At 37.0% G+C, this 57,671-nt stretch carries 54 protein-coding genes and 4 pseudogenes (2 of these 58 cut by a window edge); 37 read left to right on the top strand and 21 right to left on the bottom strand.

What is annotated here, in order from left to right:
- On the top strand, nt 1–417 hold the end of the coding sequence (locus IPJ83_06960) for a PDZ domain-containing protein (protein ID MBK7880280.1). The gene continues 714 nt to the left of window position 1, outside the view; only the last 417 of its 1,131 coding nucleotides appear in the window; the start codon falls outside the window, past its left edge; it ends in the stop codon at nt 415–417.
- Between the two features lie 97 nt (nt 418–514).
- Here IPJ83_06960 and IPJ83_06955 read toward each other — a convergent pair whose 3' ends face one another.
- Entirely contained in the window at nt 515–1,273 is a 759-nt protein-coding gene (locus IPJ83_06955) for a LexA family transcriptional regulator (GenBank protein ID MBK7880279.1), read from the bottom strand.
- Nucleotides 1,274–1,347: 74 nt separating this feature from the next.
- Here IPJ83_06955 and IPJ83_06950 point away from each other — a divergent pair, with 74 nt between their 5' ends.
- From IPJ83_06950 to IPJ83_06935, 4 genes are all read left to right on the top strand, one after another.
- The gene (locus tag IPJ83_06950; GenBank protein ID MBK7880278.1) at nt 1,348–2,562 is read left to right on the top strand and encodes an ABC transporter permease; all 1,215 of its coding nucleotides are present in this window, start codon (nt 1,348–1,350) and stop codon (nt 2,560–2,562) included.
- 155 nt (nt 2,563–2,717) lie between these two features.
- Nucleotides 2,718–3,545, top strand: a complete 828-nt coding sequence (locus IPJ83_06945; GenBank protein ID MBK7880277.1) for a 3'-5' exonuclease — start codon at nt 2,718–2,720, stop codon at nt 3,543–3,545.
- Between the two features lie 54 nt (nt 3,546–3,599).
- The gene (locus IPJ83_06940) at nt 3,600–4,346 is read left to right on the top strand and encodes a hypothetical protein (protein ID MBK7880276.1); all 747 of its coding nucleotides are present in this window, start codon (nt 3,600–3,602) and stop codon (nt 4,344–4,346) included.
- A 4-nt stretch (nt 4,347–4,350) separates the two neighbouring features.
- Nucleotides 4,351–5,442, top strand: a complete 1,092-nt coding sequence (locus IPJ83_06935) for a cytochrome C peroxidase (GenBank protein ID MBK7880275.1) — start codon at nt 4,351–4,353, stop codon at nt 5,440–5,442.
- Between the two features lie 837 nt (nt 5,443–6,279).
- Here the strand turns inward: IPJ83_06935 and IPJ83_06930 are convergent.
- From IPJ83_06930 to IPJ83_06915, 4 genes and pseudogenes are all read right to left on the bottom strand, one after another.
- Nucleotides 6,280–6,751, bottom strand: a pseudogene (locus IPJ83_06930) (hypothetical protein).
- A gap of 51 nt (nt 6,752–6,802) precedes the next feature.
- The gene (locus tag IPJ83_06925) at nt 6,803–7,240 is read right to left on the bottom strand and encodes an arsenate reductase ArsC (GenBank protein ID MBK7880274.1); all 438 of its coding nucleotides are present in this window, start codon (nt 7,238–7,240) and stop codon (nt 6,803–6,805) included.
- Between the two features lie 48 nt (nt 7,241–7,288).
- Entirely contained in the window at nt 7,289–7,618 is a 330-nt protein-coding gene (locus IPJ83_06920; protein ID MBK7880273.1) for a winged helix-turn-helix transcriptional regulator, read from the bottom strand.
- 223 nt (nt 7,619–7,841) lie between these two features.
- The gene (locus IPJ83_06915; protein ID MBK7880272.1) at nt 7,842–8,672 is read right to left on the bottom strand and encodes a shikimate dehydrogenase; all 831 of its coding nucleotides are present in this window, start codon (nt 8,670–8,672) and stop codon (nt 7,842–7,844) included.
- Between the two features lie 186 nt (nt 8,673–8,858).
- On the opposite strand from IPJ83_06915, the gene IPJ83_06910 reads away from it, so the two are divergent.
- The 3 genes from IPJ83_06910 to IPJ83_06900 all read left to right on the top strand — a co-directional run bounded on the left by IPJ83_06910 (nt 8,859) and on the right by IPJ83_06900 (nt 14,818).
- Nucleotides 8,859–10,946: a carboxy terminal-processing peptidase gene (locus tag IPJ83_06910; protein ID MBK7880271.1), complete on the top strand. Its 2,088-nt coding sequence runs from the start codon at nt 8,859–8,861 to the stop codon at nt 10,944–10,946.
- Nucleotides 10,947–11,233: 287 nt separating this feature from the next.
- Nucleotides 11,234–13,651, top strand: coding sequence for an endopeptidase La (lon, locus tag IPJ83_06905; GenBank protein MBK7880270.1), 2,418 nt, complete (start codon nt 11,234–11,236; stop codon nt 13,649–13,651).
- A gap of 339 nt (nt 13,652–13,990) precedes the next feature.
- Nucleotides 13,991–14,818 (top strand): hypothetical protein, encoded by an 828-nt coding sequence (locus IPJ83_06900; protein ID MBK7880269.1) that lies wholly within the window; start codon nt 13,991–13,993, stop codon nt 14,816–14,818.
- A gap of 1,173 nt (nt 14,819–15,991) precedes the next feature.
- On the opposite strand, the gene IPJ83_06895 is transcribed toward IPJ83_06900, so the two are convergent.
- From IPJ83_06895 to IPJ83_06870, 6 genes are all read right to left on the bottom strand, one after another.
- Entirely contained in the window at nt 15,992–17,278 is a 1,287-nt protein-coding gene (locus tag IPJ83_06895; protein ID MBK7880268.1) for a hypothetical protein, read from the bottom strand.
- Entirely contained in the window at nt 17,256–17,465 is a 210-nt protein-coding gene (locus IPJ83_06890; protein MBK7880267.1) for a hypothetical protein, read from the bottom strand. Before IPJ83_06890 ends, IPJ83_06895 begins: the two co-directional genes overlap by 23 nt.
- Entirely contained in the window at nt 17,444–17,803 is a 360-nt protein-coding gene (locus IPJ83_06885) for a sigma-70 family RNA polymerase sigma factor (protein MBK7880266.1), read from the bottom strand. The genes IPJ83_06890 and IPJ83_06885 overlap by 22 nt, the downstream gene beginning before the upstream one ends.
- A gap of 12 nt (nt 17,804–17,815) precedes the next feature.
- On the bottom strand, nt 17,816–18,460 hold the full coding sequence (locus IPJ83_06880; protein MBK7880265.1) for a hypothetical protein: 645 nt from the start codon (nt 18,458–18,460) through the stop codon (nt 17,816–17,818).
- A 95-nt stretch (nt 18,461–18,555) separates the two neighbouring features.
- Entirely contained in the window at nt 18,556–19,026 is a 471-nt protein-coding gene (locus tag IPJ83_06875; protein ID MBK7880264.1) for a hypothetical protein, read from the bottom strand.
- Nucleotides 19,027–19,060: 34 nt separating this feature from the next.
- Nucleotides 19,061–20,287 carry a hypothetical protein gene (locus IPJ83_06870; protein ID MBK7880263.1) on the bottom strand — a complete coding sequence of 409 codons (1,227 nt, stop codon included), beginning with the start codon at nt 20,285–20,287 and terminating at the stop codon, nt 19,061–19,063.
- Nucleotides 20,288–20,480: 193 nt separating this feature from the next.
- On the opposite strand from IPJ83_06870, the pseudogene gcvP reads away from it, so the two are divergent.
- The 10 genes and pseudogenes from gcvP to IPJ83_06820 all read left to right on the top strand — a co-directional run bounded on the left by gcvP (nt 20,481) and on the right by IPJ83_06820 (nt 32,271).
- Nucleotides 20,481–23,361 (top strand): annotated as a pseudogene (gene gcvP, locus IPJ83_06865) (aminomethyl-transferring glycine dehydrogenase).
- A 37-nt stretch (nt 23,362–23,398) separates the two neighbouring features.
- Nucleotides 23,399–24,004, top strand: a complete 606-nt coding sequence (locus IPJ83_06860; GenBank protein ID MBK7880262.1) for a DUF4254 domain-containing protein — start codon at nt 23,399–23,401, stop codon at nt 24,002–24,004.
- Between the two features lie 5 nt (nt 24,005–24,009).
- Complete coding sequence (locus tag IPJ83_06855) at nt 24,010–25,104, top strand: glycosyltransferase family 9 protein (GenBank protein MBK7880261.1); 1,095 nt, start codon at nt 24,010–24,012, stop codon at nt 25,102–25,104.
- Nucleotides 25,105–25,293: 189 nt separating this feature from the next.
- Nucleotides 25,294–26,919, top strand: coding sequence for a T9SS type A sorting domain-containing protein (locus IPJ83_06850; GenBank protein MBK7880260.1), 1,626 nt, complete (start codon nt 25,294–25,296; stop codon nt 26,917–26,919).
- A 292-nt stretch (nt 26,920–27,211) separates the two neighbouring features.
- Complete coding sequence (locus IPJ83_06845; GenBank protein MBK7880259.1) at nt 27,212–28,939, top strand: RHS repeat protein; 1,728 nt, start codon at nt 27,212–27,214, stop codon at nt 28,937–28,939.
- A gap of 335 nt (nt 28,940–29,274) precedes the next feature.
- Complete coding sequence (locus tag IPJ83_06840; protein ID MBK7880258.1) at nt 29,275–30,090, top strand: hypothetical protein; 816 nt, start codon at nt 29,275–29,277, stop codon at nt 30,088–30,090.
- Nucleotides 30,091–30,105: 15 nt separating this feature from the next.
- Complete coding sequence (locus tag IPJ83_06835) at nt 30,106–30,909, top strand: hypothetical protein (GenBank protein MBK7880257.1); 804 nt, start codon at nt 30,106–30,108, stop codon at nt 30,907–30,909.
- 148 nt (nt 30,910–31,057) lie between these two features.
- Complete coding sequence (locus tag IPJ83_06830; GenBank protein MBK7880256.1) at nt 31,058–31,426, top strand: hypothetical protein; 369 nt, start codon at nt 31,058–31,060, stop codon at nt 31,424–31,426.
- Nucleotides 31,386–31,715 carry a glycoside hydrolase family protein gene (locus IPJ83_06825; protein MBK7880255.1) on the top strand — a complete coding sequence of 110 codons (330 nt, stop codon included), beginning with the start codon at nt 31,386–31,388 and terminating at the stop codon, nt 31,713–31,715. The genes IPJ83_06830 and IPJ83_06825 overlap by 41 nt, the downstream gene beginning before the upstream one ends.
- A gap of 4 nt (nt 31,716–31,719) precedes the next feature.
- Complete coding sequence (locus tag IPJ83_06820) at nt 31,720–32,271, top strand: hypothetical protein (protein ID MBK7880254.1); 552 nt, start codon at nt 31,720–31,722, stop codon at nt 32,269–32,271.
- Between the two features lie 42 nt (nt 32,272–32,313).
- On the opposite strand, the gene IPJ83_06815 is transcribed toward IPJ83_06820, so the two are convergent.
- The gene (locus IPJ83_06815; GenBank protein MBK7880253.1) at nt 32,314–32,640 is read right to left on the bottom strand and encodes a helix-turn-helix transcriptional regulator; all 327 of its coding nucleotides are present in this window, start codon (nt 32,638–32,640) and stop codon (nt 32,314–32,316) included.
- A 158-nt stretch (nt 32,641–32,798) separates the two neighbouring features.
- On the opposite strand from IPJ83_06815, the pseudogene IPJ83_06810 reads away from it, so the two are divergent.
- The 9 genes and pseudogenes from IPJ83_06810 to IPJ83_06770 all read left to right on the top strand — a co-directional run bounded on the left by IPJ83_06810 (nt 32,799) and on the right by IPJ83_06770 (nt 41,277).
- A pseudogene (locus IPJ83_06810) lies at nt 32,799–33,962 on the top strand (toprim domain-containing protein).
- A 178-nt stretch (nt 33,963–34,140) separates the two neighbouring features.
- The gene (locus tag IPJ83_06805; GenBank protein MBK7880252.1) at nt 34,141–35,259 is read left to right on the top strand and encodes a hypothetical protein; all 1,119 of its coding nucleotides are present in this window, start codon (nt 34,141–34,143) and stop codon (nt 35,257–35,259) included.
- The gene (locus tag IPJ83_06800; protein MBK7880251.1) at nt 35,256–35,498 is read left to right on the top strand and encodes a winged helix-turn-helix transcriptional regulator; all 243 of its coding nucleotides are present in this window, start codon (nt 35,256–35,258) and stop codon (nt 35,496–35,498) included. Before IPJ83_06805 ends, IPJ83_06800 begins: the two co-directional genes overlap by 4 nt.
- A 119-nt stretch (nt 35,499–35,617) precedes the next feature.
- A complete protein-coding gene (locus IPJ83_06795) occupies nt 35,618–36,658 on the top strand; it encodes a tyrosine-type recombinase/integrase (protein ID MBK7880250.1) in 1,041 nt (346 codons plus the stop codon).
- Nucleotides 36,655–37,563: a tyrosine-type recombinase/integrase gene (locus IPJ83_06790; GenBank protein MBK7880249.1), complete on the top strand. Its 909-nt coding sequence runs from the start codon at nt 36,655–36,657 to the stop codon at nt 37,561–37,563. The genes IPJ83_06795 and IPJ83_06790 overlap by 4 nt, the downstream gene beginning before the upstream one ends.
- Nucleotides 37,564–38,656: 1,093 nt before the next feature.
- Nucleotides 38,657–39,484 (top strand): hypothetical protein, encoded by an 828-nt coding sequence (locus tag IPJ83_06785; GenBank protein MBK7880248.1) that lies wholly within the window; start codon nt 38,657–38,659, stop codon nt 39,482–39,484.
- Between the two features lie 7 nt (nt 39,485–39,491).
- Nucleotides 39,492–39,890 carry a hypothetical protein gene (locus tag IPJ83_06780; GenBank protein ID MBK7880247.1) on the top strand — a complete coding sequence of 133 codons (399 nt, stop codon included), beginning with the start codon at nt 39,492–39,494 and terminating at the stop codon, nt 39,888–39,890.
- Between the two features lie 138 nt (nt 39,891–40,028).
- Entirely contained in the window at nt 40,029–40,685 is a 657-nt protein-coding gene (locus tag IPJ83_06775) for a glycoside hydrolase family 104 protein (protein ID MBK7880246.1), read from the top strand.
- A 4-nt stretch (nt 40,686–40,689) separates the two neighbouring features.
- Nucleotides 40,690–41,277 carry a hypothetical protein gene (locus IPJ83_06770; GenBank protein MBK7880245.1) on the top strand — a complete coding sequence of 196 codons (588 nt, stop codon included), beginning with the start codon at nt 40,690–40,692 and terminating at the stop codon, nt 41,275–41,277.
- Between the two features lie 7 nt (nt 41,278–41,284).
- Here IPJ83_06770 and IPJ83_06765 read toward each other — a convergent pair.
- Nucleotides 41,285–41,604, bottom strand: a pseudogene (locus IPJ83_06765) (helix-turn-helix transcriptional regulator).
- Nucleotides 41,605–41,768: 164 nt separating this feature from the next.
- Between IPJ83_06765 and IPJ83_06760 the strand changes: the two are divergent.
- The 9 genes from IPJ83_06760 to IPJ83_06720 all read left to right on the top strand — a co-directional run bounded on the left by IPJ83_06760 (nt 41,769) and on the right by IPJ83_06720 (nt 50,217).
- The gene (locus IPJ83_06760) at nt 41,769–43,112 is read left to right on the top strand and encodes a toprim domain-containing protein (GenBank protein MBK7880244.1); all 1,344 of its coding nucleotides are present in this window, start codon (nt 41,769–41,771) and stop codon (nt 43,110–43,112) included.
- Complete coding sequence (locus IPJ83_06755) at nt 43,109–44,467, top strand: hypothetical protein (GenBank protein ID MBK7880243.1); 1,359 nt, start codon at nt 43,109–43,111, stop codon at nt 44,465–44,467. Before IPJ83_06760 ends, IPJ83_06755 begins: the two co-directional genes overlap by 4 nt.
- 118 nt (nt 44,468–44,585) lie before the next feature.
- Nucleotides 44,586–44,939, top strand: coding sequence for a hypothetical protein (locus IPJ83_06750; protein ID MBK7880242.1), 354 nt, complete (start codon nt 44,586–44,588; stop codon nt 44,937–44,939).
- Nucleotides 44,891–45,625, top strand: coding sequence for a phage integrase family protein (locus IPJ83_06745; protein MBK7880241.1), 735 nt, complete (start codon nt 44,891–44,893; stop codon nt 45,623–45,625). Before IPJ83_06750 ends, IPJ83_06745 begins: the two co-directional genes overlap by 49 nt.
- On the top strand, nt 45,622–46,530 hold the full coding sequence (locus tag IPJ83_06740; GenBank protein MBK7880240.1) for a tyrosine-type recombinase/integrase: 909 nt from the start codon (nt 45,622–45,624) through the stop codon (nt 46,528–46,530). The genes IPJ83_06745 and IPJ83_06740 overlap by 4 nt, the downstream gene beginning before the upstream one ends.
- Nucleotides 46,531–47,624: 1,094 nt before the next feature.
- Complete coding sequence (locus tag IPJ83_06735; protein MBK7880239.1) at nt 47,625–48,470, top strand: hypothetical protein; 846 nt, start codon at nt 47,625–47,627, stop codon at nt 48,468–48,470.
- Nucleotides 48,471–48,479: 9 nt separating this feature from the next.
- On the top strand, nt 48,480–48,827 hold the full coding sequence (locus IPJ83_06730) for a hypothetical protein (GenBank protein ID MBK7880238.1): 348 nt from the start codon (nt 48,480–48,482) through the stop codon (nt 48,825–48,827).
- Between the two features lie 524 nt (nt 48,828–49,351).
- The gene (locus IPJ83_06725) at nt 49,352–49,669 is read left to right on the top strand and encodes a hypothetical protein (GenBank protein MBK7880237.1); all 318 of its coding nucleotides are present in this window, start codon (nt 49,352–49,354) and stop codon (nt 49,667–49,669) included.
- An 86-nt stretch (nt 49,670–49,755) separates the two neighbouring features.
- Nucleotides 49,756–50,217 (top strand): hypothetical protein, encoded by a 462-nt coding sequence (locus IPJ83_06720; protein ID MBK7880236.1) that lies wholly within the window; start codon nt 49,756–49,758, stop codon nt 50,215–50,217.
- Here IPJ83_06720 and IPJ83_06715 read toward each other — a convergent pair.
- The 8 genes from IPJ83_06715 to IPJ83_06680 all read right to left on the bottom strand — a co-directional run bounded on the left by IPJ83_06715 (nt 50,185) and on the right by IPJ83_06680 (nt 57,204).
- Nucleotides 50,185–50,952: an ABC transporter permease subunit gene (locus IPJ83_06715; GenBank protein MBK7880235.1), complete on the bottom strand. Its 768-nt coding sequence runs from the start codon at nt 50,950–50,952 to the stop codon at nt 50,185–50,187. The two genes, IPJ83_06720 and IPJ83_06715, sit on opposite strands and share 33 nt — an antisense overlap.
- Before the next feature lie 20 nt (nt 50,953–50,972).
- Nucleotides 50,973–51,707 carry an ABC transporter ATP-binding protein gene (locus IPJ83_06710; GenBank protein ID MBK7880234.1) on the bottom strand — a complete coding sequence of 245 codons (735 nt, stop codon included), beginning with the start codon at nt 51,705–51,707 and terminating at the stop codon, nt 50,973–50,975.
- A complete protein-coding gene (gene nosD / locus IPJ83_06705) occupies nt 51,704–52,843 on the bottom strand; it encodes a nitrous oxide reductase family maturation protein NosD (GenBank protein MBK7880233.1) in 1,140 nt (379 codons plus the stop codon). Before nosD ends, IPJ83_06710 begins: the two co-directional genes overlap by 4 nt.
- A 101-nt stretch (nt 52,844–52,944) precedes the next feature.
- A complete protein-coding gene (locus IPJ83_06700; protein MBK7880232.1) occupies nt 52,945–53,187 on the bottom strand; it encodes a hypothetical protein in 243 nt (80 codons plus the stop codon).
- 5 nt (nt 53,188–53,192) lie between these two features.
- Entirely contained in the window at nt 53,193–53,960 is a 768-nt protein-coding gene (locus IPJ83_06695; protein MBK7880231.1) for a hypothetical protein, read from the bottom strand.
- Between the two features lie 56 nt (nt 53,961–54,016).
- Nucleotides 54,017–54,580 (bottom strand): fasciclin domain-containing protein, encoded by a 564-nt coding sequence (locus IPJ83_06690; protein MBK7880230.1) that lies wholly within the window; start codon nt 54,578–54,580, stop codon nt 54,017–54,019.
- Nucleotides 54,581–54,667: 87 nt separating this feature from the next.
- Complete coding sequence (nosZ, locus tag IPJ83_06685; protein ID MBK7880229.1) at nt 54,668–56,647, bottom strand: Sec-dependent nitrous-oxide reductase; 1,980 nt, start codon at nt 56,645–56,647, stop codon at nt 54,668–54,670.
- 80 nt (nt 56,648–56,727) lie between these two features.
- Complete coding sequence (locus IPJ83_06680; protein ID MBK7880228.1) at nt 56,728–57,204, bottom strand: cytochrome c; 477 nt, start codon at nt 57,202–57,204, stop codon at nt 56,728–56,730.
- A 281-nt stretch (nt 57,205–57,485) separates the two neighbouring features.
- On the opposite strand from IPJ83_06680, the gene IPJ83_06675 reads away from it, so the two are divergent.
- Nucleotides 57,486–57,671 carry the 5' portion of an Rrf2 family transcriptional regulator gene (locus tag IPJ83_06675; protein MBK7880227.1) on the top strand. 282 nt of this gene lie beyond the right edge of the window, so 186 of the gene's 468 nt are visible here — the first part of the coding sequence; it begins with the start codon at nt 57,486–57,488; its stop codon lies beyond the right edge, outside the window.

The raw sequence follows: 57,671 nt of genomic DNA, 5'->3' as shown, positions 1-57,671 counted from the left end.
ATGGATGAGCAGGAAAAGCAAATTATCAGAGAACACTTTAAAGAAGGAGCCGATGAATTGAAAGAAGAGGCATTGCGTCTTAAAGATCTTGGCAGAGAATTAAGTGAAGAATTGAATGCAGAGCTGAGAAGTCTTGAAAACAGAAATAAGGTTCAGGATGAATCTCTCGAGATCACTTATCTTTCCGGCTCACCAAATCCAAGTCAAGGCCAACTCAAAATTAAATATCAGGGTGCTAAAGGACCGATGTTATTACAAGTACTGGATTTAAATGGTAAGGAACTTTATAAAGAAGACCTTAAGGAATTTAATGGCAGCTACGATAAGGAAATCAATATCGATCATGTAAAGGGTACTGTTATTTTAAAAATAACCCAGGGTAAAAAGGTCTTATCAGAAAAAATTATCGTGGAATAGTTTTTTTTTATTCACTTTTGCCTTTAGATAATTTAATAACCAAAATTCAACACAGCCCGGAGTCCAAAAACTCTGGGCTTTGTTTTTAAGTGGACGTTCAATCCATAATTTTTCGATGAATATCCAACACCTTTGAATGTATGGTATTGATTTTTTCTTCCATCCAGCTGTCGTAGGATTGTTTGGGTTCCATGAAGCTAATGTGGGCTTTATATTGCCACAATTCATCAATATCTTCAAAACCTAAATTGACCGGTGGATAAGTAGGATTGTCTGACACTAAACTAAGGGTATTTTTATTGAAATCCGGATACATTCTTTTGTAAACGATACCACTCTGTCTGGAAATCAAGACATATGTTTTACCCGGAACAATTTCTTTTAATTGGTCGATAAAGGAGCAGACCACAATGGAACCGGACTCCATGGGTGGCATACTGTCACCACTGATTTCAAATGCCCGGTAATATTTGCCTTTAAGTGAGGGCAAATTAATTTTGGGCAATTCTTTCACATATTCTGGCTTATCAAATCCTTCCAGATAACCGGCGTAGGCTTTGTTTTGAATCAATTCAATATTAGGGTTTCCATTTTGGTCCATGGTTAGACTCAGTACCTGTCTGCCATGTAATTCATTGAGTTCGGTTTTGTCATTGCTCAAGTCGTATTTAAGCAAAACTTCTGCAGGGATGCCATAAAGATTACAAATATTAAGCAAAGTGCCAAGGTTGGGTTCCGTGTGACCGCGTTCATAATCTCCAAGGGTGGTTCGGGAAATACCCAATTTATCGGATATTTGTTGTTGGGATAATTGATCTCTTTGGCGAAGGAACTTGATATTTTCAGCGAAGTACATATTTCAGTTTATCTTGCAAAGATAATCAATGTCGAATATTTCGGCGCTCATGTCGGAAATACGGATAAAGCAAAATGGGCAAGCTAGCTAAGTTAAGGGCACAACTGACGAAAATTCTCCTGCCAATCGGGGAGTTCAGACGAAAGCAGGCATTTGTATTCTATTCCTTGCTGAGCTTTGTGTTGATCCTTTTTTTTATCCGGTTTATAATTGCGCCCAATCCTTTTTTTTGCAGATTTAAAGGGGAAAATTACAATTTGTTGTGGCATTCTTCACCACCGGACAGATCACCCCTCAAAGCAGAACTTTTAGCCTCTGGCAATGAGTGGAAAAAAATTCAATATGATTTTGCCCTGTGGCCTTTGTTCGTGTATGATCCTTACCAAAATAATCAGCTCGATTCCTGGAAAAAACCACTTACCGGATCGAATGGATCGTTTTGGTTGTTGGGAACTTACGAACTGGGAAGAGATGTGTTTTCCAATTGTTTATACGGTTTAAGAAAATCATTGCTTATTTCATTCATGAGTGTGTTTTTTGCACTCATCATCGGTCTTCCCATAGGCTTAGGCATGAGCTACTACCATTCCGGAGGATTGCGGCTATCGTGGCAGGCCAGCCTCTTTGGATTTATTTTGGTATTGATTTTTTTGTATGTTTTTTTGATCGCGATTGAATACCGAATGCTTTCTCTTCAGATGGTGGGGATATTCCTTTTGATCATCGGTTTGTTGGTTTATTTAATTAGCAGCGCTGAAAAAAAATTAACGGGATTAAAGATCTATCCGGACAAAATGTTGATCAATTGGATCAGTTTAATGAAATCATTTCCACTCATGCTGGTATTGCTATTATGTGTGCAATGGGTTCAAAAACCGGGGGTGGTATTTATCAGTGTCATCATGGGATTGTTTTTCTCTGTAAGCGTCAGTAAGTACATCAGATACCTCAACATCAGTGAGACCCGGGAGGCCTATATACAATCTATGCAAGCCCTTGGATATTCAGATGCAAGAATTATTTGGATGCATCTGATGCCTAAAATACTGAATGATATTTTTCCTTTGTTGGCATTGGGCATGGGCAGCTGCATACTAGCAGAATCTTCCCTTTCTTTTCTGGGCTTAGGTCTTCCGGTTGAAGAAATAAGTTTAGGAAACATGATGCACAGTGCCAGAAATTATCCCGGAGCATGGTGGGTGGTATTGTTCCCGGGACTGTGCGTGTTTTGGCTGGTGTATACTTTTCAGATGTTGGGAAAAGTCTTTGATGCGGAGGCACAGATTTAAAACACTTTCATCTCTTTTTACCTTTCTTCATTATGGCGGTTAAATTTTAAAAAGTCCTATTCCAAAGAACAATTTGACCACATGAAAATTTAAAAAAGAGGATAAGGATTGGACTTTAGTGAAATAGATTTATCATTACGTCAATATTTAGGATTATGAATTTTAATTTGGACAGAGATTTAATATTTTTTGATGTGGAAACAACTGGACTGAATGTCATCCGAGACAGAATCATCCAGCTGGGTATGGTCAAGTACCCAAAAAATTCAGGCACTCCTGAAGAAATGATGTTATTGATCAATCCCGGTATTCCCATTTCGGAAGAAGCCATGCGAATTCATGGTATTACGCCGGCCGATCTGGTCAATAAACCTGTTTTTGCGCAAGTGGCCAAGAAAATATATGATTTTATTGGCGATGGTGACTTGGCGGGATATAACTCTAACCGGTTCGATGTTCCGATTCTTATGGAAGAGTTAGCCAGGTGCGGACTGGATCTTAAAATAGAAGAGCGAAGGTTAATTGACGTACAGAGAATTTTCTACCGAATGGAACCCAGGACACTGAAGGCAGCTTATCAGTTTTATTGTGGGAAAGAAATGGCGAATGCACATGATGCCATGGAAGACATCAAAGCAACCATAGAAGTTTTGAAAGGTCAGTTGGATCGGTATAAAGATACTGATTTTATTGAAGAGGACGGGCAGACCATTTCCAGACCGGTTGTAAATGACATGCAGGTCCTTCATGATTTCACCAACGATCTTAAGACCCTGGATGCCACCCAGAGATTAAAATACAATGAGCAGGGTGAGGTCGTTTTTAATTTTGGCAAGTATGTGGGACAACCGGTGGCTAAAATTTTATACGAGGACAGAAATTATTATCATTGGATTCAGGAGAAGGAATTTTCTGTGCAGGTAAAAAAAATGTCTGCTAAACTGCTGAAAGAATACGAAAATAACCTAAAAAAAGGGACTTAAATACCATGCAACCAATCTTGTTATTTTAGCGTTTAATTGGATATGATTCAATTTATGGGTAAGACGTTTTCATGGTTGTTGGCTTTGGCGATTTTTATCGGTTCCTGTAGTGAGAAAGAAGATACGCCAGTAGGCAATTTGGAATTGACCATTAAAGGTCGTTTTGGCCAAAGTCCGCTGGTTATGGGAAAGGAATATGATTTTTTTGATGGTTCCAAAATCTATTTCACCAGGTCAGAATTTTTTCTCAGCAGAATCAAGTTGCGAACCCCCTCAGGGAAGATTGTTTCTTTATCTTCTAACGTACGCTTCGTAAATCTTCAGGATCATCACTTCAATGTCGAGAATGCAGAAAAAGGATTTACTCTTATTTTTGACAAAATTGAAGCAGGGAATTACGATAGATTCAGTTTTGGAATTGGTGTTCCACCGGAATTGAATACCAAAACCCCAAAGGACTTTCCGACTACAAATCCATTGAGTGATGGAATACATTATTGGTCCGGCTGGAATTCCTATATATTCTCAAAAACCGAAGGAAGTATTTCTAATGGGGCGCAGCATGAGTTGTTTGCCTACCACAGTGGGTTCAACGACGCATATGAAGAGCAATATTTTGATCAAAATATTGTCATCGAGGAGGGCAAGACCACAAAGCTGGTCATGGAATTCGATCATAAGGCACTTTTTGGCGACCTTTCCAACTATATTGATATTTATAAGGATCCGGTAATCCATGAAGGGAAAGATTTTATGTCTGTTTTTATGGCTTATTTTAGATCCGCATTAAGAATCCAATAAGCCTATGTGGAGTTGGAAGAATTTGACATTTATCTTGTTTTGGTTAATTGTGGGTTGTAATGGTGAAAACCCGCCGGGAGGAGATGATTTAAGTCAGATTTCTTATGAGCCACGTGCTTATCCTCTTGTCGTTCCCCGCAATCTGCCTCCTTTGCCGGACGTGCCGGATAATCCAATGACTTATGATGGCGTACAATTGGGCAGACATTTGTTTTACGATCCTATTCTTTCTTCGGATTCCAGTCAGTCTTGTGCAAGTTGTCATAAGCCCGAATTTGCATTTACAGATGGCCTGGCTTTCAGTAGAGGAGTAACGGGTCAATTTGGAAACCGGAGTTCCATGTCCCTTTTGAATATAGCCTACCTCACCAAAGGATATTTTTGGGATGGAAGATCGGCAACCCTGGAGACACAGGCATTAGAACCCGTCGAAAATCCTATAGAGCTTCATGAAATGTGGCCAAATGTGATAGATAAGTTCAGGAAACACCCAAGCTATCCGACCATGTTCAGAAAAGCTTTCGGAATAAGTTCCAAATCTGAAATCACCAAAGAGTTGGCTGCAAAAGCAATTGCCCAGTTTGAGCGCATTTTACTGACAGGAGGCAATAGTCTTTACGTAAGACAGTTGAATAAAGAAATATTTTTTGATGGAGACCAACAGGAAGGAATGGATATGTACTTTAATACAGATCTTTCCTTGCCGGATGCACAATGTGGACACTGTCACGCAGCACCCACTTTTGCCTCCAGTGATTATTTCAATAATGGGCTGGACAAGGCGGTTACCCTGGATGATTTTAAAGATAAGGGTAGAGGAGCAGTAACGGGTATTCCATTGGACATGGGAAGATTTAAAGCACCAGGTTTATTTAACTGGCATCTTACGGCTCCATATATGCACGATGGCAGATTTAAAACCATTGAAGAAGTGATGGATCATTATGTGAATCATGTTCAATCTGCACCAAACCTCGATCCGAATGTCGCCAAACTGGTTTTGACCACCCGCCAGAAGAATAAGGTTATTGCCTTTCTGAAGACACTAATTGACACTTCCTACCTCAAGAACCCGGATATTTTCAGCCCTTTTTAAGTTTTTTTTAAAAAAAATCAGGCTAAAATCCTCTTCAAAATTAATTTAATATTGACATTTTAAGATCAATATTTTAGTTTATAAAAATTAATATATTAATATTCAATTAATTAAACATTACAATATATAAATATATAAAATATTAATATATGACAGAGCCTATTTTTTGTACTTGTGGGCGGATATAAATCGTGCGATCATTGTACTGTGATTGTTTAACAAAGGGAAGAAATACAATCAAATGCTGGTAAAAGTATCAGCGACCGTAAATTCGGATATGTTCATGGGATTAAAATTTGTTAATAGGAAGCCATCCTAAAATGGGTGGCTTCTATTAACAAATTGACCAGACCCGGACATCAAAACTTGAGTTCAAAACATGAGAGATAAGAGTAAGCTAGTTTGGATATGTTCATGGGATTATAATAGCCAGTTGTTGCCTTCAACTGGCTATTTCCTTTAATAAGAAACAATTTTTTTTCTCGGATAAATCTATTTCAAAACGAAAAACAGAAAGTCCTGCCAGAAGAGGCGGGACTTTTTTTTTGCATTAAACCCAAAATTTCATTAGAATTCTATTACTGGCCAAAATTGCTTCATAAGCAAGCCTCTTCTCTAAATTCGTGAACAATGAAATACAACCTCATCTCCGCGCAAATTTCTTGCGAGGAGATTCTTGCCTTTGTTGCTCTTTTGCCACTCCCTAAGCCCTCTAATGAGTTTCTGGGTTAAGCTGTTTTGAAATACAATTGAGGTGGCGCTCTCCTGGAAAAGTCAAATTATATAAAGACAGCCCTAGACCTGGCTACTTTCCTTTGAGGTAAGGCTTAAACTATGTTAGCAACAGCCGGAAGCAGGGGAGCAACAGCCGGTAGAGGGCACCAGATTTTTCAGATCCTTGTATATTTTTTTCAGGGGAAGGCAGACACAAGTCCAAGGCCAGACACTGGGTACGCTTTGAGGTTAATTTTAAGAAATTTCCATCTTGTTTTAAACCGTATCTGCCAATGGTATCTGTCTGATATTCCACCTCTACTTCCAGATCCTCTCCACCAAATAAGAGTTCTGCTTTTTGTAAGATTCCGGATAGTTTTGCAGGAGTTAACCTGTGGTCTTTGTCTGATGCCACCCAGACTTGCATACTGATGTTTTTTTCCAATCTTTCGGTACCTCCACAATCTACAAAATGCTTGGTGGTAAGGCCAGCTTCTGTAATGTGAAAATGAGCGGGAACACTTTGTCCATCCGCCTGTATCAAATGAAGTTCTGAGGAGTTTTCCAGAAATGATTTTAATGCTGAAAGTTTCATGTTATATATTTTATGGTTTAAATATTAAAGAATGATTGCCATTTGCGGTGATTATATGTTTTTGTCCGTATTCTCAATAAATTGAATGACGGCGGATTTAATTTGATCTCTGATTTTTCGGGTGAAATCCAACCTTTCTTCCTCACTGCCTTGAAAAGAAGAAGGGTCTTCCAGACTCCAATGCAGCCGTTTATGTTGACCGGGAAACACAGGGCAGCGGGCAGCATTTCCCTCATCACATACAGCTACCACATAATCGTAACGCCTACCTTCCTTATGAAGATCAAAGACACTTTTGGCCTTGTAATGGGAAATGTCCATCCCAATTTCTGCCATCGCTTGAACAGCCAAAGGATTTAAGTTGCCGGCTTCAATCCCTCCGCTTTCTGCCATAAAATGATCGGGTCCATATTCATTTAAAAAAGCTTCCGCCATCTGACTTCGGGCAGAGTTGTGAATGCATAAAAATAAAACTCTTGTTCGGTGCATCATTTAATTTAATTTACATCGTTATATTACGATTAATTGAATACTTTGCTAACAACAATTTCCCGGGGTGCACCCGGATTCAATAAAACGCCCCAAATGTTTCTTCATTTCGTTCCAGTTGACAGGATCTAAACAATAACAGACTTTGGTTCCTTCGATTTCTCCTTTGATGATTCCTGCATTTTTTAGTTCTTTTAAGTGCTGAGATACGGTGCTCTGTGCGATCGGAAGCTCCTCGACCAGATCTCCGCAGACACAACTGTTTCTTTTCAACAGAATTTGGAGAATAGCTACCCGGGCAGGATGTGCCAACGCCTTGGCAAAATCTGCTATCCTGTTGTCTCTCAAACTGAATTCTTCACTCTTGTTGGTCTTCATATCTTGATTATGATCGTAAAATTACGATTAATAATCTGAATACAATGCACCTTAACATTTATTTAATGAAGATGGTTGGTCAAATTTCAATTTAAGGGACTGAGTTAGGGATTTTAAGGATGCATCCGCTTTTGATCTCAACCTACTTTAAGAAGCATGGAATGCATTTGACTAAAAGGACGATTAGTTGAAGAAGAGTGATAAAATGATGATTGGATTAAAGTCACCTGGAATCCTTGTTCCAGATCTTCCAGCTCAGGTCAGCCTGTAAATAAAGCATTTCCAAACCATTCTTCACACTTGCTCCTGAAAGTTTACCTCTCCTCAGGAATTCAGTTTCCAGGGGATTATAGATGAGGTCGTAAAGAAGACAGTCAGCATGAAGGCGATGATACGGAATCGCCGGACATGAATCGGTGGCAGGATACATTCCTACCGGACTGGTGTTGATCACCAAATTCCAGAAATCATCCCAGTTCAGATCCAACTCTTCATAGCTCAATCCATTCCCTGAAGAGGAGACCAAATTATAAGTAAGACCTAACTTTTTAAGTGCCCACCTGACGGCTTTTGAAGCTCCTCCGGTACCCAGAATAAGTACACCTGTAATGGTCTGGGTTCCGATAAATTCGGTCAGGGTTTGCAAAAATGCCGGTCCGTCCGTGTTGTAACCCACCCACTGATGGTTCTCGTTATAAAGGCAATTAACGGCACCAATTTCCAAGGCTACAGGGCTTATATGGTCAATGAATTCAATCACCGCTTGTTTGTATGGAATGGTCACGTTCAAGCCATTAAGATGTTTGTTTGCGTTCAGAAAAGTCTTAAGCAGGCTTTTTTCCGGAATGGGAAAGAGTTCATAACTGCAGTCATTTATCTCTGAGGAGGCCCACTTTTTTTCAAAGTAGCCCTTAGAAAACGAGTGACTTACATTCTTGCCAATCAAGCCAAATCTACGCATACCTGTGATTAGTTGCGGTAAATTTAGATGTTTAAAGGACATGTTGCAGCTAAAACAATTGTTGGCTTTGTTCGTTGATTTCTCTGGATCCATAAATAAGCACTAAAATTTACTACGAAAACATTCGTACTTCATGTAAAATGTTTAATTTTGTAAAAGTTTAGCGCCATTTGAAGGATTCGTACATTTATGTTAAAATTTTCAAAAATTAGATTTTTGTAATAATCTTAAGTTGGAATGGATTGTTAAGACTACGGTAAGAAAAAAATGAAAGAAGAAATGAAGTATAGAAGACCTTGGTACATTTTATTGCCATTAGTAATGGTGATGGCTTATTTTACAACACAATGTAAGAGTTCATCAAGACCCCTCAACAAAGAAGAGCTGATTCTCCAGATGATATATAAGCAGAGCCAGACCTACCATTACAATCCTCCGGTGATCAATGATGATTTTTCCAAAAAGGCATATGATCAATATCTCGACAATATGGATTCGGGTAAAAGGTTTTTGACCAAGGCAGATCTAAAAGCCATGGAATCTTACCGCTTGATGTTGGATGACCAATTCAAAGAAGGGAAGCTTGATTTTTTTGAAAAATCCAATGAAATTATCAATGCAGCCGTTGCAAAGACGGAAGCATATTACAAGGAATTCATTGAAAAGGATTTTAACCTGGAACAAGAAGAATCCATTGAATTAGATCCGGATAAGAGGACCTGGCCGGATAACGACAAGGAACTTAAAGAGTTTTGGCGGAAGTCCATGAAATACGATTTCATTTCAAAATATTACGACGATTTGGCAGCCTTGGAAAAGGACAAAAAGACGAGATCAAAAGATTCTATTTTTTATGACATCCGAAAAGAGATCAGGGAAAATATGGAGAATTGGTACAAGCGATTGAATGCCATTACCAGATCTGACCGTTTTGAATTATACGTCAACAGCCTCATACATGTGTATGATCCGCACACAGATTTTTTAAATCCAAAAGAGAAAGAAGATTTTAACATCACGATGTCCGGAAAGCTTGAAGGAATCGGAGCAAGACTTCAAGCCGATCATGAATATACCAAAGTAACGTCCATCGTTCCAGGTGGCCCTGCTTGGAAGCAGAAAGAATTGGAGGCAAATGACATCATCACCGGTGTGCAGCAGGAAGGAAAAGACGTGGTAGATATAAAAGGCATGTTGATTGACGATGTTGTAAAAATGATTCGTGGAAAGAAAGGCACTAAAGTTACTTTAAAAGTTAAAAAACCGGATGGCAGTCTGAAAGACATCACAATCGTTAGAGATGAGGTGATTATGGATGAGGGCTTTGCCCGTTCTGCCTTGGTAAGTGTAGATTCTGTACTCAAGAATGTCGGGTATATTAAATTGCCAAAGTTTTATGCAGATTTTGAAAATCCAAATGGAGCAAGTTGTGCCAAAGATGTACAAAAGGAGCTTAGAAAATTAAAATCTGAAGGTGCACAAAGTCTGATTCTTGATTTAAGAAATAATGGCGGAGGTTCATTGCAGGAAGTAGTAGAGATGGCTGGGTTATTTTTTAAAGATGGTCCGGTAGTACAGGTAAGAGATCGGGAAAGAATCAGTCCGTATGCAGATTCTGATCCAGGTGTAGACTTTGATGGACCTGTGGCTGTATTGGTCAACAGCAATTCTGCATCGGCTTCGGAAATTTTAGCCGCCTGTCTTCAGGATTACAAGCGAGCCGTAATCATAGGTGGAGAACCTACATTTGGTAAAGGATCGGTACAACGATTCATAAATTTTGATCGTATGCCGGGCAATGATGAATTTAAACCATTAGGTGAAATGAAAATCACCATACAGAAATATTATAGAGTAAATGGAGGCTCGGTCCAGTTGAAAGGCGTGGAACCGGATATTTTGATTCCGGATACTTATACTTATATCGAGAATGGGGAAAAGGAATATGAAAATCCAATGCCTTATGATGTCATAAAAAGTTTACAGCCTGAACAGGAAGTATTTAGAATTTCGAATATGGATGAATTAAAAGATAAAAGCAAAGAAAGAGTAAAAAGTAATCAGGAGCTCAGTCTGATTGATGAGCAAGCTCGTAAATTTAAAGAAATGAGAGACAAGACTACTTACCCACTTAATTTTTCAAAATTCAAAAAGGAAATGGATCAAAGAAAAGAAGAATCCAAGAAATATGAACAGATAGGTAAGAATCCAATACAAGGACTCAAAGCCGATAATTTAAAAGAAGATCTTAGTTACATCAATATGGATTCTTCCAGAGTAGGTCGGAATGAAGATTTTCTAAAAAGTATCTCTAAGGATCTGTACATCATGGAATCCATTAACGTGCTCAAAGACATAAGGAAGTAAAGAATCAATTCCAAAATCAGTAAATGAGAGGGTCGTACAAACTCATGATGTACGGCCTTTTTTTTGGCCAAAGCTGAATTTAAGGACTTTTTGTCAGTACAGAAGAACAAAACTAAAATGGATATTAATTATTTAAAATCCTGTATTTCAGGGATATATGTTAAATATTTATTTTTTTAGCAAAAGCGACCTGACAAAAGTCATCGATGGCACAATGCTTGACCTTATATATTGACCATTCTTTATTTTGCATTTGAAATTTTGCAGTCACCTATTAATTTTAAGAAATGAGTTTTGAATCGAGGTTATTTAGCGCAGGAATACCGGATGATCCGGAAATGTTACCATTTGTGGCTGTTGCTGAAGATGAAGAACCTTCAAAGGATGAGGATTTTGGTCAGGTACTGCCTGTCATGCCTTTAAAGAACACCATTTTATTTCCAGGTGTTATAATTCCGATTACAGTAGGAAGAGACAAATCCATGCGCGCCATTACCAAGTCGCATGAAAATAATAAGTTTATCGCGGTGCTTACCCAGAAAGACAGTGCTACGGAAGATCCTAAGTTTAAGGATTTGTACACTACCGGTACCATAGCGAGAATTGTCAAATTACTCAAAATGCCGGATGGCAGTCAAACAGTCATTTTGCAGGGCAGAAAAAGATTTATTGCAGAGGAGGTACTGAAGGAAGAACCATACCTGGAAGCGAAGATCAGTTTGCGGAATTATGTGCTTCCTGAAAAGAAAATGGAGTACAATGCCATGATCAAATCCATTCAGGAACAATCCAGAAAAATTGTGGAATTATCGCCACAGATTCCCAATGAGGCACAGGTCCTTTTACACAATATTGAGAACGATAGATTTTTGTTAAATTTTATCAGCTCAAATCTAAATATAGGCATCGAGGATAAGCAATCTCTGTTGGAAAACGACAACCTGTTTTCTAAAGCAGAGACCCTTCTTGTTTATTTGAATCAGGAACTAAAACTTCTGGAAGTAAAGGATCAGATTGAGTCCAAGGTGAGGGTGGATTTAGAAAAACAGCAAAGAGATTATTTCCTCAATCAACAACTTAAAACCATCCAGGAAGAACTTGGGCAAGATCCACAGGAGCAGGATATAGAAGAGCTTCAGGAAAAAGCAAGCAAAAAGAAATGGACAAAGCCTGTCAAAGATCATTTTGATAAAGAGCTTAACAAATTGCAACGCATGAATCCACAGGTTGCAGAATATTCCGTTCAGATGAATTATCTGGAAATGATGGTGGATTTGCCTTGGAATGAGTACACAAAAGATCAATATGAATTAAATAAGATCAGGAAAGTTCTTGATAAGGATCACCATGGTCTTGAAAAAGTAAAAGAAAGAATTATTGAACATCTTGCGGTGCTCAAATTGAAAGGAGACATGAAGGCACCCATCTTGTGTTTGGTAGGGCCTCCCGGAGTAGGAAAAACTTCCCTGGGTAAATCCATTGCCAAAGCTCTGAATAGAAAATTTGTAAGGATGTCATTGGGAGGCCTACATGATGAATCAGAAATTCGCGGACATCGCAAAACTTATATAGGCGCAATGCCTGGAAGGATTATACAGGCCATTAGAAAATCAAAGTCTTCCAATCCTGTTTTCATTTTGGATGAGATCGACAAAATGGGAAAAGATTTCCGAGGTGACCCATCGTCTGCATTGTTGGAAGTTTTGGATCCGGAGCAAAATTCTACCTTCCATGACAATTATCTGGAGATGGAATATGATTTATCCAAAGTATTGTTTATCGCCACCGCAAATTCATTAAGTGGAATCCAGCCTGCTCTATTGGACAGAATGGAAATGATCGAAATTCAGGGATACTCCATGGAAGAAAAATTGGACATTGCCGTAAAACACCTTATTCCAAATTTGCTCGAAGAACATGGGCTTAAAGCAAAGCAAGTAAAAATCAGCAGCAAGCTGATTGAAAAAGTAATTGAAGATTATACACGAGAATCCGGAGTCAGGTCTCTGGGCAGACAACTGTCTTCTGTCATGAGAAAGGCAGCTCTGAAAGTAGCTATGGAAAAAGCCAAACAAGTGAATTTTGGTGTCGAGGATGTAAAAGAAATTTTAGGTGTTGCAAAATACAACAATGACCAGTATCAGGAAAATCTACCTCCTGGCGTGGCAATCGGACTGGCATGGACCAGAGTGGGTGGAGACATACTTTATATCGAAACTACCATTTCAAAAGGAAAAGGTAAAATGATACTTACCGGAAACCTTGGGGATGTGATGAAGGAGTCGGCAACAACTGCCATCAGTTTTATCAAATCACACAGCAGCGAACTCAATATTGATCCTGATTATTTTGAAAATAATGACATCCACATCCATGTACCGGAAGGGGCCATTCCAAAGGATGGACCGTCTGCAGGAATTACCATGTTGAGTGCGGTGGCTTCTTCAATAATAGGCAAGCCAATTAAGCCTTACCTCGCGATGACCGGTGAAATTACCTTGCGTGGCAGAGTGTTACCTGTTGGAGGAATTAAAGAAAAAGTGCTGGCAGCCAAGCGCGCTGGTTTAAAAACCATCATGCTTTGCATTGAGAATAAAAATCACATTGATGAAATTCAAGCGGACCATTTAAAAGGATTGGAATTTCATTATGTAAGAGACATGCATGAGGTGTTAAGCTTTGCGCTGGGAGTTTCAAAGTTTTAGATTATACTTCAAACCAACTGCCTGTTGCTGTTGAGACTTCCAATTATACGGCAATAATTATGCGATTTGATTATAGGGATGGTTCTTTAAGAGGCTTAAAATATCTTTAAGCCATACCTGTGGATTGAAATGGTTAAGGTGGAATATATTTTGAATGTACAGAATATTTTTACAATTATTTTTCATCTATATTATATTGCTTTCTATAAAGAATACTTCGCAATTTAATACTCTGTATGATGCATGTTAATTGTGTCCAATGAATACCTAACTTAATTTCTTCGGATTCTGTTTTCTATCTTATCTTTCTGTCTACTTTTATGAGGAAGTCTACATATTATGAAACTTAACTATTTAATACTTTGCATTTTTAATTTAATAATAATCATTCAATGCAAATCCCAATCCAAAGAAAAGTTAAATGACTTTAAAGGTGAAGAAATACTTAGACGCATATTTAATTCTAAAGATGGGTTTAAAGAGTATTGTAATGAATTGGATAGTTTATTTTATAGTTATTTTTTTAAAGTTTCTTGCGATTTTATTGAAGGACTGGATAAAGAAAAATACAATGAAATTAGAAAAAAAGCGGATTCCTTTGAAATAGTTTATCCAGAAATATATGATGGTGGATTTTATTATAAATGTGACCCACGAACATTTGAATATTTAAAATATAGTTGTGTATTTTACAACCAGTATCCTGAACTAAGGATGAGAAAAATATTAAATTCTATAATTGAGCTTAAGTATGAAAATTCCAAAGACAGGAAAATCATTGATACTTTAATCATTCTCTTCAGAGAAAACATAAAATTAGTTCCTAAAGATTCTTTAATAAGTATTTATGAAGAAATTAAATTCAATTATCCTTTACAAAAATTATTTTTAGTCAATTTAAAATATTCCGGTAATTTTAAAAACGAATACATAAATTACTTAAAGTACTTTTTAATTGTCAATCGAAATAATTTCAATAATTACAATTACATACTTCAATATTTTTCAAATATATTTTCAGAAGATAGTTATAGAATTGAAGTGAATAATATATTAGTGATGGAAAAGAAATATATTTCAAGTTCTTTTGCAGAAAATGATCCTTTGAAAAGCAAATTGATTGAACTAATAAATAACCATATTGCAATTTATAATTTAAAACATTAGTTAATTTGATATTTTAGAATATTTGCATTTTAAAATCAATAATCGGTTGTTTGAAGCTTCCCAGCGTCAAACATTACGTTTATTTAAAGTAGTACCATTTAAAATTTACGTAAAACCGCTTTCGCGGTTCCTTCTCTTATCGTGCTGTCGCACGATACTCTGCTGAAGCAGAGATCGTTCAGTCATGCTTCCCAGTGTCAAACATTACGGTAATTAAAAGCAGTACCTAATATAGTGTACGTTAGCCGCTTTCGCGGTTCCTTCTCTTATCGTGCTGTCGCATGATACTCTGCCGAAGCAGAGATCGTTCAGTCATGCTTCCCAGCGTCGAACATTACGGTGATTAAAAGTAGTACCTAATATAGTGTACATTAGCCGCTTTCGCGGTTCCTTCTCTTATCGTGCTGTCGCACGATACTATGCTGAAGCAGAGATCGTTCAGTCATGCTTCCTAGCGTCAAACATTACGGCGATTAAAACCAGAATCTAAAATAGTGTACGTTAGCCGCTTTCGCGGTTCCTTCTCTTATCGTGCTGTCGCATGATACTCTGCTGAAGCAGAGATCGTTCAGTCATGCTTCCTAGCGTCGAACATTACGGTGATTAAAAGTAGTACCTAATATAGTGTACATTAGCCGCTTTCGCGGTTCCTTCTCTTATCGTGCTGTCGCACGATACTATGCTGAAGCAGAGATCGTTCAGTCATGCTTCCTAGCGTCAAACATTACGGCGATTAAAACCAGAATCTAAAATAGTGTACGTTAGCCGCTTTCGCGGTTCCTTCTCTTATCGTGCTGTCGCACGATACTCTGCTGAAGCAGAGATCGTTCAGTCATGCTTCCCAGCGTCGAACATTACGGTGATTAAAAGTAGTACCTAATATAGTGTACATTAGCCGCTTTCGCGGTTCCTTCTCTTATCGTGCTGTCGCACGATACTATGCTGAAGCAGAGATCGTTCAGTCATGCTTCCTAGCGTCAAACATTACGGCGATTAAAACCAGAATCTAAAATAGTGTACGTTAGCCGCTTTCGCGGTTCCTTCTCTTATCGTGCTGTCGCACGATACTCTGCTGAAGCAGAGATCGTTCAGTCATACTTCCCAGCGTCGAACATTAAGTTGATTAAAAACAGTACCAATTAAAATGCACGTAATTCTTCCCAAGTCTAAACATTAATTAATTCTTCCGAATTTATAAATCAGACTTGCCCTCAATTGGGTCTGTGTGATGATGTTAACCGGAGCATTGATTGATGGTGTTTGACCGGTGGTGCTTTCTAATAAGTCAGCATGGCTCTTTGAAAATGAAACTGGAAACGATACTCCGGTATTTATTGAAAAGTTTTTGTAAACAGGAGCAGTCAACCCAATTTGCATCAGGAAATTAACCTTGCTTTGTTTTCTTACAAACAAGCTGTTGTTTTTAATTTGTACCAGTTCAGTTTTACTTCCCTTGAATACTGTTTCAGCCAGTGGAAAAATCATGTTGAATCCGATTTCAGAAGACCATTTTTTATACCAGTTATAGCTCAATTGAATGGGTAAATGAATGTGATAAAGTTGTTTCCTGTAATCAGTGGTTGACAGCAATTCAGTAAGGTTGTCATTATTTGTAGAAGAAGCGTTTGACTTACTGTCTAAATTAAATAATATGTTGCTTAAGCTGTCCCGATTGTCCAAAAGTGCAGTAAACTCAGAGGAGTTCATCAGCAAGAAATCGCCGGTTTGGTATTCTAAAAACGGACTAAGTTTTATTGAAAATGAACGATTAATTTTTCTTTCTAATATGGATCCAAAATGAACAGAATAAGCGCGTGAATCGGGGGTGTATTGAAAACCTGAAAGGAGCCCAAATTGAAAATTTGTTTTTTGTGTAGATTTGGTAGAACGAGGGTAGATATTATTTTCCAAATTAATGTTGGCTGCGTGCAAAGGTAGTAGGCAGATTTTAGATTTCAGTAAATTTAAATTTGGAATATCTGAATGAATTATAGTAGCTGTTGGAAGTGGATAAATATTATTGAATTCCGTTTTGTTTTGGTATTCGGAGGCTAACGATTCAGAATGGGATAGGGGAGTATTTTTGATTTCCGAATTCGATTCATTAAATGAATTTCCATTTTGTTTATTTTGATTCTCTATTATTGGTTTTTCCTTGCCTTGACTTAATTGCTGTGTTTTGATTTCTATATTGGAAGATTTGTTTAGCTTATGGGCATCTGTAATTTGATTCTGCGCTTGTGATGAAGTAATGTGTTGAATGGATTTTGCAGGATTTGATTGGGATCGACTGGAGAATAATTGTGGCAATAAGAAGGCAGTTCCTAAGGCTCCAAGAAATAGAAAGAACCAAAGGACAAGCTTTCTGTTTTTCTTAATCGGCATGTGTAGATCCAGAGACTTTTGCATGGATAGCCAGCCTTCATCTTCGAGTTGTTTATATTTTGAATGATTTTTCATAATAGTTTTCGATTAAGGTTTGTAACTGCTTACGGGCAGAAGAAATATGCCATTTAGAGGTGCCTACACTGATGTTGAGTTTTTTAGAAATTTCCAGATGAGTATAACCATTGGCAAAGAGCATAAAAGCATTTGCTGAGGCAGGCGGTAGGGTTTGAATTAATTCTAAAATTTCTGTTTGGAACATTTTTCAAGCGTATAATCATGGCTTTGTTGGTCGACATCAGAAATCGCATCCATGCCAAAAGTTTCATCCTTTTGTGCAAGTTCCCGCATACATACATGATAGATAAGTTTTCTGATCCAGGATTCCAGTGAACCTTCAAATCTAAATAGATGTATTTTCTGAAAGACCCTCAAGAATCCAATGTTGAGCACTTCTTTTGCTCTGTCGTCATTTTGGGTATAATACCTGCACATGTCGAACATGTTTTTGAAATAAGTTCTGTACAGGATTTCCTGAGACTTGCGATCATTGTTGATGCATCCTGTTACTAAAATTTTATCATTGGTATCTGAACTCATCCAAAAGTTTCATCAAATGTTAATTCCAAGCCTAAATATAAGTCTTTTGTAATTCAAATGATATTCGGTCTTATCCGTTCCTATCCATTGATTTCTTTGTGCATAGAAGGCTTTCTGAGTTAGCATACCAAAGTCAATATGCATATCTGTGTATTTGGAAAGTCTATACCTTAATCCGATGGCAGGATGGAAAATGAGGCCTCCATGACCGGACCAATCTGTTCTCTGCTTTATTGGAAAATTGACGAATCCATACCCGGATCGAATCATTAAATACAGGTGTGGAAATTTATTTATGCCAGCATATTGTGTTTCCATACACAGGGGAATGATATGATCCGGCGCAATTAAATTATATTTTTCTAACCCGGATTGAATTCCTATACGCCAATGTTTATCTAAAATATAACCTGTCGAAAAATGCAAGGCGGTTCCGGGTGAGTTTTCGAAAACATTTTGGTTAAAATGGATGCCAAAATTTAAATTAACATAGTATCCCTTATTTCTAAAAGGGGATAATCCTTTACCGGATTCTTTATGTTTGACTTTTTTAATGGAATTCCTCGGAATGGAAATTTTTACTGAATTTGTTAGAATTAATTCTATTGAGTCTTTATTCCAGGAGCTAATCTCTCCGATTAAGATAGAGCCGTCCATATAGTAAACCTTACTTTGGGAACTCAGAGAATGGGGTTTTAAATTTAAAAAGAATAAAATAATAAAAACTGAGTAGTATTGGCGCAGCATCTGAATTATTTTTTAAGTTCAATGAGCGTTTGATCAATTTTGTCAAGATAGGATTTTAGTTCCTCATCTAATTCAGGAGCCCAGCGGTCGATATTCCAGTAATGCTTTACGCCATTTTCCATTACTTCCAGATAATATCCGCCCTGGTCTGCGCAGTCAGGACATCCAATGATATGTTCCTTGATGTTGTATAGACTTTTCGGAAATTCCTTGAATAGATTGCGGACCAGATTTTCTTTTATTTCAGAGAGTGGTTGATTGGAGAAATTAATTTTTTGATTATTATAATAAGCTTCTTTGTCTGGTAAAAGTGATTGGACAGTGAGCTTATAAAAAGTACCACAATCACCTACACATTCGCCGAAATATCTACCAAAAATGAACAATTGTTCTTCAGGTTCAATTTTACAACATCCAGCCAACCAGAAGGAATTGCATATAATTATAAAAGCAATTAATTTATTTAAACGGAGCACGGCAATTTTTTTTAATGGATAGAAAGAATGGTACTTAGCAAGATTGGGTTTTCGGGGAGGAAATATCGTATTGAAAAATTCCCTTACTGCTCACCAGAATGAGTGTCTTTTCTTCAGGATTGATGATGAGATCATAAGGACTGTTATGATTTATTTGTTTTATTAAAATGATGTCTTGCCATTTTTCAACATTGAATATTTTCAAGGCTTCATCACAGACAAATAAGTATTTTTGGTATACTGATAAGCCAAGAGGTCTTACCAATGGATAGGTCTTCAACAGTTTAGGCGCATAAATATTGCTCACATCTATGATGTCCAATTGATTCGAATAACCTCCGCATTCTGTTCCCCCATGAAGGGTCACATAAGCAAGACTTTCCTGAACGACTACAGGATCGCAGGAGCGCCAGTGTTCCAGACTTCCTGCCAATTTAGGTACGGATGGATTGGTCAATTCAAAAATGAACATTCCATTGGCTGATCCAATAAATAATTTATCCTGGTATGGATAGATGGTTTCAATATTCCATCCGATTTGATTTTTATGCAGCAATTCGGGGCAAAATCCCTGCACATTAAAACTGTATAATTTGGACTGATCGACGGTGTATAAAAAATTGGACCAAAGGGTAAATCTTGCCTGAGAACCACCAATGCCCACAGGTGCACTGCCACTTTTACTTCCACCGGCAGCATTATCTGAACTAAACAATATATCTCCTTCAAAAAAGATGTTTCTGTTGAAATTTGCGGAATTACATTCTAATGTAATGGTTTCTGAAGTAGGAATGTAATCTACCAACAAGCCTCTAGAAAGGTCATTAAATATGGGTTCAAAAACTTTTTCAATTCTGCAAAGCAAAATTGGATTTTGAGGGGATGCAATATTTATGGCCAGCAAATCAATGTAACTGTCGGCATATAACACATCTTCCCGAACAGCCAAATCCACATTACCCGGAATGGCAATAAAATTCAGTTTTACCGGAACAGATGGATTGGTATTGTCGAAGATATGGATTCCTTCTTTTGGTTCATTGATCAAAAGCAAGTGCCCGTAGACATATATTTTTCCCGTTGTTTTAAGATCCTTAGACCCAGTAGGATTAAACCCTTCAATAATTTGTTTGTGGGTCTTGTATACCGGGTCGTAACGATAAAACGTGCGGGTTTGCTGACATTCGTCCTCAAAACAGGCAGTAAGACCTGTTAAGGTTCCAAGAAATAAGATGATGCGTAGAAAATTAAAGTTTTTCATAACCGGAGTCTGTTTTAATTGTTTGATGGTATAGATACAGGAAGTTGATCTGTGGGTTGGGTCAATCCCTAAATAAATTGTGGCTTTGGTATCGGCTATTTTGATTGGGGTGACTTATATTCAGAATTAAAGCGCTTATTTTTTACCGTTTAAGAAAGGACTAAGCTATTTTTGCGGACCAAATAAAAAAAATATGAATCCATTTGCTAGACATGACAAATTTGAGAATAGACATATTGGCACCATAGGGGCTGATCTGGTGGACATGCTGAAGACAATTGGGGTCCAGAGTCTGGATCAGTTAATAGAACAGACGGTGCCGGATGGTATTAGACTAAAAGCGCCCATGCAGATTCCCGGTGCATTATCGGAGTTTGATTACTTAAGCACCCTGAAGCAAATTGGACAAAAAAATAAGTTGTTCAGGAGTTTTATAGGGCAAGGATATTTCGGAACCATTACCCCATCCGTAATTTCAAGAAATGTATTTCAAAATCCCGGTTGGTATACGCAATATACCCCTTATCAGGCTGAAATTGCACAAGGAAGATTAGAGGCTTTACTTAACTACCAAACAATGGTTTCTGATCTTTGCGGATTGCCGATTGCCAGTGCCTCATTGCTTGATGAAGGAACCGCTGCCGGAGAAGCAATGTCCATGTTTTATCATGCAAAAGAGAAGAGGAACAAGGAAGAATCTCCCAACGTATTTTTTGTAGATCAGCGCGTTTACGACCAGACCCTGGATGTCCTGCAAGCAAGAGCCTGGCCAAAGAACATTAAGATAGTGGTGGGTAATGTTGAGAAAGAAGAAATTCCTGTCAACTGTTTTGGTGTTTTGATACAGTATCCGGATAAAACAGGGGCTGTCACTGATTACAGTGCATTTATTGCAAAAGCCAAATCAAAGGGTTGTTTGGTAGCCATGGCTACTGATTTGTTGGCATTGTGTATGTTAAAGTCACCGGGCGAGTTGGGAGCTGATGTGGCCCTGGGTAACAGTCAGCGTTTTGGTGTGCCTTTTGGTTTTGGAGGGCCTCATGCCGCTTTTTTCGCCACCACGGAGGAATTCAAGAGAGATATGCCTGGAAGAATTATTGGGGTGTCCATTGATGAGCATGGTAATCGTGCCCTCAGAATGGCATTGCAAACCAGAGAGCAACACATTCGCAGAGAGAAAGCAACTTCCAATATTTGTACTGCTCAGGCATTGTTGGCGATCATGGCTTCCATGTATGGAGTTTATCACGGACCCGACGGATTGTATGCCATAGCCCGCAGAACGCATGACATGGCGACCAGCCTGGGAAATTCGCTTACCTCTATGGGCTACAAATTATTAAATGAGTACTTTTTTGACACCCTCGCCATTAAAGCAGATCAATCCAGCACTGCACAGATAAAAGAAATTGCAGAAGCTCACCAGATGAATTTTTGGTACACCTCTGAAGGAGTACAGATAAGTCTTGATGAAACGGTGACAGAAGAAGAACTCAATTTAATTACAACCATATTTGCGAAGGCCTCGGGAAAGAATCAGGCTGCAATGATCTTGCCTACCTCAGGTTTAAAAATTCCATCTACCATCATCAGGACTTCAGAGTATCTGACGCATCAGATTTTTAGCATAAACCAGACGGAGTCTGCCATGATGAGATACATTAAAAGACTAGAAAATAAAGATCTCTCGTTGGTTCATTCGATGATTTCACTTGGTTCCTGCACGATGAAGCTGAATGCAGCGACCGAGTTAATACCGGTCTCATGGCCGGAGTTCAGCGACATTCATCCTTTCGTGCCCGCTAATCAGGCAGAAGGATATCTGACGATGATTCATGAACTGGAAGAATATCTTTGTCAGGTAACCGGATTTACGGCTTGTTCGCTCCAGCCAAATTCCGGCGCACAAGGAGAATTTGCGGGACTTTTGACTATTAAAGCCTATCATGAATCCAGAGGAGACCATAAAAGAAATATTGCACTGATACCTTCTTCAGCCCATGGAACAAATCCGGCATCAGCGGTCGTAGCAGGAATGGAAGTAGTGGTGACCGCTTGTGATGAAAATGGAAATATCATTGTGGAGGATATCAAGGCCAAAGCCAGTCAATACAAAGACAATCTGGCCTGTCTCATGGTAACTTACCCATCCACTCATGGAGTTTTTGAGACTTCTATCAGGGAAATTTGTGAAATCATTCATCAGCAAGGTGGACTTGTGTACATGGACGGTGCCAATATGAATGCGCAGGTAGGATTAACCAGCCCAAGCGCCATTGGAGCGGATGTTTGCCATTTGAATTTGCATAAGACCTTTGCCATTCCTCATGGTGGAGGTGGTCCCGGAATGGGTCCTATCTGTGTAAACGACAAACTAAAACCATTTCTACCAAGCCATAAATATTTTACCGTAAATGGAGATAAACATGCTGTGCCCGCTGTGTCTGCAGCTCCTTATGGGAGCGCCAGCATCCTGTTAATATCTTATGCCTATATCAGAATGTTGGGTCCTGATGGAATGACAAAAGCCACTAAGCATGCCATCTTGAATGCAAATTACATTGCTTCTAGGTTGTCAGGAAGATACAAGGTGCTTTACAAAGGTGAAAATGGCAGAGTAGCGCATGAACTCATTGTTGATTTACGTCCTTATAAGGAGGTAGGAGTGAGTGCAGAAGACGTAGCAAAGAGGTTGATGGATTATGGATTTCATGCGCCAACTTTATCCTTCCCGGTAGCAGGAACCATTATGATTGAACCAACAGAATCAGAGAATAAAGAAGAGTTGGATAGATTCTGTGAAGCTTTGCTTGCCATACATGATGAAATTGATGAGATTGCAAGAGGAGAATATCCTACAGAAAATAATGTTTTGCACAATGCGCCGCATACTGCTGCCATCATTACAGCTGATGAGTGGAACAAGCCTTATTCCAGACAAAAAGCCGCCTATCCTTTGCCTTACTTGCATGGAGGGTTGAAATTCTGGCCAACGGTGGGCAGGGGTGAATAATGCGCATGGAGACAGGAATCTAATTTGTACTTGTCCTCCGATAGAGGAGTATATGAGTTAAACTGGATACATTTAAATTATTAAATGGATAATTGAGTATGTTGACTGCCGAATATTGTTGTAGTGTTTTTCTGCAGGTAATAGAAGCATATCATACTTCTAATGATGTAGACGAGGCATTCCCGTTTCAGGATGTCGAGCATGATATTCATCATTTCCTAAAACTCAAATCCTGGATAGACACTGTTCAATGGCATTTGGAAGACATTATTCGAAAACCTGATTTGCCACCGGATGAATTCATTCACACCAAAAGGAGGATCGATTTGTCTAATCAGGAAAGAACTGATTTAGTAGAAAGAATTGATGATTGGTTTTCAAACCAGTTTGCTCACGTGAATTTAGTAGAAAATCCCAGGATTAATACAGAAACTCCTGCATGGGTGATAGACAGATTGTCCATTTTGATGCTCAAAATTTACCATATGCAGGAGCAAACCCTGAGGACGGACGTTGATGAGAAACACATAGTTGTTTGCAAAAATAAATTAGAAATTCTCCTGGAACAAAAGGCCGATTTGTGTTTTAGTTTGAATGCCTTGATTCAGGAAATTGGGGAAGGGAAAACCCGTATGAAAACCTACAGGCAAATGAAAATGTACAACGATCCTGCGACCAATCCGGAGTTGTATAACAAGAAGTAATCATCATGAAGGTATTGATGATCAGGTTTTCAGCAATGGGCGATGTAGCCCTTTTGAATCCTGTCATTCGGTCTGCCTTACTGCACAATGATGAACTTGAAATACATGTTGTTACCAAAAAAAATAATTCCCCTTTCTTTAATAATTTAGATAAAGTAAAGGTCCTGCCGGTGGATTTTAAGAAAGGATTTACTGGTTTTATTGAGTTGATTCAATTCAGTTTTTCGCTTGCTCAAGTTCAGTATGATTTGGTGGTCGATCTTCATGATAATTTAAGAAGTAGAATTATTTGTGGTCTACTTAGATTAGGTGGTAAAAAAACCGTCAGGTTCGATAAGGCCCGTAAACAAAAATTACAATTATTAGGAAACATTGGACTACACACAATACCGATAAAGCATACCGTAGAAAGGTATGCCGAAGCAATGCTGGAGGAGGGAATACAGGTGGATAGTACTTTGGAAAAATTAAAAGAATTTCATTTTGTCAGAAATGAAATTGCAAAGAAAAAAGTATTAAACTATTTCAATACACATGACGCTGATCATGATGTAAAAATTGGTTTCGCACCATTTGCGCAACATGCATTAAAAACATTAGGCAACGTTAAATCAGAAGAATTAATTGGTCTCCTTACAGAACATTTTAAGGATAAAGCCAGAGTATTTTTGTTTGGTGCCGGCAAGACTGAGATGGCACAAATGCACCTGTGGAAATTAAAGTTTGGGGAGCGGCTAATTTTAGTACAGGAACATTTCACATTGGAGGAACAACTGGAATTATTCAATCATCTGGATGTGCTGGTGTGCATGGATTCCGTAAATTTTCATTTGGCAAACCTATCTGGCATAAAGAGCATAATTTCTATCTGGGGACCAACCCATCCATTTCTTGGATTCGGACCATTGGATGAAGCGCGCAACAAGATTATACAGATTTCTACAACCGAATTACCTTGCCGTCCTTGTTCGGTTTTTGGTCAAAAGCCCTGCCACAGAAAAGATCATGCTTGTATGCAAAATATTTCGGCAGGGTCAGTATTTATCGAAGTGTTGAATGCTATTACAAGAACTCGATTATTTAACAAAGCGACGGGATGAGGAAATAAGCAGACAACAAATAAGGTAAAAGCCCACAGCACACACATTGCAATGGGAACACAGACCCCTCCTTCCAAAAAATTAACCGCAACAATAGAGCATTTTACATTGAATTTATTAATTTTCTAGCTTATCTTTCTGTCCAGTTTAACGAGGAAGTCTAATACTCCTGCTTTTTAAAAGTAAATTATGAAAGTAAATGTTTTAACTGTTATACTACTGATATTTCTATGGAATTATATTTGTGTTGAAGCACAATCAGGTTTTGCAAAAACCTATGTGATAAAGTTTAATAATAGATCAGATACTAATTATTATCCAAATTTTATTAAAGCAATTGAAATTCATAATAGCTTTATTTATTCATTTTTATATTCCTCAGATACAACAAATAAAAAAGTGTATGGTACAGGATTTGGAATATTTAAATTAGAAGGTGAAATGTTGGAATATAATTCCATCCCCTATAGAGATTCATTTAATTACTTTTTTCCAGAAGAAATGATTACTTATGATTATGAGACTTTTTTTACATCTATTAATATTAAGCCTGGTCTTGATGGTATATTAAAGTATAATCATAAGACAAAAGAAGTGATATCTTATCCTATTGTGAATTCATTATGTGCATCATGTTTTGAACGATTTGGTGGCATGGCAAAGGATCTTTGGGGAAATTTAATTTTATCACACGATGTAACTTCACCCAATGCATTAGATTCTTTCTATACTAAAGTCCAAATTACAAAGATGGATACCTCAGGAAGGATTATTTGGACTAAAATATATGGAGGTCCATCTACTGAATATAAGAGAAATTCTTGTCAATCCGTTTTTATAGACAAAGATGGGTATTATTATATAGGAATTTCCTGGGATAATAAAGTCGGATTCTATCAGACCCTGTTCTATAAATTGGATAGCTCTGGTAATATCGTCAATCAGTATGTATCAAAAGTTTCACTTACAACTGCTGATGTCCATGATATTTCCCAATCAAGTGATGGATCTTTTTATCTCGCTACAAATTATAATAAGAATGAAGGGAGAAATGAATGGTATAATGAATCTTGGCCTGCTATAACAATTCTCACTAAGGACTTACTGTTTAAAAATTCCTTCAAAGCTGATGAAAAAAGAAGCCAACGAATAGAAAAATTGCTAACAGCCAATAAATCAGATGGAATAATTCTAATGCATAATAAATATTACACTTTTTCCTATTTGAGATACGATAGTGTAAAAGCAAAAGTTGATACTGTTGTTACATCTACACATAAAGCTACTTTACACAAAGTTAGCTCTGCTGGAGATAGTTTATGGCAAAGAAAATACTTTGTACGTGAAGGATTAATTAATCATTGGTCTGACGCAGAGACCAGCGAAATGTTTGATCTCAAAGCTATTCCTGATGGCTCCGGATATATCATGGGTGGATATTCTTATCGAGATAACGCATATGAAAAGCTAGCAGAACCATATTATGTTCCACTACTCATCCGAGTAGATAATGATGGATGTATTATTCCTGGTTGTAACTTAACAAAAACCAAGGATAATAAATTGGAATCAGAAACTAGTTTCCGAGTATGGCCGAATCCATTTAAGGATCGATTGGTTATTCAACATGACGTGACTGAAGTAGTAAGTTATAAGCTTTATAATATTGAAGGCAAGTTAATGGATGAATTCAATTTATCAGAATTTGGTGAGAATTTAATTTTAAAAACATCATCTTTACCACCTGGAATTTACAACTTAATAGGTATGAATGTTAAAGGTAATATTCATTATGAAAAAATATTGAAGGAATAAATTTAATATCAAATAACACCTCTGGCTTAGTGTTAATGAATCTTTTAAAAGAAAAACTGGGATTATCAAAGTTTTGACTAAAGTAAAAATAAGGTCTCAACTTCATCACTTACGACTGTGAATACACTTGCTGAATTCATTACATATCCTTTTTATTAAAAATTCTAATTGAAAAGTAAAGTGGTACCAGTATCCAGCACAGCATGGTAAACAAGGTATATAGGGTCCTCTGATAACCTATGAAGTAGATCGCCCATTAACTGTTAAAGATGCGGATAATACGGTCATTACCATGTCTTATGATATATCAGATGGATCGCTTCATACAGTTACAACTATACCACAAAATGCGAGTACTAATATTGTTAAAGAAAGTTATACTGACTTAGACAAACAAGTCGTTAAACAAAAAGATAATGGTAAGACTACTACTTTTGAGTTTGATGCTGCAGGTCAGCTCCTCAGTGTATTAGATGAAGATGGCAATACCACATCCAGTGAGTATGATCTAGCAGGTAGACGGACGCAATGGATACATCCTGACGCTGGAACCAATACTTATACATATGATAATCTTGGTCAATTAATGACTATGGTGACTCCGAATCTTGCCATTACTAGTGATGAAATAATATATAAATCAGATGCTTTAGGTAGGATTAAATCGATCACATATCCTGATTATGCAAATTCTACCCCAAATATCAACAATGTTAAATATGAATATTACCCTGCTACAACAGGAGGCGTTGATAATAATAGAGGTAGATTGATGCTGGTACAAGATGCTACAGGATTAAGAAAATATGAATATGGATCTCAAGGCGAAATAGTTAAAGACATCAGAACAATAATTGCTCCAGGCCAAGATAATAAAACCTATGTTCACCGATTCCATTATGATACATGGAATCGTATTGATACCCTCATTTACCCTAATAAAGATACCTTACTTTATAAGTATGATCTGGGTGGTAATTTGAACTTTATGAAAGCTGGAGTTCAGGTTTATATAGATAGTATTGGTTACGATGAATTCGAACAAAAAGTATATTGTAAATATGGCAATAGTACATCACAAACTTATTCCTATTCTACAACATTACGAAGACTATCCAATTTGGTTTCCAAGGATCACTCTGGTAACAATATGTACAACTTGAGTTATACATTTGATAAGATTGGAAATGTAGATTCCATTCACAATTCAGCTGGCATCATCAATGAAATGGGTGGAAGTTATTATCACAAATACACTTATGATATCTTTAACCGCCTCTCCACAGCACAAGGCAGTTGGACCGGTGATACAAGCAATACATTAGGTAACAAGGCATCAAACTATACTCTTGCTATGGCCTATGAGAATATGCATAGAATTACAACTAAACAACAGGATCATACCCGTGATGCATCTAATGTAGGCGAAAACACCTACGATAATTTATTTAAATATGAAGATGTAAATCAACCGAATGCAGTAACTTCCATAGAAAACCAAACGAATAGCGAAGTCGAAGAATTTAATTATGATAACAATGGAAATGTATTGTTCCATGAATTCGATAATGGAGATACTAAGAATATGTTATGGGATGAAGCGAATATGCTCAAAGCAATAAAAATATCAAATGCCGGAAGCTTCCAACACTACATCTACGATGCGAACGGTGAAAGAACATTAAAAGGCTTAGGTAATTATGCTGTAGTGAATCTAAATGGACAAAGCCAAACCAATGCTACTGTAGGAAATTATGCTCAATATGTCAGTGGCTACATGGTTATGGGACCACATTACATGGTCACGAATCATTATTATTCAGGCACAGAAAGAATAGCCTGTAAATTGGTTGGACCAGTAGATAGCAGTGTTGATAATAGTCTAGAGTTATCTGGATCTGAAAAAGCAGGACTCCCCGATAGACAAGCAGAAGATCTAGAATTAGTCAGAACAGAATTTGGATTTGACACCTTAATCATTGAAGATACTGATCCAGAAGAAGACGACTGCGAAGGATGAGCGACCGATTTCCGACGATTTTGTCGGAATGAAGCACGACAGTGCTTCAAGGGAGTGAACCACGAAAGTGGCATGTAATAAACACCAATAATGTAACATATTTCTTCCACCCAGACCACATAGGATCCAGCACATATTTAACAGATGAGGCTGGAAATCCTTATCAATTCTTGCTATATTTGCCTTTCGGTGATGACCGACTGGTGGCGCTACTGCGCCAATCGAGTGATAAAGATCACTCGATAAGAAGGGAACCGATTGCCCCTGCAATCGGCTTGAAGAAAACCAAGTTTGAAAGATAAAGATTACCTTACTATGAAGTCTAAAAGTGGAACTTGCTGGCTGAACAGAAAGCTGGGGGCTATTCTACGAAGTATAGGTTCACAGGTAAGGAAGTAGATGAGGAGACTGGACTTTATTACTTTGGGGCAAGATATTATGATCCTAGAATTTCTTTGTGGTATGGGGTTGATCCGATGACTGAGAAATATCCTGCTTATAATCCGTTTAATTATACTATAAATAATCCAATAATTTATACTGATCCAGATGGAAGAGATGTAATAATAGCAGGCGAAGGAGATGAAAAGTTTATATGGAATCCTGGAGCTGAATATAAAGGGAATAATGAATTCATAAAGACTACGGTTAAAAGTTTAAATGAATTAACTTCTGATCCTAAATTGGCAACTATGAAAACTAAAAATGCTGAAGGAAATGTCATTCTATCATTTGTAGGAAAGAAAAGTCCAAATGTTGAAATTTATCAATCAGATGGTGGATCAACAACTTCAGAAACAGGATCACAAATTGGCTGGAATCCTAATGAAGAAATTATAGTCGGTAAAGATAAATCGGGAGAGAATATTCCTGGTAAGCTTTCTGCAACAACTATATTAGGTCATGAATTTGGTCATGCATTTCTGGCTGCATTTGATAAAGAAACTAATAGTATTGTTGAAGGATTAGATGCAAAGGATATAGGAAAATTAGGTCCAGAACCATCTGAACATGGAATTATACTTCCTTTAGAAAGAAGAATAGCAAAATCAAGAAATGAAGGGCAAAGATTTGTAAATAGGTTTTTAAGCAATGAGAAGGATGTGAAAAAAAGTGGAGGTTATGGCGATTATAGAAGAGTTGTTCACTAAAATAAATAAATTGCAATGAAAAGGATATTTATTTTATTTTTAATTTCTTATAATGTTTCATATGCACAAGATTGTGAAACACTTAATAATGGGAATGAACTGTGCAAAGGAAAGATTGTATACGAGCATTGTAGTTTTAAAAAATATTTCGGCTTAACATATTATGAGTTTATTAGAGATTATGTGAAAAGCAATTATCCAGATTCTGAAAAAGAAATAGTATTTACAAATTCGTCTCTTTGGCCATTTAAGTGTAATATAAGTTCTCCAGAATTACAAATATTTGAAGCAACAATAAATAAGCGAAGAATTAAAATTGAATTCTATTTTTCGCATCATAATATAATTTTTGGTGATGATAGTTTGCTGAAGAATTATAATATGGCGGCTAATTTGGCATTGGAAGATAGTATGAATTGTTCAATCATAGGTCAAGTGCCACAAGATAGTAGAGTAAAATTTGAACAGCTTGATAGCTTATTTGTCATCAATGGTTCTCAAAGGAAGCAAATTAATATTGCAAAGATAAATTCTAAGATCATTAATATTAATAGAACATACCTTACAAATGGTTACAGACCAATTGAAGTTTATTATTCTGCTAAAAAGAATAAATTATATTGTTATTTATATTTTTTAGAGTGGGATAATAATTTTACAGATGTTCTTCCAAATTCATCTAAACCAATAGTTGGACCGTCTGATGTTATAAAATTATGCATTAACCCACAAAATGGTGATTATAATTATATTTATTGTCCTTTTAAATATTTTTTCTATTATGGCTGGGACAATTGCCCGAATTTCTGGCCTTTCTAAATATCTTTGTACGATCTCAAAAGTGAGGTGTTATGATTCAGAAATACTGCTATAGTATGGTGTTGACCCGCTGGCAAGTACTTACCCATCATGGAGTCCATATAGTTACACCCTAAATAACCCTATTAAATTCACCGATCCTACAGGTATGAGTGTAGAAGGCGACATCTATAATAAGAATGGTGTACATATCGGAAATGATGGAAAGGCTGATCAAAAAGTATTCCTATTAAATACAAGTTCAGATAAACAATTAACTCAGCAGCAATCACTTGAAATGACAACAACAGTATCCAATATTCAAAGTGCAAATCCATGTGTTAATGTTTGTTTTGATGGTGCTGAAATGAGAGAAGTTGCAATAACAAACGATCAATTAAATATAGATGCAACTCTTTCAACTATTAGAGAGTCTGAAGGTCATGGAACACCTACAGAATATAATTCACAGTATGGTGGTGGGACAATTGATAATTATGATAAGCACCCGAACGAAAAAAATTACAAAATGGGGTAAAACATCAACCGCAGCAGGGGCATATCAATTTTTAAGTTCAACTTGGGAAAGTCATTCAAATAAACTTGGGTTAACTGATTTTAGTCCAGGAAGTCAAGACAAGGCAGCCATGTATGAAATAGGTATGGTTAAAGGTGCAACAGATAAAATTAAGTCCGGGCAATATACTTCAGCTCTCAAAGCATTAAGTGGGAAATGGACATCTTTACCAGGTGGAATACATCAATGGAAGTCAAGTTTGGATAATAATTTTTTAAAGAATCGAGCAACTATATTGTCTAAAAACTAATAATATGATTCGATTTTGTAGCATATTTTGTATATTTAGTTTAGTCTTATTTGGATGTTCAGCTCATTCAAGTCAAGGTAAATTAGCAAATACGAAACACGATACTAATGAAATACAGATTATACAGAAAGATACAGCATTTACATGCAAATGTAATGATGGAATTTACAGTGTAAAAGTAATTTCAAAGTATCTTGATTCATCCCCTGATTCTAATTTTGTTCTAAATCAGAAACTTATTTTTATCAAAGATGGAATAAATGTTAATACAGTAGAATTGCCATTTGATTATACGGTTATTGATATATTGAATACCAAAGTTAAAGTTTATAAGAGTGTTTTATTGGAAGCAAAATGTATAACAAGCAAGTCCGGAAAGATTATTTATAGTTTTTATGGATCTCATGCTTTGATCCTCAACATGAATTTTTTAGTTATAATGATAAAGATGGAAAGTGGCTATGGTATTTTTATGGTGATAGATACGACACATTTAAAAAGTTTGGTGATGAGTCAATCTATAAAAAAGAATTTGGAGATGAACTATCAAGTCTAAATAATATGACAAAAGTGTTTCCTCTATATAAATAATCTACAACTAAATCGCCTTCAACTTAGCTGCCTTGATCAGATTATCAAGAGCATAGAAGATATGAATTTTATCATCAGAATTAAGCTTTGCAATGTCTTCGAGACGTTGCAAAGTTTTTTTATCTAAGACCTTCAGATCACCATCACCCACGAGATAGTCAAGAGAAATCTCTAGGCCATCGGCCAGCTTCTTAGCTGTCTCAATTGACGGCTTCATCTCGTCACGTTCATATTTACCAATAATATCACCATTGATACCAGAAAGCTTTCCAAGCTCCGCTTGAGAAAGCTTCTTTTCTTTACGGCTGTAAGCCAGTTTTTGCCCAAATGACATCATGATACTTCAGATTTATGTACTAAAAAGGTATAATAGTGCAAAAATATAATAATTATTATTCATAAACAATTATAATTATACTTGTTTAGTTCAGAATGATACTGTACTTTTGTGAATGATTATTCAGATTTTATAAATCAAAAATATTTTTACAAATGGAGATATTAGACATCAAATCCCGCCTCACCCTAGCCCAAGTACTACACTACTACCATCTGAAGCCAGATAAAAACCTAAGATTGTGCTGCCCCTTCCATGATGATAAAACTCCGAGTTTGCAGGTATATTACAAAACCCATACAGCATTTTGTTTTAGTAGTAATTGTAAGACCCATGGCAAGGCGATAGATACATTAGACTTCATTATGTACATGGAGAACATCACCAAACATGAAGCGATCAAGAAAGCAGTAGAAATGATAGGCGGAGAAACCAAACCCATGGATGAACTCACAAAATCAGCAGTATTGATGAAGATGTTTACCTACTTCAAAAATGCGATATGCAATAGCCCACAAGCGAAAGACTACATCAAGAGCCGACACCTAGATCATGAGAAAATGGAAATAGGTTATAATAGTGGCCAGTTCCACCATGGCACAAGACGAGACGAAGACCTAATAAATAGCTGTATCAAATATGGCTTGTTGCTAGACCTGAATACGAAAGGAAGAACAGGAGAAGCAGCCTACAGTCCTTTTGGGAAATGGTGCATAGTGTTTGCATTGAAAAACCATGTAAATCAAATCACAGGGCTATATTTTAGAAGCACTTTAACGGAGAAAGATGCTTCGACAGGCTCAGCACGAAGTTAACGACATTTTTATCTGAAAGACCGACAGGGCTTATATCCTAGCTATCCAAAACAAGAAACAAAGAAACTGATATTAACAGAAAGCATCATCGATGCAGCAAGCTTGATGATGATAGAAGCGATCAAAAATAATTATAAAATCTTAGCACTCTATGGAACAAATGGGCTTACTGATGAGCATCAAAAATCAATCAAAGACTTAAAAGAACTCAATGAAATCATCTTCTTTTTAAACGGAGATGAGCCAGGAGTAAAAGCAGTACAGAAATATGCACCGATGTTAAAAGCGGAAATGCCCCACATAAAAATTACCAATGTAGAAGTACCACAAAATGAAGATGTGAACAGCTTGCTTGATAGTCACAGTGAAGAAATACTTTTACATCTAATCAACAACAGAAAGGAGTGTAATTTTTTATTTTCAAATGAAGTCGAGCGACTCGACACTCAATTATTTTTTCAAATGAAAATAAAAAAGCTAAAGTACAACAAGCTGACGGCGTAATAAAAATACAGCCACTCCAGCCGATGAAGTGAACCAGGAGCAACCCAAAATAAAAAGGCTTAGAAACAAACAATCCTTATAATCTAAAATACAAAAGCGAAGCAGCCCACTATCAAATCAAAGGCTTCAAAATCGATCAAATGGATAGCCTTAAAATTACATTGCAAATACAAATACAATGAACTCAATCACTTTAAAACTAGACCTGTACGAATACAAACAAGTAGAAAGCACTTGCAAAATAGTAGCTGAGAAACTAGGCATTGATAAAGATGTTATAGAAAAAGACTTGATGCAACTCACAGGATTATTGGAGTATTACAGAGACAAACAAATCCATAACAAGTCAAGTAATACAAGTCAAAAAGTAACAGTCCCAGCAGCTACAGCAAGTAAATGTATAGAGTTTTTAAAGAGTGAAAACTTAATCGAAAAGCTCAATGAATACATAGGCAGAGCAGGGATAATAGGCGAAGAAACAAACAGAATATTATTGTTCATTATCGCAAGCTCTTACAAAATGCCAGATACTTTACATGGCTTGATACAAGGCAGCTCAGGCAGTGGAAAAACAAGATTACTAAAAGTCATCAGCCAGCTGATGCCCGATGAAGAAGTGAAACGATACACAAGAGTAACAGACAATAGTTTTTATAATCAAGACGAATATTTTTTTGTAAATAAACTCTTATGCTTCGAAGATCTTGACGGACTAAAAGAAGATGCACAACTAGCAGTAAGAGAATTACAGAGCAATGAAATCTTAATCACAAGCACAAGTATCAAAGACCCAAACGGCAGTATCAGGGGCGGAGAACGTACCGTTCGTGGCCCGATTGCCAGCCTTGCCTGTACGACAAAAGGAGAAATCTATGAAGACAATATAAGTAGAAGTTTTTTGATAGCTGTGGACGAAAGCAAAGAGCAGACGATGAAAGTAATCCAATATCAAAACGAAGTAGCAGCAGGAAATATCATTAAAGATGATGTAAAAAACATTGTGAGCTTCGTCCAAAATTGCATGAGATTACTCAAGCCTTATGAAGTGATAAATCCTTATGCCAATAAAATCACACTACCTGAAGAAGCCCATAAAATAAGGCGACTCAATGAACTGTACCAAAGCTTCGTAAGACAGATAACACTACTCAATCAATACCAAAGAAAGCAAGACAAACAAGGTAGGTTGATCACAGAAAAACAAGATTTACAAACAGCTTGTGACATACTTTTTGAAAGTATAGTATTAAAGGTAGATGAGTTAAATGGATCATTGAGACAATTTTTGAGCGAATGAAAAGCCAACTAAAAAATAAAGAAACAGAGTTTACCCAACGAGAAATAAGGCAGTCATTAAACATCAGCAAAGCCCAATGTTCACGGTACTTTACACAGCTTCAAGAGATGGAATATATTACATCAAAATACAGTGGCAATCAAAGAAAAATATGCTATCAAATCGACTATTGGGATAACTATGCAAAGATAAGAGCAACTATAAAAGACAACTTAACGAATCAAATCCAAGGGCTATGATAAGGTATGGAACAATTAGGAACGATTATGGAACAATCTTTTTGAATCCAAGCCATTTATAATTAACGATTTAGCATTAAAAATAAGTTGATTGTTCCACGTTCCAAAAAAGTGTGCATATGGGCAGACCGTCAGACATCATAGTCATAAAAGAAAGCAATAGAAATTTATCATCAAAATACTACGAACATCAAAAGCGAATGGGCTACAGCCTAGACACTTGCAGAGCTCGACAACTCTATGTAGAAGAATGGATGCAATACAGCGAACAAAAAGGCATCGAAGACATACGATTTATACCACCGTATGAAATCCAAAATTACTACCACTACATAGGCGAAAGACCTAACAAAAAAGACAAAGGTGGCACACTAAGCCAAAAAACAACATGGAGCATGATCAACGCCATCACCATATTTTTTACCATGTTACAAAACAGTGGAGAGATACAAGTTAATCCCTGCAGCACCATAAAAATTATTTATCCCAGAGATTATATAGAAAGAGAAGTATTAACACTTGCAGAAATAAACAACCTATATGAACACTGCATCACAGCCCATGAAAGAGCGATGTTAAGCCTAGCTTATGGGCTTGGTATGAGAGTAGGAGAAATAGAAAAAATGAAAATTGAAGATGTAAAACTCAAAGACAAAATCATGATAATACCAAGTGGCAAAGGCAATAAAAGAAGGGTAATACCAATGAGTCCAGGAGTGATCAAAGACCTATCAGACTACTATTACCAGGAATATGAAACACTTACAAAAGGCAAAAATACGATCAAAAAAGAACAAGCCTTTTTGCTCAATAAAAACGGAAGCAGGATGAGAGAATACACCATGAATAAAAACCTCAAAAGAATAATAGAAAAGACAACAATAGAAGATAAAAATATAACGATGCATAGCCTACGGCATAGCATTGCCAGCCACTTGATAGAACAAGGCTTGCCAGTCGATCAAGTAAGGCAGTTCTTAGGACATAGCCAATTAGAAACTACTCAAACTTATACCCACATTAATAAACAGCAACTAAAACGATTAATAAATGATGATGAACGAACGACTCCCGAAGGGATCGAGTACGACAGTGCTCGAAGTGAGAGAACCACGAAAGTGGCATCGACAAAAGTTAATTTAAAAAATAATGATCCATGAGTTTAGACAAATACATTTTGCAATACTACAGCTCTAAATCTTGTCCAAGATACATGAGCCAAATCGAACAATACCAAGCCTATAAAAATGGCACAGCAGAACAAAGCACTTACCCCGAAATCATAGAATACATAGGCTACTTACGAGACAGAAAATTACATCCCAAAACCTTAATCAATCACCTTCACAGCCTTAAAATTTACTTTAGATATCTTGTATCAATAGGCAAAAGAAACGATCATCCTTGTGAACATTTATACCTCAAAGATCAGATCAATAAAGCCATCATTGTAGAGAGTCTTTACAGCAAAGAAGAACTTGAAGAATTATACAACAGCTTTGAAACCGTACCCGATAAAAGGAAGTGGGCAGTAATATCAGAATCAATCAAGAAAAGAGATAAAGTAATACTGAGCTTACTCATCTATCAAGCCCTTACCACTACTGAAATCCTCCATCTAAAAGTAAACGACATCGATCTCAACGAAGGCACCATAGAAATCAAAGAAATAACTTTGCCCGGAAGAAGAACAAATAAAGGTCGAATCTTGGCCCTTAAACCAAAGCAAATCTTACTACTGAACGATTACATCAAAACCCATAGAAAAGAGCTACATCAGCGTCAAAAACCATCAAAAAGAAAAGATTACTTAATACTGAATGAACAAGGCTTACAACTATGGAACAGCTACCTAAATCGAATGCTCAGAGAAGCCACAGACGACAAGTATAAACCTATGAAAATACGGCAAAGTGTAATCGCTCATCTACTCAAAGAAAGCCACGACATCAGAGTCGTACAAGAGTTTGCAGGGCATAGAAGAACAGGCAGCACAGAAGCCTATCAACGTACAGGATTAGAAGAACTGAAAGCCAATATCGAAAGGCTACACCCAAGACAATGAAGAATAAACTTGTCTTGAGCTTGTCGAAAGAAATGGCAAAAATAAATCCCCCATTTGCTACGGAAGAACTACAGCCCACCCAGCCAACGCAATGCAGTGCCCCCGATTTTTTCTGTCATACTTTTTGCGATGGGCTTACCTACTCTAAGCAGCACATTGCTATCCTCGTTCCTCTACGTTCCACTTGCGGTAGCAAAGAGCTGCACCAACCTAAAAGCCCATAGCAAAAAGCCGCTGCACTCGATATATCCCAAGCCCCTTCGGGTTCTCTTTCACCAAAGCCATCAATATGGCTTTGATCCTTCCTTCGTCAGGATTACGTTACGTTCATGCTTATGCCAGAAAAAATTCGGGGTAAGCTATTTAACATAATGTGACCTATATTATGGGACAGCCTCAGTAGAAGAAGGTTACTGCCTATAATTTTAGATTGGACGACATGGCACCTCTCCCGCCTTAAAGCGGGATCAAACAAACTGCCACGATCGCCAATCTAGCAGCCCATTATAGTCAATAACCAAAACAGCAGTAGTAAGGCTGTCCCATAATACACATTATATTAAATAGCCACTGCACAACGCTGCCCACCCTAAAAAATGGCTTCCTCCGTATGTTGGGGGATTTATTTTAAGCTTACAGTACACTCCTTCCAGTCAGACAATGTATAGCCTGCGGCAGCATGGCAAAGCTTTATTATTGCTTTTTCTTTAGTGGTTATGAATGGCTGAAGTAGCAATGAAATCAACGTTAGGTAGATGACCGCTTATGCAGGTAAGGCCCCGTTCCATCGATTTAGTAAAGGTCAAGCCCTACGGGTTTTGGCTGAAAAATCTCCACCTTCTCGCTTCGTTGCACTACGCTACAGGTAGTATTTTTAATCCAAAAACCTTGACAAAGCCGCTTCCACTCCGCTGCATTGGTGCATAAGCGTTCATCTACCTTTAGCCCTGTCCTCTACACCACAAAGCACCCATAAAAAACAGACTACTTTTTTTTTCAAATGAAAATAGCCTCGCAGAGATATGACAAAATCAAATCCCGCAGGGGCTTTTTGTTCAGATGAAAATAAAAAGTTATATCTTTAAGCTTGTAAATGGCTTGTATAAAATTAGACATATTAAACGATGAGTTTGCACCCTTAAAAGTGGTGTATAGGAAAGGTCATGGTTGTGAAAAAAGTGTGCAGGGGTTTATAAGGGTCGATCCGCTGGCGGAGAAATACCCTGCGCATAATCCGTTTAATTACACAATGAATAACCCAATAATCTTTGTAGACCCAGATGGCAGAGAAATAATTGTAGGAGGGTCTGAAGGTGAAGGTGGTTCTAAATTTATTGACCAATTACAAAATTTGTTTGGAGGAAACGTTAAAGCCTCATTTACACAAGGAGGAGAATCAAAATTGAAATTAGAACAGACAGGAAAGCTAAGCAAATCTCAACAAGCTGCTTTTGATATATTAAGTGGCTACGCAAATGATACAGAAAACGATTTTAACGTTCAAATTTCTAACAATAATGAAATGTTGAATTTTGAGTCTTATGACTCAAGATCATTTGATCCAACTGATTTTGACAGTTACCCAGCAGGTGATAATGAAACTCGAGGTGCACTTGCTCATTATGTTCATTTTTTCTCTGAACAATATCATAGACAGGTCAATGAAGGTTTTACTGGTAATTCAAATCAAACCGGAATTTTTGGGCAAAATGATCCAGTTTTTAATAGGTCTCATGAATTTGCGATTGGACAGGAGTCGAAAGTTTCAGGAGTTAGAACAATTGATACCAGGAGTCAAAATTTTACATCAAATACAGGTTCAAATATTGAGAAGACAATTTTTACAAATTATAAGCAAGGCCAACCTGTAAGTCAATACCAACAGTTTACTGGAGGTAAAAAGCCTATGATTAGAAGATAGAATTATTATGAACAGAATATATGTTTTAGTTATATTAATTATAAGTTGCACAATTTCTAAACCACTATTTAGAAGTCAAGAAGATTATACTGCAAGGTTTATTGGAGAGGATCACTCCCTTCGAAAATATGGAATTAGGTCGAGTCGAGGAATTTACATTACTAAAAACAATGACTTGGATGTAAGAATAAAGCTTTTGAGTTACAAATTTTCAATATTTAGAAAAGGGAAATTATTAAAAAAATGGAATATTAAAGGAAATTATTATCCTGGGAATTTATATCTCTACTTGGATCAAGAGCTAATTTTTAGAGACTCAATTGTTATAGATAATATTTTGGCGAAAGAATCGGGTGAAAAATTTTATGTAACTCCTATAAATATTGTTCAATTATTTGTAAATTAAAAGATGAAAACGTTTATCACTTATAATGTAAAATAATGTAAGTGGTATAGTGTTGACCCGCTGGCAAGTACTTACCCATCATGGAGTCCATATAGTTACACCCTAAATAACCCTATTAAATTCACCGATCCTACAGGTATGAGTGTAGAAGGCGACATCTATAATAAGAATGGTGTACATATCGGAAATGATGGAAAGGCTGATCAAAAAGTATTCCTATTAAATACAAGTTCAGATAAACAATTAACTCAGCAGCAATCACTTGAAATGACAACAACAGTATCCAATATTCAAAGTGCAAATCCATGTGTTAATGTTTGTTTTGATGGTGCTGAAATGAGAGAAGTTGCAATAACAAACGATCAATTAAATATAGATGCAACTCTTTCAACTATTAGAGAGTCTGAAGGTCATGGAACACCTACAGAATATAATTCACAGTATGGTGGTGGGACAATTGATAATTATGATAAGCACCCGAACGAAAAAATTACAAAATGGGGTAAAACATCAACCGCAGCAGGGGCATATCAATTTTTAAGTTCAACTTGGGAAAGTCATTCAAATAAACTTGGGTTAACTGATTTTAGTCCAGGAAGTCAAGACAAGGCAGCCATGTATGAAATAGGTATGGTTAAAGGTGCAACAGATAAAATTAAGTCCGGGCAATATACTTCAGCTCTCAAAGCATTAAGTGGGAAATGGACATCTTTACCAGGTGGAATACATCAATGGAAGTCAAGTTTGGATAATAATTTTTTAAAGAATCGAGCAACTATATTGTCTAAAAACTAATAATATGATTCGATTTTGTAGCATATTTTGTATATTTAGTTTAGTCTTATTTGGATGTTCAGCTCATTCAAGTCAAGGTAAATTAGCAAATACGAAACACGATACTAATGAAATACAGATTATACAGAAAGATACAGCATTTACATGCAAATGTAATGATGGAATTTACAGTGTAAAAGTAATTTCAAAGTATCTTGATTCATCCCCTGATTCTAATTTTGTTCTAAATCAGAAACTTATTTTTATCAAAGATGGAATAAATGTTAATACAGTAGAATTGCCATTTGATTATACGGTTATTGATATATTGAATACCAAAGTTAAAGTTTATAAGAGTGTTTTATTGGAAGCAAAATGTATAACAAGCAAGTCCGGAAAGATTATTTATAGTTTTTATGGATCTCATGCTTTCGATCCTCAACATGAATTTTTTAGTTATAATGATAAAGATGGAAAGTGGCTATGGTATTTTTATGGTGATAGATACGACACATTTAAAAAGTTTGGTGATGAGTCAATCTATAAAAAAGAATTTGGAGATGAACTATCAAGTCTAAATAATATGACAAAAGTGTTTCCTCTATATAAATAATCTACAACTAAATCGCCTTCAACTTAGCTGCCTTGATCAGATTATCAAGAGCATAGAAGATATGAATTTTATCATCAGAATTAAGCTTTGCAATGTCTTCGAGACGTTGCAAAGTTTTTTATCTAAGACCTTCAGATCACCATCACCCACGAGATAGTCAAGAGAAATCTCTAGGCCATCGGCCAGCTTCTTAGCTGTCTCAATTGACGGCTTCATCTCGTCACGTTCATATTTACCAATAATATCACCATTGATACCAGAAAGCTTTCCAAGCTCCGCTTGAGAAAGCTTCTTTCTTTTTACGGCTGTAAGCCAGTTTTTGCCCAAATGACATCATGATACTTCAGATTTATGTACTAAAAGGTATAATAGTGCAAAAATATAATAATTATTATTCATAAACAATTATAATTATACTTGTTTAGTTCAGAATGATACTGTACTTTTGTGAATGATTATTCAGATTTTATAAATCAAAAATATTTTTACAAATGGAGATATTAGACATCAAATCCCGCCTCACCCTAGCCCAAGTACTACACTACTACCATCTGAAGCCAGATAAAAACCTAAGATTGTGCTGCCCCTTCCATGATGATAAAACTCCGAGTTTGCAGGTATATTACAAAACCCATACAGCATTTTGTTTTAGTAGTAATTGTAAGACCCATGGCAAGGCGATAGATACATTAGACTTCATTATGTACATGGAGAACATCACCAAACATGAAGCGATCAAGAAAGCAGTAGAAATGATAGGCGGAGAAACCAAACCCATGGATGAACTCACAAAATCAGCAGTATTGATGAAGATGTTTACCTACTTCAAAAATGCGATATGCAATAGCCCACAAGCGAAAGACTACATCAAGAGCCGACACCTAGATCATGAGAAAATGGAAATAGGTTATAATAGTGGCCAGTTCCACCATGGCACAAGACGAGACGAAGACCTAATAAATAGCTGTATCAAATATGGCTTGTTGCTAGACCTGAATACGAAAGGAAGAACAGGAGAAGCAGCCTACAGTCCTTTTGGGAAATGGTGCATAGTGTTTGCATTGAAAAACCATGTAAATCAAATCACAGGGCTATATTTTAGAAGCACTTTAACGGAGAAAGATGCTTCGACAGGCTCAGCACGAAGTCAACGACATTTTTATCTGAAAGACCGACAGGGCTTATATCCTAGCTATCCAAAACAAGAAACAAAGAAACTGATATTAACAGAAAGCATCATCGATGCAGCAAGCTTGATGATGATAGAAGCGATCAAAAATAATTATAAAATCTTAGCACTCTATGGAACAAATGGGCTTACTGATGAGCATCAAAAATCAATCAAAGACTTAAAAGAACTCAATGAAATCATCTTCTTTTTAAACGGAGATGAGCCAGGAGTAAAAGCAGTACAGAAATATGCACCGATGTTAAAAGCGGAAATGCCCCACATAAAAATTACCAATGTAGAAGTACCACAAAATGAAGATGTGAACAGCTTGCTTGATAGTCACAGTGAAGAAATACTTTTACATCTAATCAACAACAGAAAGGAGTGTAATTTTTTATTTTCAAATGAAGTCGAGCGACTCGACACTCAATTATTTTTTTCAAATGAAAATAAAAAAGCTAAAGTACAACAAGCTGACGGCGTAATAAATACAGCCACTCCAGCCGATGAAGTGAACCAGGAGCAACCCAAAATAAAAGGCTTAGAAACAAACAATCCTTATAATCTAAAATACAAAAGCGAAGCAGCCCACTATCAAATCAAAGGCTTCAAAATCGATCAAATGGATAGCCTTAAAATTACATTGCAAATACAAATACAATGAACTCAATCACTTTAAAACTAGACCTGTACGAATACAAACAAGTAGAAAGCACTTGCAAAATAGTAGCTGAGAAACTAGGCATTGATAAAGATGTTATAGAAAAAGACTTGATGCAACTCACAGGATTATTGGAGTATTACAGAGACAAACAAATCCATAACAAGTCAAGTAATACAAGTCAAAAAGTAACAGTCCCAGCAGCTACAGCAAGTAAATGTATAGAGTTTTTAAAGAGTGAAAACTTAATCGAAAAGCTCAATGAATACATAGGCAGAGCAGGGATAATAGGCGAAGAAACAAACAGAATATTATTGTTCATTATCGCAAGCTCTTACAAAATGCCAGATACTTTACATGGCTTGATACAAGGCAGCTCAGGCAGTGGAAAAACAAGATTACTAAAAGTCATCAGCCAGCTGATGCCCGATGAAGAAGTGAAACGATACACAAGAGTAACAGACAATAGTTTTTATAATCAAGACGAATATTTTTTTGTAAATAAACTCTTATGCTTCGAAGATCTTGACGGACTAAAAGAAGATGCACAACTAGCAGTAAGAGAATTACAGAGCAATGAAATCTTAATCACAAGCACAAGTATCAAAGACCCAAACGGCAGTATCAGGGGCGGAGAACGTACCGTTCGTGGCCCGATTGCCAGCCTTGCCTGTACGACAAAAGGAGAAATCTATGAAGACAATATAAGTAGAAGTTTTTTGATAGCTGTGGACGAAAGCAAAGAGCAGACGATGAAAGTAATCCAATATCAAAACGAAGTAGCAGCAGGAAATATCATTAAAGATGATGTAAAAAACATTGTGAGCTTCGTCCAAAATTGCATGAGATTACTCAAGCCTTATGAAGTGATAAATCCTTATGCCAATAAAATCACACTACCTGAAGAAGCCCATAAAATAAGGCGACTCAATGAACTGTACCAAAGCTTCGTAAGACAGATAACACTACTCAATCAATACCAAAGAAAGCAAGACAAACAAGGTAGGTTGATCACAGAAAAACAAGATTTACAAACAGCTTGTGACATACTTTTTGAAAGTATAGTATTAAAGGTAGATGAGTTAAATGGATCATTGAGACAATTTTTTGAGCGAATGAAAAGCCAACTAAAAAATAAAGAAACAGAGTTTACCCAACGAGAAATAAGGCAGTCATTAAACATCAGCAAAGCCCAATGTTCACGGTACTTTACACAGCTTCAAGAGATGGAATATATTACATCAAAATACAGTGGCAATCAAAGAAAAATATGCTATCAAATCGACTATTGGGATAACTATGCAAAGATAAGAGCAACTATAAAAGACAACTTAACGAATCAAATCCAAGGGCTATGATAAGGTATGGAACAATTAGGAACGATTATGGAACAATCTTTTTGAATCCAAGCCATTTATAATTAACGATTTAGCATTAAAAATAAGTTGATTGTTCCACGTTCCAAAAAATGTGCATATGGGCAGACCATCAGACATCATAGTCATAAAAGAAAGCAATAGAAATTTATCATCAAAATACTACGCACATCAAAAGCGAATGGGCTACAGCCTTGACACTTGCAGAGCTCGACAACTCTATGTAGAAGAATGGATGCAATACAGCGAACAAAAAGGCATCGAAGACATACGATTTATACCACCGTATGAAATCCAAAATTACTACAACTACATCAGCGAAAGACCTAATAAAAACAGCAAAGGTGGCACACTAAGCCAAAAAACAACATGGAGCATGATCAACGCCATCACCATATTTTTACCATGTTACAAAACAGTGGAGAGATACAAGTTAATCCCTGCAGCACCATAAAAATTATTTATCCCAGAGATTATATAGAAAGAGAAGTATTAACACTTGCAGAAATAAACAACCTATATGAACACTGCATCACAGCCCATGAAAGAGCGATGTTAAGCCTAGCTTATGGGCTTGGTATGAGAGTAGGAGAAATAGAAAAAATGAAAATTGAAGATGTAAAACTCAAAGACAAAATCATGATAATACCAAGTGGCAAAGGCAATAAAAGAAGGGTAATACCAATGAGTCCAGGAGTGATCAAAGACCTATCAGACTACTATTACCAGGAATATGAAACACTTACAAAAGGCAAAAAATACGATCAAAAAGAACAAGCCTTTTTGCTCAATAAAAACGGCAGCAGGATGAGAGAATACACCATGAATAAAAACCTCAAAAGAATAATAGAAAAGACAACAATAGAAGATAAAAATATAACGATGCATAGCCTACGGCATAGCATTGCCAGCCACTTGATAGAACAAGGCTTGCCAGTCGATCAAGTAAGGCAGTTCTTAGGACATAGCCAATTAGAAACTACTCAAACTTATACCCACATTAATAAACAGCAACTAAAACGATTAATAAATGATGATGAACGAACGACGCCCGAAGGGATCGAGTACGACAGTGCTCGAAGTGAGAGAACCACGAAAGTGGCATCGACAAAAGTTAATTTAAAAAATAATGATCCATGAGTTTAGACAAATACATTTTGCAATACTACAGCTCTAAATCTTGTCCAAGATACATGAGCCAAATCGAACAATACCAAGCCTATAAAAATGGCACAGCAGAACAAAGCACTTACCCCGAAATCATAGAATACATAGGCTACTTACGAGACAGAAAATTACATCCCAAAACCTTAATCAATCACCTTCACAGCCTTAAAATTTACTTTAGATATCTTGTATCAATAGGCAAAAGAAACGATCATCCTTGTGAACATTTATACCTCAAAGATCAGATCAATAAAGCCATCATTGTAGAGAGTCTTTACAGCAAAGAAGAACTTGAAGAATTATACAACAGCTTTGAAACCGTACCCGATAAAAGGAAGTGGGCAGTAATATCAGAATCAATCAAGAAAAGAGATAAAGTAATACTGAGCTTACTCATCTATCAAGCCCTTACCACTACTGAAATCCTCCATCTAAAAGTAAACGACATCGATCTCAACGAAGGCACCATAGAAATCAAAGAAATAACTTTGCCCGGAAGAAGAACAAATAAAGGTCGAATCTTGGCCCTTAAACCAAAGCAAATCTTACTACTGAACGATTACATCAAAACCCATAGAAAAGAGCTACATCAGCGTCAAAAACCATCAAAAAGAAAAGATTACTTAATACTGAATGAACAAGGCTTACAACTATGGAACAGCTACCTAAATCGAATGCTCAGAGAAGCCACAGACGACAAGTATAAACCTATGAAAATACGGCAAAGTGTAATCGCTCATCTACTCAAAGAAAGCCACGACATCAGAGTCGTACAAGAGTTTGCAGGGCATAGAAGAACAGGCAGCACAGAAGCCTATCAACGTACAGGATTAGAAGAACTGAAAGCCAATATCGAAAGGCTACACCCAAGACAATGAAGAATAAACTTGTCTTGAGCTTGTCGAAAGAAATGGCAAAAATAAATCCCCCATTTGCTACGGAAGAACTACAGCCCACCCAGCCAACGCAATGCAGTGCCCCCGATTTTTTCTGTCATACTTTTTGCGATGGGCTTACCTACTCTAAGCAGCACATTGCTATCCTCGTTCCTCTACGTTCCACTTGCGGTAGCAAAGAGCTGCACCAACCTAAAAGCCCATAGCAAAAAGCCGCTGCACTCGATATATCCCAAGCCCCTTCGGGTTCTCTTCACCAAAGCCATCAATATGGCTTTGATCCTTCCTTCGTCAGGATTACGTTACGTTCATGCTTATGCCAGAAAAAAATCGGGGTAAGCTATTTAACATAATGTGACCTATATTATGGGACAGCCTCAGTAGAAGAAGGTTACTGCCTATAATTTTAGATTGGACGACATGGCACTCTCCCGCCTTAAAGCGGGATCAAACAAACTGCCACGATCGCCAATCTAGCAGCCCATTATAGTCAATAACCAAAACAGCAGTAGTAAGGCTGTCCCATAATACACATTATATTAAATAGCCACTGCACAACGCTGCCCACCCTAAAAAATGGCTTCCTCCGTATGTTGGGGGATTTATTTTAAGCTTACAGTACACTCCTTCCAGTCAGACAATGTATAGCCTGCGGCAGCATGGCAAAGCTTTATTATTGCTTTTTCTTTAGTGGTTATGAATGGCTGAAGTAGCAATGAAATCAACGTTAGGTAGATGACCGCTTATGCAAAGTAAGCCCCGTTCCAGCGACTTAGTAAAGGTCAAGCCCTACGGGTTTTGGCTGAAAAATCTCCACCTTCTCGCTTCGTTGCACTACGCTACAGGTAGTATTTTTAATCCAAAAACCTTGACAAAGCCGCTTCCACTCCGCTGCATTGGTGCATAAGCGTTCATCTACCTTTAGCCCTGTCCTCTACACCACAAAGCACCCATAAAAAAACAGACTACTTTTTTTTTTCAAATGAAAATAGCCTCGCAGAGATATGACAAAATCAAATCCCGCAGGGGCTTTTTTGTTCAGATGAAAATAAAAAGTTATATCTTTAAGCTTGTAAATGGCTTGTATAAAATTAGACATATTAAACGATGAGTTTGCACCCTTAAAAGTGGTGTATAGGAAAGGTCATGGTTGTGAAAAAAGTGTGCAGGGGTTTATAAGTGTCGATCCCATGACAGAGAAGTATCCAGCTCATAATCCTTTTAACTACACCTTAAATAACCCAATAAACTTCATCGATCCGGATGGAAATAGTGTTCACACAGACGATGAAGGATGTGTTATTGCAACATTCGATGATAAAGATAATGGAGTATATGTTCACAAGGCAGGCACATCATTAGCTGATATCAATAAACAAAGACAAGGCGGAAAATTTACTGGTGGAGACGGAAACTTTATTGGTGAACTTGGAGGAGATATTGACGTTTCAACCATATACCAAAATATGTTAGATAAAGATGGAAATCAAGCGAAGAATGGTTTAGATCAGAGTAATCCAGCTCAACTTTCTCAATGGATGGATTTGGTTAAAAAAGGCGGTGAATGGGATCTTAAAAACAATAAATCCACAATTTTTGGAGTCGCTTGGGATTTTGATAATAGTTCAGGAAAGGATCATACTAATTTTGTTTTTGGTGACCTATCAGGTAATGCTGCTGATTTTGGAAATCATCATGCTGGTTATACAGGAACATTGCTAGGTATACCTGAAACGATGCAATTTATCGGGGCAGGTGTTGTGGAACAGTTAAAGCAAAAAAATTATTATAATTTTAATCCTAATTCAAGTTATCCTGGAACTGGACCTAGTATTTTTCTAAGTCCTCCGTATGGTGATAGACAAAGAGATTATGAATATAACAAAATGGGGATGAAAGATGCATTATTAAAGAAAAGGTAAAATTAATTTATGATGAAAATATTAGCTATATTCTTAATTATTTTATCTTCTTGTAAGAATAAGTTAGAGCAGATTTTTTTACGTTCAGATAAGGTTATTCCAGGATATTTTTGTGATCACTATAAAGTTGATAGCTATGGAGTCGCAGGAGATGTATATAGATTAATTTTGCGGGATAGTTTAAATACTAAAGTATTTGTCTGTGACTATTATGATAATGAAATTTTTGAATATTACTTTAATGAAGGAAAAATTGAAATATTGAAATTTGAAGACTCATATTCTATTGGTGGAATAAAGCATAATAAAAGGCTAATCAAAAAGTATGTATTTGACCAGAACCATTGGGAAAAGTGAAACCCATGCTGACCTAGATTTGCAACTTTTGGTGATGACTTATGTTGGCTCAAGTTTGCCACTTCCAGCAAGCGGGACCGGTTGTGCTAATAATTATAAGTATTATTTCATTGGCATTTGATCATATGTTTTATTATCAAGTAATCTTCCTGCTGGTTTTTTATTTTTAACCGCCCATTTGTTATAAGAAGAATTGAGTGCTCGAATGAAGGCATTGATTCTTCATATCGAAGATCCACTCTTTTTTAAGATACTAGGTTTTAATTATGATCAGCATATTGTCTTAGAATGGAGTACGGAATACATTTGAAAAAAAGAATGCAGATGAAAAAATATTCTTTTGAAAGTATTCCAAAGACATTTAAAAAAGTGACCTTAAACTTAATTATTTTATAAAATCGATAAAGCTCCATAGCCAATAATACACTTATGATAACTTTAACCGCATCTCCACAGCACACGGCAGTTGGACCGGTGATACAAGCAATACATTAGGTAACAAGGCATCAAACTATACGCTTGCGATGGCCTATGAGAATATGCATAGAATTACAACTAAACACCTGGGTCATATTCGAGATGGGGCTAACGTGGGTGAAAACACCTACGATAATTTATTTAAATACGAAGATGTAAATCATCCGAATGCAGTAACTTCCATAGAAAACCAAACGAATAGCGAAGTCGAAGAATTTAATTATGATGCGAATGATGAACGAACGATTCCCGACGTTTTAGTCGGGATGAAGCACGACAGTGCTTCAAGTGAGAGAACGCGAAAGCGGCTTGTACAAAACCAATTGAAAAAGATAAAACCAGCTCAAAGCAATAAAAATATCTAACGCCACAAGCTTCCAACACAATATCTATGATGCGAATGGTGTAAGAACATTAAAAGGATTTGGTAATTATGCTATAGTGAATCTAAATGGATAAAGCCAGTGTTTTCTTGTTTGGTGCAGGCAAGACTGAAATGGCGCAAATGCACCAATGGAAATTAAAGTTTGGGGAGCGGCTAATTTTAGTGCAGGAACATTTCACACTGGAGGAACAACTGGAATTGTTTAATCATCTGGATGTGATGGTGTGTATGGATTCTGTAAATTTTCATTTGGCAAACCTTTCCGACATAAAGAGCATAATTTCTGTCTGGGGACCGACGCATCCATTTCTTGGATTTGGACCATTGGATGAAGCGCGCAACAAGGTTCTACAGATTTCTACAACTGAATTAACCTGCCGGCCCTGTTCAGTTTTTTGGAAATACTCCTTGCCACAGAAAGGACCACGCTTGTATGCAAAATATATCAATGAATTCAATATTTCAAGAAATTTTAAAGACTGTTTCTTGATGAAGCTACATGTCTTTTTTATTAAAGATTTTAATTGAAAAGTAAAGTGGTACCAGTATCCAGCACAGCATGGTAATCAAGGTATATAGGGTGCCCTGATAACTGCCAAAAAAATCTTTGTACAGCGCACCGGTGTAGCCAAGCAATGCACTTACGTCCATTTTTAGCATGATGGATATTCTCGATAAATCAATGGGATTGAGGGCTGATAGAAGCAAAGTCAGTTTCTCCAGAGGATAATCACTAAAACTAAAAATAATACTCAATATTAACCCATCATAGATCAGGGATAAATAGAACCAAACCATAAGCACCACTCCAATTCCCTTTGATTTTTCTCTGGTCCATACTGAAATAAGTAATGCAATGGAAACGCAGCTTACAGATAAGGCAGAAGTTATAAAGATAATATATCCACCAAGCCACTCAGTTGAATACAGCAGCATGGGCAATCCCATTCCAAATAGGATGCTTAAGCATAAGGCAGTTGCAATACCAATAAACTCTGCAATGATTAATCTGCTTCGACTTAGCGGTTGGGCTAAGAGTAATTCTATATATTCATAGGAATTGTAATAGTGCGTAGTTGTAAAGATCATACTTATCAATGGAATCACGATAATGATAATGTTCATGAGACTTAAGGTGGCCTTACTGCTGTTTTCTTCAAGACTGAACAGCGACCAGGAAACAAGGAATAGAAACAAAGTGAGACCAATTACTACTTTATTTTTGATAATGTCTAAAAGAATATTTTTACTCAGCTTAAGCATGGGTATTTTCAGATTTTATTTTATTGCAATGAATTTTGAGAAATGTACAAATTCTCTAACAGCATTTTAGCAATGGCCCTGCTCAATTTATTTTCACCGGTATTGGTACGAATTTGTTCCACTGCCAATTGAAATTTTATTTTTCCTTCCTGCAGATATAGGACATCCGTGGTGAGATCTTCCAGATCACTTAAAATATGAGAGGTGAGTAAAATGAATTTGCCATTTCTGTGCTCTAATGAAATTTTATCTTTTAGAATTTCGGAAGAAATTGGGTCAAGTCCGGCAGTAGGTTCATCCAGAATGTAAATAGATGGACTAAAAAGAAAAGCAAGAGCGGCACTTACTTTTTGTCTGGTTCCTCCCGAGAGACTTCTCATGGTTTTATGGGCTATACTATCGATGTGGTATGCTTTATAAAGTTCGTAATCGAGTTTATTATGGTATTCCTCCCGTAATTCTATCAATAGCCTAAAAAGTTCATTTACTTTAAGATGATCCGGAAATCGCCCGATCTGCGGCATGTAGCCAATGGCGGATCTATAATCATAGTTGTCCAGAATGGATTTTCCATTCAGTAAAATATTTCCGGTTTCAGGATGGACCAATCCAAGAATGCATTTTATCAAAGTTGTTTTACCCGAACCATTTGGGCCAATCAATGAAACTACCTGCCCTGCATTCCATTCACAATTGATGTCTTCAAGGGCTTTAAATCTTTGGTAACTTTTATTTAATTTTTGGATGCTTATCATAGGATCACTGGATTCATGGATGGTTTGTTGTCAACAAGTTCTGCCGGAGTTAAAACAGGAATGACTTTTTCAGCCCGGTCAAGAATTGAAATTAAAAAGCTTCTTAAGAGGATTAGTGTACTTGGATTTTGCTCCACCAGTACTGAATATAAATTGAGTGGGTGATAGGGTATATCACCTATCCCGTCTTTGGCAAGGTCGTAGCCTTCATATTTATCCCAATAATTTTGAGTGAAGGAATTGAGGACCATGGTGCCATTGCTGGCGACATCAAAGGTATTTTTGAAGAAGTTATTTTCATTGACTTGATTTTCATTGCAGCTGGCCTGAATTTTTAAAGCCCAGCCATTGCTGAAAAATTTATTTTTAGACACGATAATTCTGCTGGTTCCTTCCATGTATATCCCTACGGTATTGTCAGTAAATGTATTGTATTCTATTTTACTATCAGATATTTCTTTCAGTAAAATTCCAAAGGCGGAACTACCCCAGTTTTTCTCAAAATTGTTGTAATACATTAACACATCATGAGAATACATCACTGCAACTCCTGCACCATTTTTGTAGAAGTTGTTATGGGTATACATGTCCTGATGTGAAAACATGAAATGAAGTGCGTATCTTATGTTTTCGAAACTATGGTTCCGTTCAATCAGAGATGCGGTTACAAATTCAAAATATATTCCATCCCGGTGACCGCTCACTTCATTATCTGAGATATGCATATCGGTTGATTTCCAGACATGAATTCCGTTTCCGGTATTTTGTTCATTGGTTGGATTTCCTTTGATCACATTCTTAATGATCATACCATGATCTGAATTGGAAAAATGAATTCCAAAAAATGAGTTTATGATCTGATTGTTCAATAAATAAATATAGGAGCAATCAATGCATTTGATGGAGGCAAAATCGCCCATGCTGGAGGATCCACTGTTTTGAAAGACGAATCCGGCGACCGTCACGTCCACAGCACTGATCGTGAGAATTTCCACCTGGTTTCCTCCATCAAGTATCGGTTGATGAAGTCCAATGAGGGCAATGCTTTTGTCGATTACCAGATTACCTTCCTGATAAAAACCTTTATCAACAAAAAGCGTATCTCCACAAGGCGTTTTTTGAATGCCTTCCCGAATACTTTTTTATGGTGTGTTGTTCACCATCCCAAACAGCGTTTGCATGTAAAGAACTTACGACAAACGCTGTGTGTACTAAAATCAGAAATATGTGGTGCTTTTTACTTTGCAATCGACTGATAAATATCGGCCCACTTGAGAATTTTAACATCTTGACTCTTGGATAAACTATCAGGAATAAATTTTGAATCCACAGCCGCTAAATTAAAATTCATAGGGCTTTGGAACTTCTCACCGTGAAGATAAAAAGCTTCTTCTGCATTCAGGAATTCATTTTCGGTGTCGAATTTGATGACTAATTTATCATGAATGTCTTCGTTTTTTACAGTAGCTGATTTTAACATAAGTATCATACATCCAACATCATCGAATTTGTATACTTTACCTTTTTGGTAACCAATTCAGCGGCGTATCCCGGTTGGATGATTCCCATTTTACAAGTATAACAAATGTCTGTGCCATATTTTATAGGCTCAGAGCTCACTGAGCATGAAGTAAACATAAATAATAGCGGAATAAAAAGTACAGCTGATTTTGGATTCAATCGGTGATATCTGAAGGTATCATAAATCCAAATGAGTACCATGATGCTGGCCGCTATAATGATCAACCAGGCACCTATGTCAGGCAATGAATAGGCATCAAAATTGAGCAAGCGCTTATGACCCAATATTGGTGGTTGGTAAGAAAGTCCCGGGACTTTAATGGCAGCTGCCGGATCCAGGTTATGACCGTATTCATAGCCCCATCTATAAAAATCATACAGGGTAAAAATTCCACCAAATACAGTGAGTACTAAATACCAGAAAAGTATTTCCCTTTTACCATAAAGTGCCACCATCAAACCCAGTAAAATGTAAAATACGATGATGTATGCCATAAACTGAAATTCAGGAAACATATCAACTCCTATATGGCGCATACCAATGTAGTGATTCAGTCCATTAATAATGTCGATTTGGCCTTTAATATCGTTGTGCCATATTTTCATGGTGAGTCCTTCAGGATATTGCGGTGCAAATAAATCGATCCGCCACAAAGGCACAAACAAGCATCCAATTAATGAAATAGAAGCGATGGCAATGATTATTCTTGATGGATTGTTCAGTTTATGCATGACATTTATTTAGATTCAGAGCTATGTTGTTGTTGGGTCGTTGCGCTCGAAATGGCTTACTTTGCAGGAGGCAGTAAAACGGCATCAATTATATGGATAATTCCATTGCTGGCGGGTACACTGGCAATTACATTAGCAGTACCATTCACCATCATTTTATCACCTTTGAAGCTTACCGAAATGTTATCACCATTGGCCATTCCAATAGTTTGACCATCCTGAAGCATCTCAGCTTTGTATCCACCCACTGCAACATGGTATTCTAGTATGTTTTGTAGAGCCATTTTTTGATCTGGTTTCATAAGACCTTCCACCGTTCCGGCAGGTAATTTTGCAAACGCATCATTGGTAGGTGCAAAAACAGTAAACGGACCGGCATTGGAAATGTCATCAACATACTCTGCTTGTTTCAAAGCAGCAACCAATGTGGTGTGATCAGGTGAACCGACTGCAACTTTTACGATGTCTTTCTGTGACACATCATCCTGAACTGCTTCCTGTCCACCGGATGGTACAGAGACAGCATCTCCTGGAGTGGATGTTTCGGTCTTTGGGTTTGTATTACAAGAGATAAAAATTGAAGTGATTAACATCACGAGCAGATAAAAATATTTTTTCATCGAAGTAATTTTTAATGGTTGAAAAGCAATTTGAATTTCCGAAATGGTGGGATCGAGTCTCACCATTTCGGATTTTCATTTTTTAATCTATTGAACTTTTTCTTCTCTTTTAACACCCGTGCTAAAAGAAATTGGAACATTTGATCCTGCAGGACTCACTCGGATGTAGCCTTGCATTTCCTGGTGCAATGCAGAACAAAAGTCAGTACAGTACATAGGAAATACTCCCACTCTCTCAGGCTTCCAAAGCAGCGTTTGGGTTTCTCCCGGCATGATCAGTAATTCTGCATTGTTTGCTCCTTTTACTGCAAATCCATGGGGAACATCCCAATCTTGCTCCAAATTGGTAACATGAAAATAAACTGCATCGCCCAGTTTAACGCCTTCAATATTGTCCGGTGTGAAGTGCGAACGAATAGAAGTCATGTAAATGTGGACTTCATTTCCTTTGCGTTCCACTTTTGCATTTTTTTCACCTAAAGCTGCGTATGGATTTTTATTTTCTTCCAACTTATAAATTTTGGTACTGTTTTTCTTCAACAGATCAGACGGGATTGCTTCAGCATAGTGCGGCTCACCAATGGTTGGAAAGTCTAACAGCAGCTTCATCTTGTCACCGTCAATGGAAAATAATTGTGCGCTCTGTGTTAGTTCAGGACCTGTAGGCAGGTATCTATCCTTTGTAATTTTATTATACGCAATCACATATTTTCCCCATGGTTTTTTTGTAGGGCCACCGGGTACACATAAGTGCCCAACGGAATAATAGGTTGCCACTCTATCCAAAACTTGTAAATCACTTAATCGCCATTTTACAATTTCGGAAGAAACAAAGAAGGAAGTATATGCATTTCCTTTATCATCAAATTCAGTATGCAATGGACCTAGTCCCGGTTTTTTTACCTCCCCATGTAGGACGGCATCATAATTTAATACCGGTATTCCTTCATAATCACCGTCAAACTTTTTTTGAGCAATCGCATCCTGAATTTTGGTAAATGAAAATACAGGAATAATGGCCGCGAGTTTACCACTTCCGACAATATATTCGCCTGTAGGGTCAGTATCACAACCATGAGGAGATTTTGGACATGGCATCAAGTATACCATATCAGGAAGATCTTTCGGATCTAAGACAATCACTTCGTTTTCGATGGTACTGGTTGCCATATGCTTGGATTCATCATACACATTATGAGCATATTTGACAGTTCTCTTTTGGCCTTTTCCGGCTTTTAAATATTCTTCTGCTTTCTTCCAGTTAACGGCCATTACAAAATCTTTATCTTTCTGGGAAGCATTCACCTCCAGTAAAGTATTGGCTCTTTCAGAGTTGTAACAAGAGAAAAAGAACCAACCATGGGATTTACCTTTTCCTGCTCTAGCAAGGTCAAAATTTACTCCGGGCAATAATATTTGGAAGGCTATTTTCATATTTCCTGTAGGCTGGTCTACAGAAATAAAACTAACAGTTCCACGGAAGTTTTCTTTATATGTGTTTATCGGGACATCCAGTTTGTCTCCCATGGGAACACTAAAACGGGTGCCAGCTACCACATACTCTGAATTTTCAGTAATGAAAGGAGAGGAATGGTTCCCACCGCTGTTTGGTATCTCAATGATTTCAGCAGTACGAAATGTTTTAAGGTCTATTCTGGCAATCCTGGGCGTATTATTTCCATTACCGAAAGCCCATCTACCATCGTGGATTCCTTCAGAAGTAGAAAGTGCAATGTGATGTAAATCATCCCAGGGAACGAATCCGTGTGAAGTATTGAGCATGGCTTTGGTTTCTTCTGCATAGCCATATCCCTTTTCAGGATCTACGGAAAAAACCGGAATTACTCTGAAAAGTCTTCCGGATGGCAGACCATAAACAGACATTTGCCCGCTGAATCCACCGGAAACAAAATTGTAAAATTCGTCATATTGTCCGGGAGGAACATAAGCTTTAACTGCCGCATCTCCCTGAACTGCTGTTTGCATTCCTTTTGGTTTGCAGGCTGTTTGAATCATCATGACTCCCAGAGCCAAAATGAGAGCAGTTTTAAAAATTTGTTTTCGCATGTCGATAAATTTTTGAAGTATAATTGATTGATTTTTTTTAACGCCTTTTACATATTATGGCGCTGTCGAAATTTGATTACCTATTTTTCTCCGTCGTTGCTTCTCATAAACGATAGGAGATTTAAAGCATCCGGCTGACTGACATTCTGATTCGGCATCCTCACCAGACATTGTTCCAGAAGTTTCTGAGCTTCGGGATCTTTCTCCAACATCATATCTACATTTGTGATCATGTTAATGATCCAGGCTGGCTTTCTTCTCTTAGTCACGCCTTGCCAGCCTGGACCCACTAATTTTTCATCTGTCAGTTTATGGCAGGCACTGCATTTTAGATCATAGATATTTTTACCATTGGCAACTTCCGCCTGATCCAAAGGGCTCTTCATGGGAATGTCCTCATCTTTGATTTCTGTGCCATGAGTCTCGGGTTGATTTTTGGTAAGCTCTTCCACGTCAATGGGCTTAACATCTTTCTTCACACCTCCACTGCACGAAGAATAAACAGAAGTAATTAAAAAGGCCAAGGCCAAAACTTTAAAAATGTTAGTTAATTTCATAATTTGATTTTTGTTGCTAAGATAAAAATAAAAGATATCTATGTCTTTTATTGCAAAAGTATTGAGGGCAAGGTATTAGCCCAATGACAATAACCAGTGTTCAAAATGATAATTATCATGGCTGTTCTTTTTAAGTTGAATAAATTTGCCTGATTTTCTGATGATCGGTTGATGTTTTCGTGGAAATAGTGCAGAGACCATTTTGAGCCAATCAAATTCAATCTTCTTAAACTAATGCCGCAAGCTGTTGTTCGATCATTGTTCATCACTTAAATACTATTTTGATATTTACAAGAACTTTTAGTTACAGCATCAAAGTTTTGATTTTTCTAGCCTTAAGTTTTGAGGAAGGCAGAAATTTCAGGGTGAAGGATATTTCAGAAGGACTGGATGTGCCTGATTCATTTTTAGCTAAAATATTGCAGAAGCTGGCAAAGAACAAATTGATTCAATCATACAAAGGACCA

It is taken from the genome of Candidatus Vicinibacter proximus, assembly GCA_016713905.1.
GTDB classification, from domain to species: Bacteria; Bacteroidota; Bacteroidia; order Chitinophagales; family Saprospiraceae; genus Vicinibacter; species Vicinibacter proximus.
This window is presented reverse-complemented; position numbering and strand designations above follow the sequence as displayed.

Bases quoted from the DNA above. Each gene is read 5' to 3' on its own strand.
- IPJ83_06880 (MBK7880265.1), bottom strand. From the start codon at position 18,460: ATGGACGGCTCTATCTTAATCGGAGAGATTAGCTCCTGGAATAAAGAC.
- IPJ83_06745 (MBK7880241.1), top strand. From the start codon at position 44,891: ATGTTACAAAACAGTGGAGAGATACAAGTTAATCCCTGCAGCACCATA.
- IPJ83_06715 (MBK7880235.1), bottom strand. From the start codon at position 50,952: ATGCTTAAGCTGAGTAAAAATATTCTTTTAGACATTATCAAAAATAAA.
- IPJ83_06790 (MBK7880249.1), top strand. From the start codon at position 36,655: ATGAGTTTAGACAAATACATTTTGCAATACTACAGCTCTAAATCTTGT.
- IPJ83_06855 (MBK7880261.1), top strand. From the start codon at position 24,010: ATGAAGGTATTGATGATCAGGTTTTCAGCAATGGGCGATGTAGCCCTT.
- IPJ83_06885 (MBK7880266.1), bottom strand. From the start codon at position 17,803: ATGAGTTCAGATACCAATGATAAAATTTTAGTAACAGGATGCATCAAC.
- IPJ83_06750 (MBK7880242.1), top strand. From the start codon at position 44,586: ATGGGCAGACCATCAGACATCATAGTCATAAAAGAAAGCAATAGAAAT.
- IPJ83_06695 (MBK7880231.1), bottom strand. From the start codon at position 53,960: ATGCATAAACTGAACAATCCATCAAGAATAATCATTGCCATCGCTTCT.
- IPJ83_06805 (MBK7880252.1), top strand. From the start codon at position 34,141: ATGAACTCAATCACTTTAAAACTAGACCTGTACGAATACAAACAAGTA.
- IPJ83_06860 (MBK7880262.1), top strand. From the start codon at position 23,399: ATGTTGACTGCCGAATATTGTTGTAGTGTTTTTCTGCAGGTAATAGAA.
- IPJ83_06725 (MBK7880237.1), top strand. From the start codon at position 49,352: ATGGCCTATGAGAATATGCATAGAATTACAACTAAACACCTGGGTCAT.
- IPJ83_06735 (MBK7880239.1), top strand. From the start codon at position 47,625: ATGGCTTGTATAAAATTAGACATATTAAACGATGAGTTTGCACCCTTA.
- IPJ83_06825 (MBK7880255.1), top strand. From the start codon at position 31,386: ATGATAAGCACCCGAACGAAAAAAATTACAAAATGGGGTAAAACATCA.
- IPJ83_06935 (MBK7880275.1), top strand. From the start codon at position 4,351: ATGTGGAGTTGGAAGAATTTGACATTTATCTTGTTTTGGTTAATTGTG.
- IPJ83_06950 (MBK7880278.1), top strand. From the start codon at position 1,348: ATGGGCAAGCTAGCTAAGTTAAGGGCACAACTGACGAAAATTCTCCTG.
- IPJ83_06795 (MBK7880250.1), top strand. From the start codon at position 35,618: ATGGGCAGACCGTCAGACATCATAGTCATAAAAGAAAGCAATAGAAAT.
- IPJ83_06785 (MBK7880248.1), top strand. From the start codon at position 38,657: ATGGCTTGTATAAAATTAGACATATTAAACGATGAGTTTGCACCCTTA.
- IPJ83_06800 (MBK7880251.1), top strand. From the start codon at position 35,256: ATGAAAAGCCAACTAAAAAATAAAGAAACAGAGTTTACCCAACGAGAA.
- IPJ83_06920 (MBK7880273.1), bottom strand. From the start codon at position 7,618: ATGAAGACCAACAAGAGTGAAGAATTCAGTTTGAGAGACAACAGGATA.
- IPJ83_06835 (MBK7880257.1), top strand. From the start codon at position 30,106: ATGAAAAGGATATTTATTTTATTTTTAATTTCTTATAATGTTTCATAT.
- IPJ83_06915 (MBK7880272.1), bottom strand. From the start codon at position 8,672: ATGGATCCAGAGAAATCAACGAACAAAGCCAACAATTGTTTTAGCTGC.
- IPJ83_06945 (MBK7880277.1), top strand. From the start codon at position 2,718: ATGAATTTTAATTTGGACAGAGATTTAATATTTTTTGATGTGGAAACA.
- IPJ83_06730 (MBK7880238.1), top strand. From the start codon at position 48,480: ATGATGAAAATATTAGCTATATTCTTAATTATTTTATCTTCTTGTAAG.
- IPJ83_06740 (MBK7880240.1), top strand. From the start codon at position 45,622: ATGAGTTTAGACAAATACATTTTGCAATACTACAGCTCTAAATCTTGT.
- IPJ83_06755 (MBK7880243.1), top strand. From the start codon at position 43,109: ATGAACTCAATCACTTTAAAACTAGACCTGTACGAATACAAACAAGTA.
- IPJ83_06820 (MBK7880254.1), top strand. From the start codon at position 31,720: ATGATTCGATTTTGTAGCATATTTTGTATATTTAGTTTAGTCTTATTT.
- IPJ83_06760 (MBK7880244.1), top strand. From the start codon at position 41,769: ATGGAGATATTAGACATCAAATCCCGCCTCACCCTAGCCCAAGTACTA.
- lon (MBK7880270.1), top strand. From the start codon at position 11,234: ATGAGTTTTGAATCGAGGTTATTTAGCGCAGGAATACCGGATGATCCG.
- IPJ83_06780 (MBK7880247.1), top strand. From the start codon at position 39,492: ATGAACAGAATATATGTTTTAGTTATATTAATTATAAGTTGCACAATT.
- IPJ83_06680 (MBK7880228.1), bottom strand. From the start codon at position 57,204: ATGAAATTAACTAACATTTTTAAAGTTTTGGCCTTGGCCTTTTTAATT.
- IPJ83_06900 (MBK7880269.1), top strand. From the start codon at position 13,991: ATGAAACTTAACTATTTAATACTTTGCATTTTTAATTTAATAATAATC.
- nosZ (MBK7880229.1), bottom strand. From the start codon at position 56,647: ATGCGAAAACAAATTTTTAAAACTGCTCTCATTTTGGCTCTGGGAGTC.
- IPJ83_06895 (MBK7880268.1), bottom strand. From the start codon at position 17,278: ATGAAAAATCATTCAAAATATAAACAACTCGAAGATGAAGGCTGGCTA.
- IPJ83_06925 (MBK7880274.1), bottom strand. From the start codon at position 7,240: ATGCACCGAACAAGAGTTTTATTTTTATGCATTCACAACTCTGCCCGA.
- IPJ83_06955 (MBK7880279.1), bottom strand. From the start codon at position 1,273: ATGTACTTCGCTGAAAATATCAAGTTCCTTCGCCAAAGAGATCAATTA.
- IPJ83_06890 (MBK7880267.1), bottom strand. From the start codon at position 17,465: ATGTTCCAAACAGAAATTTTAGAATTAATTCAAACCCTACCGCCTGCC.
- IPJ83_06690 (MBK7880230.1), bottom strand. From the start codon at position 54,580: ATGAAAAAATATTTTTATCTGCTCGTGATGTTAATCACTTCAATTTTT.
- IPJ83_06910 (MBK7880271.1), top strand. From the start codon at position 8,859: ATGAAGTATAGAAGACCTTGGTACATTTTATTGCCATTAGTAATGGTG.
- IPJ83_06720 (MBK7880236.1), top strand. From the start codon at position 49,756: ATGGATAAAGCCAGTGTTTTCTTGTTTGGTGCAGGCAAGACTGAAATG.
- IPJ83_06845 (MBK7880259.1), top strand. From the start codon at position 27,212: ATGTCTTATGATATATCAGATGGATCGCTTCATACAGTTACAACTATA.
- IPJ83_06700 (MBK7880232.1), bottom strand. From the start codon at position 53,187: ATGTTAAAATCAGCTACTGTAAAAAACGAAGACATTCATGATAAATTA.
- IPJ83_06775 (MBK7880246.1), top strand. From the start codon at position 40,029: ATGAGTGTAGAAGGCGACATCTATAATAAGAATGGTGTACATATCGGA.
- IPJ83_06770 (MBK7880245.1), top strand. From the start codon at position 40,690: ATGATTCGATTTTGTAGCATATTTTGTATATTTAGTTTAGTCTTATTT.
- IPJ83_06940 (MBK7880276.1), top strand. From the start codon at position 3,600: ATGGGTAAGACGTTTTCATGGTTGTTGGCTTTGGCGATTTTTATCGGT.
- IPJ83_06830 (MBK7880256.1), top strand. From the start codon at position 31,058: ATGAGTGTAGAAGGCGACATCTATAATAAGAATGGTGTACATATCGGA.
- IPJ83_06870 (MBK7880263.1), bottom strand. From the start codon at position 20,287: ATGAAAAACTTTAATTTTCTACGCATCATCTTATTTCTTGGAACCTTA.
- IPJ83_06710 (MBK7880234.1), bottom strand. From the start codon at position 51,707: ATGATAAGCATCCAAAAATTAAATAAAAGTTACCAAAGATTTAAAGCC.
- IPJ83_06850 (MBK7880260.1), top strand. From the start codon at position 25,294: ATGAAAGTAAATGTTTTAACTGTTATACTACTGATATTTCTATGGAAT.
- IPJ83_06815 (MBK7880253.1), bottom strand. From the start codon at position 32,640: ATGTCATTTGGGCAAAAACTGGCTTACAGCCGTAAAGAAAAGAAGCTT.